59 protein-coding genes (2 of these 59 running past the window's edge) are annotated in these 57,120 nt (G+C 46.5%); 28 read left to right on the top strand and 31 right to left on the bottom strand.

Features of this window, described 5'->3' with window-relative positions; all coding sequences use genetic code 11:
• Positions 1-622 carry the 5' portion of a pimeloyl-ACP methyl ester esterase BioH gene (gene bioH / locus LSG37_RS09195; RefSeq protein WP_233079592.1) on the bottom strand. 134 nt of this gene lie to the left of the window's left edge, so the window shows 622 of its 756 coding nt (coding positions 1-622); the start codon lies at positions 620-622; the stop codon falls past the left edge of the window.
• Positions 623-676: 54 nt separating this feature from the next.
• Between bioH and LSG37_RS09190 the strand changes: the two genes are divergently transcribed.
• Complete coding sequence (locus LSG37_RS09190; RefSeq protein WP_233079591.1) at positions 677-1,378, top strand: ComF family protein; 702 nt, start codon at positions 677-679, stop codon at positions 1,376-1,378.
• Here LSG37_RS09190 and LSG37_RS09185 read toward each other — a convergent pair.
• Positions 1,375-3,930 (bottom strand): M14 family zinc carboxypeptidase, encoded by a 2,556-nt coding sequence (locus tag LSG37_RS09185; protein ID WP_233079590.1) that lies wholly within the window; start codon positions 3,928-3,930, stop codon positions 1,375-1,377. The two genes, LSG37_RS09190 and LSG37_RS09185, sit on opposite strands and share 4 nt — an antisense overlap.
• A gap of 126 nt (positions 3,931-4,056) precedes the next feature.
• Between LSG37_RS09185 and nfuA the strand changes: the two genes are divergently transcribed.
• Entirely contained in the window at positions 4,057-4,635 is a 579-nt protein-coding gene (gene nfuA / locus LSG37_RS09180; RefSeq protein WP_233079589.1) for a Fe-S biogenesis protein NfuA, read from the top strand.
• A gap of 72 nt (positions 4,636-4,707) precedes the next feature.
• Positions 4,708-5,715: a polysaccharide deacetylase family protein gene (locus LSG37_RS09175; RefSeq protein WP_233079588.1), complete on the top strand. Its 1,008-nt coding sequence runs from the start codon at positions 4,708-4,710 to the stop codon at positions 5,713-5,715.
• Positions 5,716-5,952: 237 nt separating this feature from the next.
• On the opposite strand, the gene LSG37_RS09170 is transcribed toward LSG37_RS09175, so the two are convergent.
• From LSG37_RS09170 to LSG37_RS09135, 8 genes are all read right to left on the bottom strand, one after another.
• The gene (locus LSG37_RS09170; RefSeq protein ID WP_233079587.1) at positions 5,953-6,774 is read right to left on the bottom strand and encodes an ankyrin repeat domain-containing protein; all 822 of its coding nucleotides are present in this window, start codon (positions 6,772-6,774) and stop codon (positions 5,953-5,955) included.
• Positions 6,775-7,177: 403 nt separating this feature from the next.
• Positions 7,178-7,627, bottom strand: a complete 450-nt coding sequence (locus LSG37_RS09165) for a DUF3592 domain-containing protein (RefSeq protein ID WP_233079586.1) — start codon at positions 7,625-7,627, stop codon at positions 7,178-7,180.
• A 12-nt stretch (positions 7,628-7,639) separates the two neighbouring features.
• Positions 7,640-8,656: a 5'-methylthioadenosine/S-adenosylhomocysteine nucleosidase family protein gene (locus tag LSG37_RS09160; RefSeq protein ID WP_233079585.1), complete on the bottom strand. Its 1,017-nt coding sequence runs from the start codon at positions 8,654-8,656 to the stop codon at positions 7,640-7,642.
• Positions 8,657-8,883: 227 nt separating this feature from the next.
• Complete coding sequence (locus LSG37_RS09155; protein WP_233079584.1) at positions 8,884-9,522, bottom strand: SCO family protein; 639 nt, start codon at positions 9,520-9,522, stop codon at positions 8,884-8,886.
• Positions 9,523-9,537: 15 nt separating this feature from the next.
• Complete coding sequence (gene cyoE, locus LSG37_RS09150) at positions 9,538-10,443, bottom strand: heme o synthase (RefSeq protein ID WP_233079583.1); 906 nt, start codon at positions 10,441-10,443, stop codon at positions 9,538-9,540.
• A complete protein-coding gene (locus LSG37_RS09145) occupies positions 10,436-11,416 on the bottom strand; it encodes a COX15/CtaA family protein (RefSeq protein ID WP_233079582.1) in 981 nt (326 codons plus the stop codon). The genes cyoE and LSG37_RS09145 overlap by 8 nt, the downstream gene beginning before the upstream one ends.
• Entirely contained in the window at positions 11,416-11,913 is a 498-nt protein-coding gene (locus LSG37_RS09140; RefSeq protein ID WP_233079581.1) for a hypothetical protein, read from the bottom strand. Before LSG37_RS09140 ends, LSG37_RS09145 begins: the two co-directional genes overlap by 1 nt.
• On the bottom strand, positions 11,914-12,624 hold the full coding sequence (locus LSG37_RS09135) for an SURF1 family protein (RefSeq protein WP_233079580.1): 711 nt from the start codon (positions 12,622-12,624) through the stop codon (positions 11,914-11,916).
• A gap of 26 nt (positions 12,625-12,650) precedes the next feature.
• Here LSG37_RS09135 and LSG37_RS09130 point away from each other — a divergent pair, with 26 nt between their 5' ends.
• Entirely contained in the window at positions 12,651-12,860 is a 210-nt protein-coding gene (locus LSG37_RS09130; RefSeq protein ID WP_233079579.1) for a DUF2909 domain-containing protein, read from the top strand.
• A gap of 32 nt (positions 12,861-12,892) precedes the next feature.
• Here LSG37_RS09130 and LSG37_RS09125 read toward each other — a convergent pair whose 3' ends face one another.
• The 5 genes from LSG37_RS09125 to lexA all read right to left on the bottom strand — a co-directional run bounded on the left by LSG37_RS09125 (position 12,893) and on the right by lexA (position 17,976).
• Positions 12,893-13,774 (bottom strand): cytochrome c oxidase subunit 3, encoded by an 882-nt coding sequence (locus tag LSG37_RS09125; protein ID WP_233079578.1) that lies wholly within the window; start codon positions 13,772-13,774, stop codon positions 12,893-12,895.
• Positions 13,767-14,330, bottom strand: coding sequence for a cytochrome c oxidase assembly protein (locus LSG37_RS09120; RefSeq protein ID WP_233079577.1), 564 nt, complete (start codon positions 14,328-14,330; stop codon positions 13,767-13,769). The genes LSG37_RS09125 and LSG37_RS09120 overlap by 8 nt, the downstream gene beginning before the upstream one ends.
• Positions 14,331-14,338: 8 nt before the next feature.
• On the bottom strand, positions 14,339-15,931 hold the full coding sequence (ctaD, locus tag LSG37_RS09115; RefSeq protein WP_233079576.1) for a cytochrome c oxidase subunit I: 1,593 nt from the start codon (positions 15,929-15,931) through the stop codon (positions 14,339-14,341).
• A gap of 9 nt (positions 15,932-15,940) precedes the next feature.
• On the bottom strand, positions 15,941-17,074 hold the full coding sequence (coxB, locus tag LSG37_RS09110) for a cytochrome c oxidase subunit II (protein WP_233079575.1): 1,134 nt from the start codon (positions 17,072-17,074) through the stop codon (positions 15,941-15,943).
• Positions 17,075-17,346: 272 nt separating this feature from the next.
• A complete protein-coding gene (gene lexA, locus LSG37_RS09105) occupies positions 17,347-17,976 on the bottom strand; it encodes a transcriptional repressor LexA (RefSeq protein WP_233079574.1) in 630 nt (209 codons plus the stop codon).
• A 131-nt stretch (positions 17,977-18,107) separates the two neighbouring features.
• Here lexA and plsB point away from each other — a divergent pair, with 131 nt between their 5' ends.
• Complete coding sequence (gene plsB, locus LSG37_RS09100; protein ID WP_233079573.1) at positions 18,108-20,546, top strand: glycerol-3-phosphate 1-O-acyltransferase PlsB; 2,439 nt, start codon at positions 18,108-18,110, stop codon at positions 20,544-20,546.
• Between the two features lie 66 nt (positions 20,547-20,612).
• On the opposite strand, the gene tesB is transcribed toward plsB, so the two are convergent.
• The gene (gene tesB, locus LSG37_RS09095) at positions 20,613-21,482 is read right to left on the bottom strand and encodes an acyl-CoA thioesterase II (protein WP_233079572.1); all 870 of its coding nucleotides are present in this window, start codon (positions 21,480-21,482) and stop codon (positions 20,613-20,615) included.
• Positions 21,483-21,619: 137 nt separating this feature from the next.
• Here tesB and LSG37_RS09090 point away from each other — a divergent pair, with 137 nt between their 5' ends.
• Both LSG37_RS09090 and LSG37_RS09085 read left to right on the top strand, forming a co-directional pair.
• On the top strand, positions 21,620-22,096 hold the full coding sequence (locus LSG37_RS09090; RefSeq protein WP_233079571.1) for an EVE domain-containing protein: 477 nt from the start codon (positions 21,620-21,622) through the stop codon (positions 22,094-22,096).
• Positions 22,097-22,327 carry a hypothetical protein gene (locus LSG37_RS09085; protein WP_233079570.1) on the top strand — a complete coding sequence of 77 codons (231 nt, stop codon included), beginning with the start codon at positions 22,097-22,099 and terminating at the stop codon, positions 22,325-22,327.
• Positions 22,328-22,358: 31 nt separating this feature from the next.
• Here LSG37_RS09085 and LSG37_RS09080 read toward each other — a convergent pair whose 3' ends face one another.
• Together LSG37_RS09080 and LSG37_RS09075 are read right to left on the bottom strand one after the other, a co-directional pair.
• Complete coding sequence (locus tag LSG37_RS09080; RefSeq protein WP_233079569.1) at positions 22,359-22,859, bottom strand: hypothetical protein; 501 nt, start codon at positions 22,857-22,859, stop codon at positions 22,359-22,361.
• Between the two features lie 110 nt (positions 22,860-22,969).
• Positions 22,970-24,694, bottom strand: coding sequence for a DUF885 domain-containing protein (locus LSG37_RS09075; protein WP_233079568.1), 1,725 nt, complete (start codon positions 24,692-24,694; stop codon positions 22,970-22,972).
• A gap of 323 nt (positions 24,695-25,017) precedes the next feature.
• Between LSG37_RS09075 and LSG37_RS09070 the strand changes: the two genes are divergently transcribed.
• The 12 genes from LSG37_RS09070 (at position 25,018) to hemB (ending at position 34,719) form a co-directional block, all read left to right on the top strand.
• A complete protein-coding gene (locus LSG37_RS09070) occupies positions 25,018-26,040 on the top strand; it encodes a GGDEF domain-containing protein (RefSeq protein WP_233079567.1) in 1,023 nt (340 codons plus the stop codon).
• 1 nt (position 26,041) lies between these two features.
• Complete coding sequence (locus tag LSG37_RS09065) at positions 26,042-27,115, top strand: DNA alkylation repair protein (RefSeq protein WP_233079566.1); 1,074 nt, start codon at positions 26,042-26,044, stop codon at positions 27,113-27,115.
• 103 nt (positions 27,116-27,218) lie between these two features.
• Positions 27,219-27,974 (top strand): bifunctional demethylmenaquinone methyltransferase/2-methoxy-6-polyprenyl-1,4-benzoquinol methylase UbiE, encoded by a 756-nt coding sequence (ubiE, locus tag LSG37_RS09060; protein ID WP_233079565.1) that lies wholly within the window; start codon positions 27,219-27,221, stop codon positions 27,972-27,974.
• Positions 27,974-28,579: a ubiquinone biosynthesis accessory factor UbiJ gene (locus LSG37_RS09055; RefSeq protein ID WP_233079564.1), complete on the top strand. Its 606-nt coding sequence runs from the start codon at positions 27,974-27,976 to the stop codon at positions 28,577-28,579. Before ubiE ends, LSG37_RS09055 begins: the two co-directional genes overlap by 1 nt.
• A gap of 2 nt (positions 28,580-28,581) precedes the next feature.
• Positions 28,582-30,204, top strand: a complete 1,623-nt coding sequence (ubiB, locus tag LSG37_RS09050) for a ubiquinone biosynthesis regulatory protein kinase UbiB (RefSeq protein WP_233079563.1) — start codon at positions 28,582-28,584, stop codon at positions 30,202-30,204.
• A gap of 48 nt (positions 30,205-30,252) precedes the next feature.
• Positions 30,253-30,531, top strand: coding sequence for a twin-arginine translocase TatA/TatE family subunit (gene tatA, locus LSG37_RS21505; RefSeq protein ID WP_233079562.1), 279 nt, complete (start codon positions 30,253-30,255; stop codon positions 30,529-30,531).
• Positions 30,532-30,924, top strand: coding sequence for a Sec-independent protein translocase protein TatB (gene tatB / locus LSG37_RS09040; protein WP_233079561.1), 393 nt, complete (start codon positions 30,532-30,534; stop codon positions 30,922-30,924). It abuts the gene before it with no gap.
• Positions 30,902-31,651, top strand: a complete 750-nt coding sequence (gene tatC / locus LSG37_RS09035) for a twin-arginine translocase subunit TatC (RefSeq protein WP_233079560.1) — start codon at positions 30,902-30,904, stop codon at positions 31,649-31,651. Before tatB ends, tatC begins: the two co-directional genes overlap by 23 nt.
• Before the next feature lie 18 nt (positions 31,652-31,669).
• Entirely contained in the window at positions 31,670-32,161 is a 492-nt protein-coding gene (locus LSG37_RS09030; RefSeq protein WP_233079559.1) for a hypothetical protein, read from the top strand.
• A 2-nt stretch (positions 32,162-32,163) separates the two neighbouring features.
• Positions 32,164-32,964: a TatD family hydrolase gene (locus LSG37_RS09025; protein ID WP_233079558.1), complete on the top strand. Its 801-nt coding sequence runs from the start codon at positions 32,164-32,166 to the stop codon at positions 32,962-32,964.
• A complete protein-coding gene (locus tag LSG37_RS09020) occupies positions 32,961-33,728 on the top strand; it encodes a GGDEF domain-containing protein (RefSeq protein WP_233079557.1) in 768 nt (255 codons plus the stop codon). The genes LSG37_RS09025 and LSG37_RS09020 overlap by 4 nt, the downstream gene beginning before the upstream one ends.
• Complete coding sequence (hemB, locus tag LSG37_RS09015; protein ID WP_233079556.1) at positions 33,715-34,719, top strand: porphobilinogen synthase; 1,005 nt, start codon at positions 33,715-33,717, stop codon at positions 34,717-34,719. Before LSG37_RS09020 ends, hemB begins: the two co-directional genes overlap by 14 nt.
• A 34-nt stretch (positions 34,720-34,753) precedes the next feature.
• Here hemB and gppA read toward each other — a convergent pair whose 3' ends face one another.
• On the bottom strand, positions 34,754-36,298 hold the full coding sequence (gppA, locus tag LSG37_RS09010) for a guanosine-5'-triphosphate,3'-diphosphate diphosphatase (RefSeq protein ID WP_366515553.1): 1,545 nt from the start codon (positions 36,296-36,298) through the stop codon (positions 34,754-34,756).
• Positions 36,264-37,535, bottom strand: coding sequence for an ATP-dependent RNA helicase RhlB (gene rhlB, locus LSG37_RS09005; protein WP_233079555.1), 1,272 nt, complete (start codon positions 37,533-37,535; stop codon positions 36,264-36,266). Before rhlB ends, gppA begins: the two co-directional genes overlap by 35 nt.
• 98 nt (positions 37,536-37,633) lie before the next feature.
• Here rhlB and trxA point away from each other — a divergent pair, with 98 nt between their 5' ends.
• The 3 genes from trxA (at position 37,634) to LSG37_RS08990 (ending at position 40,768) form a co-directional block, all read left to right on the top strand.
• Entirely contained in the window at positions 37,634-37,960 is a 327-nt protein-coding gene (trxA, locus tag LSG37_RS09000; RefSeq protein WP_046518974.1) for a thioredoxin TrxA, read from the top strand.
• A gap of 194 nt (positions 37,961-38,154) precedes the next feature.
• Positions 38,155-39,423, top strand: coding sequence for a transcription termination factor Rho (gene rho / locus LSG37_RS08995; RefSeq protein ID WP_233009933.1), 1,269 nt, complete (start codon positions 38,155-38,157; stop codon positions 39,421-39,423).
• A 49-nt stretch (positions 39,424-39,472) separates the two neighbouring features.
• A complete protein-coding gene (locus tag LSG37_RS08990) occupies positions 39,473-40,768 on the top strand; it encodes an NAD(P)/FAD-dependent oxidoreductase (protein ID WP_233079554.1) in 1,296 nt (431 codons plus the stop codon).
• Between the two features lie 17 nt (positions 40,769-40,785).
• On the opposite strand, the gene LSG37_RS08985 is transcribed toward LSG37_RS08990, so the two are convergent.
• The 6 genes from LSG37_RS08985 to LSG37_RS08960 all read right to left on the bottom strand — a co-directional run bounded on the left by LSG37_RS08985 (position 40,786) and on the right by LSG37_RS08960 (position 46,778).
• Complete coding sequence (locus tag LSG37_RS08985) at positions 40,786-41,667, bottom strand: TIGR02285 family protein (RefSeq protein ID WP_233079553.1); 882 nt, start codon at positions 41,665-41,667, stop codon at positions 40,786-40,788.
• 149 nt (positions 41,668-41,816) lie between these two features.
• Entirely contained in the window at positions 41,817-43,133 is a 1,317-nt protein-coding gene (gene deoA / locus LSG37_RS08980; protein WP_233079552.1) for a thymidine phosphorylase, read from the bottom strand.
• 14 nt (positions 43,134-43,147) lie between these two features.
• Positions 43,148-43,570, bottom strand: a complete 423-nt coding sequence (locus tag LSG37_RS08975) for a cytidine deaminase (protein WP_233079551.1) — start codon at positions 43,568-43,570, stop codon at positions 43,148-43,150.
• 101 nt (positions 43,571-43,671) lie between these two features.
• Entirely contained in the window at positions 43,672-44,853 is a 1,182-nt protein-coding gene (locus LSG37_RS08970; protein ID WP_233079550.1) for an MFS transporter, read from the bottom strand.
• 9 nt (positions 44,854-44,862) lie between these two features.
• Positions 44,863-45,645 carry an amidohydrolase gene (locus LSG37_RS08965; protein ID WP_233079549.1) on the bottom strand — a complete coding sequence of 261 codons (783 nt, stop codon included), beginning with the start codon at positions 45,643-45,645 and terminating at the stop codon, positions 44,863-44,865.
• Entirely contained in the window at positions 45,621-46,778 is a 1,158-nt protein-coding gene (locus tag LSG37_RS08960) for a methionine aminotransferase (protein WP_233079548.1), read from the bottom strand. Before LSG37_RS08960 ends, LSG37_RS08965 begins: the two co-directional genes overlap by 25 nt.
• 106 nt (positions 46,779-46,884) lie before the next feature.
• Between LSG37_RS08960 and LSG37_RS08955 the strand changes: the two genes are divergently transcribed.
• The 5 genes from LSG37_RS08955 to LSG37_RS08940 all read left to right on the top strand — a co-directional run bounded on the left by LSG37_RS08955 (position 46,885) and on the right by LSG37_RS08940 (position 50,444).
• A complete protein-coding gene (locus LSG37_RS08955) occupies positions 46,885-47,508 on the top strand; it encodes a class II aldolase/adducin family protein (protein ID WP_233079547.1) in 624 nt (207 codons plus the stop codon).
• Positions 47,509-47,694: 186 nt separating this feature from the next.
• Positions 47,695-48,579 carry a LysR family transcriptional regulator gene (locus tag LSG37_RS08950; protein ID WP_233079546.1) on the top strand — a complete coding sequence of 295 codons (885 nt, stop codon included), beginning with the start codon at positions 47,695-47,697 and terminating at the stop codon, positions 48,577-48,579.
• 287 nt (positions 48,580-48,866) lie between these two features.
• Entirely contained in the window at positions 48,867-49,394 is a 528-nt protein-coding gene (locus tag LSG37_RS08945) for a tetratricopeptide repeat protein (protein ID WP_233079545.1), read from the top strand.
• Positions 49,395-49,467: 73 nt separating this feature from the next.
• Positions 49,468-49,599, top strand: coding sequence for a hypothetical protein (locus LSG37_RS21225; RefSeq protein WP_008897994.1), 132 nt, complete (start codon positions 49,468-49,470; stop codon positions 49,597-49,599).
• Positions 49,600-50,021: 422 nt separating this feature from the next.
• On the top strand, positions 50,022-50,444 hold the full coding sequence (locus LSG37_RS08940) for a DUF3010 family protein (RefSeq protein WP_264344586.1): 423 nt from the start codon (positions 50,022-50,024) through the stop codon (positions 50,442-50,444).
• Between the two features lie 150 nt (positions 50,445-50,594).
• Here the strand turns inward: LSG37_RS08940 and LSG37_RS08935 are convergent, their stop codons facing one another.
• Complete coding sequence (locus LSG37_RS08935) at positions 50,595-51,986, bottom strand: alanine/glycine:cation symporter family protein (RefSeq protein ID WP_233079544.1); 1,392 nt, start codon at positions 51,984-51,986, stop codon at positions 50,595-50,597.
• A gap of 212 nt (positions 51,987-52,198) precedes the next feature.
• Here LSG37_RS08935 and LSG37_RS08930 point away from each other — a divergent pair, with 212 nt between their 5' ends.
• Complete coding sequence (locus LSG37_RS08930) at positions 52,199-53,347, top strand: alkaline phosphatase family protein (RefSeq protein ID WP_233079543.1); 1,149 nt, start codon at positions 52,199-52,201, stop codon at positions 53,345-53,347.
• Positions 53,348-53,349: 2 nt separating this feature from the next.
• Here the strand turns inward: LSG37_RS08930 and gloA2 are convergent, their stop codons facing one another.
• The 4 genes from gloA2 to LSG37_RS08910 all read right to left on the bottom strand — a co-directional run.
• The gene (gene gloA2 / locus LSG37_RS08925) at positions 53,350-53,754 is read right to left on the bottom strand and encodes an SMU1112c/YaeR family gloxylase I-like metalloprotein (protein ID WP_233079542.1); all 405 of its coding nucleotides are present in this window, start codon (positions 53,752-53,754) and stop codon (positions 53,350-53,352) included.
• Positions 53,755-53,816: 62 nt separating this feature from the next.
• The gene (folE, locus tag LSG37_RS08920) at positions 53,817-54,461 is read right to left on the bottom strand and encodes a GTP cyclohydrolase I FolE (protein ID WP_233079541.1); all 645 of its coding nucleotides are present in this window, start codon (positions 54,459-54,461) and stop codon (positions 53,817-53,819) included.
• A gap of 236 nt (positions 54,462-54,697) precedes the next feature.
• Positions 54,698-55,801: a hypothetical protein gene (locus LSG37_RS08915; protein WP_233079540.1), complete on the bottom strand. Its 1,104-nt coding sequence runs from the start codon at positions 55,799-55,801 to the stop codon at positions 54,698-54,700.
• 782 nt (positions 55,802-56,583) lie between these two features.
• Positions 56,584-57,120, bottom strand: the 3' portion of a protein-coding gene (locus tag LSG37_RS08910; protein ID WP_233079539.1) for a hypothetical protein. 369 nt of this gene lie beyond the right edge of the window; the window shows 537 of its 906 coding nt (coding positions 370-906); its start codon lies off the right edge, out of view; it ends in the stop codon at positions 56,584-56,586.

Raw genomic sequence — 57,120 nt, 5'->3', positions numbered from 1 at the left:
CAGGCACCAAAGAGTCTAAACGACCCAAAAGGATAAAAACCGATTGAGTTAAAGCGGCAAATTCCTGCCGCAAATCTAAGGTGGCTAATAATTCCAATCCACCTTGCAAAGCGAAAGCTGAAGGCAGGGGCAAACTCAAAACGGCTTGTTTTAGCAATTTAATGTCCTGACGTGCCGTACTGCTACCCATCGCCTGAATCGCCAAAAAGCGCTCTACTGTTAAAGCCAGATCCTGCTGTAACTGTCCGGCAAACTGCTGCATCACAGTGCTTTGCATACCAGGCCAGTTATCTTTGGCCATAAAACAGGGGGAACTGGCAATTAACCCCAGCTTTTTCACTTTATGCGGGTATCGGCTGGCTAAAGCTATGGCCAGCAGGCCACCTAAAGACCAGCCGATCACTACACTTTGATCCGGAATTTGCTCAGCCAGCACAGCTAAAACACTGTCGATATCATAAGAAGCAGGGCAAGGTGACAGACCAAAGCCTGGTAAATCCGGCGTCAGAATATCAAGTTCTTTTGGCAATGCCTGCAACAGCTGAGACCAAACCTGATGGTTTAAACCCCAGCCATGCAATAACACCAGCGGATTTTGGTTAAATTTTGTTTGTTCTGTCATCAGCTCGACCATACTTATTGTTATGTCTGGCCTTTTATCAAAGCAGGGATGCGGATGCAAGCGACTTTGCTGCAGCAGCTGGTACATTTGCTGGCGCCCAACTGTTGCTTATGGTGCCAGATGCAGGTGCAGCAGCCACAAACTCAGCTTTGTGACTATTGCCACAGTCATTTACCCCAGCTGGATTTAAGCTGGGTGGATCACAATGCTTTGTTATTGCCTGATGTTGCCAAAGGTTTGCCCAGAGTGAAGTTTGACAGGCTGTATAGCCTGAGCTGGTACAGGCAGCCTTACAGGCACTGGATCAGCAGCTGGAAATTTCAGCAACAGCATGCTGCGGGCGAATTGTTATGTCAGTTGTTTTACCAACAGGCACAGCTGTATCAACAGCAGGCCGGGGAATTGCCGGATTGCATCAGCTATACCCCTATCTCGGTAAACAGGCTGCAGGATCGAGGCTTTAATCAGGCAAAGTTATTGGCATTACAACTGGCTAAAGCCTGGCAGAAACCTTGTGTCAGCTTATTTCAAAGCCCGGATTTAGTGCCCCATCAGATAGGATTAAACCGCAGGCAACGACTGGATAACTTAAAAGGAAAAATTCAACTGAAGGAAGGTATTTTACCCAGTCACGTAGTACTGGTGGACGATGTGATCACCACAGGAGCCACTTTGGATTATCTGAGCGCTTTGTTAAAAGCCAAAGGAGTCCAGACTGTCAGTGTCTGGACTCTGGCTATTACCAGGGTACTTTAGTGGGCTTCCTCTTCATCGGCCTCTTCGCCTTCACCATCGGACGATTCAGCACTGAACATTTTGCCAAAATACATAGCATTCACTAATAAACGGCTGGAGCCGACAAAATAACCACGGAATACCGGATTATCTGTCATGGCAATAACCCGGCCATTGCCATGGTTATGAGCTATTAATGCAGCACCATCTGCAATACGATTGACGTATTCAGGCGCTGTGTAACCAGCAAGTTGAGGTTTATCTGTATATAAAGCCACGTTGATAAATGGGTCTTCACTGGGGGCCAGTAAAAAGGTGCCATTTTTAAACACAGCTAAGTCTTTGCGGTTGATACCAAAAGTTAAAGGATGGCTTAAATCCAGTTCAGTCTGGTAAATAGCACCGGCAATACGGCGCTGACCAGCCAGACTTTCTTTATCGGCATAACTTAATTGTTGATCTGAAATCAGCATCGCCATATCAGCCGGCGTCCAGGCTTTTGCTTTGAGTAAACCTGCGCGCACCAGAAATGCTGCCCCGCCTTTATGGCCCCACAACACACCACCTTGTTTCGCCCACTGATTGAGCTGTTGTTGCTCTTTTTGTTGCAGGCTGTTGTAGCTGCCGTCCGGCAAAATGATATGAGTGTAACGGGATAAATCGACCCGGCCTAAACGCTGAGGTTCAATCAGGCTAGGGGAAATGCCCGCCAGCTTTTCAAGGTTAAACCAGACTTCACCTGCCTCTGTAGAATTCACATCAGGACCGGCCACCAACAATACATTCGGCTTAGTCACTGGCACAAAACCATTGCTGCCTAAATCCTGACCCTTAGCGGTTAAGCCTGAAGTTAAAGCTGTGATGCTTAAACCGACCTGTTGCTGGGCTTTACCCAGTAGTTCAAACCAGTTGTTGTGTTGTTGCAAACCCGCAGCAATAACAATAGCTCCGGCATTAAAAGCCTGCTCACCATCCGCAGTTTTGGCGAAAAAGGCTTTACTGGCTGCACGTAATACCACGCCTTGCTCTAACAGCGTTTGCGTTAACAAAGGTGCCTTTTGATCGCTCCAGTCAAAAGCGTAAGCATAGGCACCAGCGGATGGCATCAGCGCCGTTTCGGATTGAGGCTCCCATGGAGCTTCAGCTACACCAGCAGGTTTACGCGCTACGGTACTGAATTCAATATTAAAAGCATAAGGTAAAGTCCAGGCTGAAACGTCATAAAAAGTATTGTCCTGGAAGTTAGTTTGGGTGCTAAACGCAGCTTTTAATAACAGATACTGGCTCTGTTGCAGCGGAATATAATAAGCCTGACCTTTTTGGTAGGTCTGGCCTTTATGCTGCCAGCGTTCATTGATCGGGTAGGCTTTGATCTGATGCTGTTTTAACAAGTTCAGTAAGCTGGCTAATCTGGTTTTATCTTCAGTCTCAGCAATCACATAGCCAGCTACAGACTCATCGGCAGCCAGACGCTCTGACTCTAATACAAAAGCTTTCTGATAGCTTTGCAGTGCTTTTTTTTGCGCTACCGAACCGCGCAAGGTCGATAACGACACTATGTACTGATTTTCAATGGTTTTACTAAAAGACAGAGGACCATTGATACTGTCCTGCAGGTGACCACGGCTACTGGCCTGTTCAAATAAAATCCCTACGCTGGCGTTTACGTCAGGATAAGTAGAGCCCTTACCTACATAAAAATCATCAAAACTTTCTTCGGTGTAATACAAACGGCCTTTTTTATCCAAAGCTGCTGCGTGGTAATCGGCAATTTTGGCGGTCAGTTGCTGATTGGCTTTTGGCGTTAAAGGGTAAGTACGGGTCGGAATGCCGGGCTGAAAGAAAAAAGTAGTGTTAGGCCCCATCTCATGAAAATCGCCCACCACGGCCGGACGCCATTTATAAAACTGGCTGATGCGGGCCTGGCTTTCCGGGTGTTCCAGTGGTAACCAGTCCCGGTTTAAATCAAACCAATAATGATTAGGGCGACCATTCGGCCAGGGTTCTATATGTTCACGGCTTTGTGGGTCGGCTACAGGCGCTTTGCCTTTGTGCATATTGGCCCAATTGGCAAAACGATCTAATCCATCTGGGTTTAAGCTGGGCTGGATTAGTATCACTGTATTTTTCAGCCAGTCTTGTACTTCGGCATCTGTGCTTGTCAATAAATGATGGGCAAGCTGCACTGAAGCATTAGGGCCGCTGGACTCATTGCCATGTACGCCATAACCAAGCCAGACAATCAGTGGCAAATCATTTGCCAGTTCAGTACCTGTAGATAACTGAGCCAGATGCTGTAGGCGGATTTGTTCCAACTTTTTTAAGTTTTCAGCAGAAGAAACAATAAGCTGCAATACAGGTTTCTGTTCATGGGTATAGCCGATAACTTCCAGTTGGGCTTTATCTGACGCTGTGGCCAGTTGCTGGAAATACATTTGAATTTGATCATGGCGCAAATGCCATTCGCCCACTGGATAACCAAAAAATTGTTGCGGGCTTTGTGGCGCAGCCATTGAGAACTGGCTACTCAATCCCAATAATAAAGCACTGATAATAGTTGTTATTTTATACATTGTTTTTCTCCCTTTCTGGGCGCTACCTTAGCAATAAAAAGTCAGGCCCGACAAGCGGGGCTGGCAAGGTACAGGAAGTCAGAGTATCATAGCCATTAACCTAGTAATTTAGTCAGGTACTACCACATGATTACCATTTCAGAACAGGCGCAGAGCCATTTTCGTAAACTGCTGGAAAAACAGGCCGCTGGTACTCATATCCGCGTATTTGTGGTCAACCCGGGCACTGTTTCTGCGGAATGTGGCGTGTCTTACTGCCCTGCCGATGCGGTAGAAAGCACAGATTTAGAGCTGCCATTTGAAGGTTTTATCGCAATAGTAGATGCCGAAAGCAAACCTTTTTTAGTGGATGCTGAAATTGACTTTGTCACCGATCAGATGGGTTCTCAGCTGACATTAAAAGCGCCAAACGCCAAAGTACGTAAGGTGAACGACGACGCTTCACTGAAGGAAAAAGTGCAATACGTGATTGATGCAGAAATTAACCCTCAGTTGGCTAACCATGGTGGTCGTGTTTCTGTGGTCGAACTGACCGATGATGGTATTGCTGTACTGCAATTTGGCGGTGGCTGTAATGGCTGTTCACAAGTCGATTTAACCTTAAAAGAAGGCATCGAAAAAGAACTGCTGCAACGTTTTGCCGGTGAATTAACAGCGGTACGTGATGTGACTGACCACCAGCGCGGTGAGCATTCTTATTACTGATTTATGCTATTTATGAAATACAGAGGCCACTTGATGTGGCCTTTATTGTATTGATTCAAAAGGAGTTCACAAATGAAATTGCTGGCCTGTTTGTTGGTTTTACTGAGCTTTTCAAGCTACGCTGCTGTTATTTTACAGTACCACCATGTCAGCACTCAGACTCCCCGTTCTACCAGCGTGACGCCGCAAGAATTCCGCACTCATTTGCAGTATTTGAAAGACCACAACTATCAGGTGATTGGGCTCGATACTTTGTTAGAGCAACTTCAAAACGGAAAAGAGCCGGACGACAATGCCGTAGTGATCACTTTTGACGATGGTTTTGACAATATTTACCATCAGGCGCACCCTATTTTGCAGGAGTTTGATTTTCCTTATACGGTGTTTTTAAGCCCAGCTTTAATAGACCGCAAAGAAGGGCCGGTATTAAGTTGGGATCAAGTCAAACAGCTGCAAAAAGACGGCGTTATTATTGCGAACCACAGCTCTTACCATGCACATCTGGCGAAACCCAACAAAGGCGAAAGCAAAGCAGACTGGTTGAAACGAGTGAAAACCGATATTTTGCTGGCGCAAACTCAGTTAGAACAACAGCTGGGCATTAAACACAAGTGGCTGGCTTACCCATATGGCGACTTTAGTGTTGAGCTGGAGCAGATGGTGCAAGAATTGGGTTTTATTGGCATAGGCCAGCAATCCGGCGCTGTGGGCCTGAACAGCCTGATGACCCGCCTGCCGCGTTATCCTTCGTCCAGCCAGTATGCAGCCTTAAAACACTTTATACCTAAGTTAAAAACTCTGGCCTTGCCAGTCAAACGCTATATAGCAGCAGATCCGGTCAAAGGCCCAAACCCACCCACTCTGACTTTGCAAATCGATAGCTCAGATTTTAAAACCAGCCAGCTGAATTGCTTTAGCAATGGCGAGCCCATTAAAGTCAGCTGGTTAAAACCGGACACCTTTAGCGCTCAAGCGGGTCAAAAGCTAAAAACCAGCCATAAACGCTATAACTGCACAGCCCCTTCGTTAAGTAAAAAAGGCTATTTCTACTGGTATTCCCAGCCTTGGGTTATGGAGTAGTGGTTCGAAAATAGGGCATGTAACACAAGCTTAAGAATTTGCCATTTTGAGAATATGACTACTGGCTCAAGCACTGATTGCTCACCCCACCGATTTGCCCTGACCACCGCAACCAGAAAAGGGTGACCGGGCCGCTGGTGGTTTTGCTACACCTCAACCCTATTAACTGGTAAACAGCGTCGTTTTGACTAAGTAGTTCAAAGCATATTCAAGCGAAACTATTTCAAAAAAGACCGTCTATTTAATCTGTTCTGGCTTAACTTTACTGTAATCAATATTTCGGTCTCGCAGCCATTGTTCAACTTTTTTCTTTTGTTGATAAACAGAAGATTTGTTATCAAGTACCTTTTCATCACGATCCAAACAATGAAACAATAAAACCATACCCATGCGATTCACCATTTGAAAATTAGCACCGCGATTTAACAAATCCAGAACTACATCATATCGACCTAAAGCCGCCGCATGCCCTAACAATGTTGTACCTATGTTATCTTTGATTTCAAGGTCTGTTCCGGCTGCAATCAACTGATAATAATTATTCGGGATATTTGTATTCTCTGACTTAACTGTTTCCCAAATTGCTGGGCTGTCATACATCCCGCCTCGCAGATTTGGGTCGCCACCGTATGATAATGCCAGCTGTAAGAAACGGCTGTCTTGATGCCTAGTTGCCCAATGCATCATTGTTCCCGAATCATCAAAACGCACATTAGGCGTGGCTCCAAGCTTTAGCAAAGCCTCAAAGCCAGCCAAGTTATTTTTGCGGATAGCCCAATACAAAGGCGTGGCTTTTGAACGTCCCTGAGCATTAACATTCACCCCACTAGCAACCAACTGACGGACTTTTAGGATATCCCCTTTTCCAGCTGCTTTGGCAAGCGCCCTTACGTGAGAGTCTGGATAGAGCTCATCCAAATCCATCATAATCAACAAGGTCTGGCGTTGATTTTCATTGTGTTTACGTTGTGACTTGTCCAACGTTCCAAAGATTGGGTCTGATGCACAAGCATTGAGTGAACATACTAAAACCAAACAATTAATGAGCATTTTTAACATGATGTACCGGCCCGTTTACACATAGCGCCCATCCCAAGAACCCTCAGAGTCAGGTATTACACCTTGCCCCAAAACAATTTATTGATTTAATTTCAGTGAGTTTAAAGAAAAAAAAACAGCGACAGATCATAAAAACACCCAATAAATCTATCCCTCAAACAGTGGATCTGTGTCAGGGCTAGGTGTCAGGTCTTGCCCTGTGCCCCAAAACACCTTGTTAAAAGCACAATAAACTCCAGCCAATTTACGCAGACCCACAATCTACCGATTCTTAGCTAACACTCTCCGACGCTTGAGAAGACCACTTCTGGGGTCAGATCTTGCCCTTTTCCCAAAACAATTTATTGATTTAATTTCATTGAGTTTAAAGAAAAAACAACAGATGTACTTAAAAGCACAGGCTTTAAGTTTTCAGGAGTTTTCTCAAACTAAGCACTGAAAATACAGCCATACCTAAAGAAGCTAACCATAAAACATAAGTGACTAAGTGTACCCCTGTGACTAAATAAGCGTTTTGATGGTTATTGGGATCGTAATAAACCTTCACACTACTATCAGCGGAGTATCGCTTTAAAGCGATGTCTTTTTCTGAGCTGTCGAGTAAGGAGTTTAAGTTCGATAATCTATTACCTGTGAAGCTTTTATGCCCAATTGAATACTTATACTCAACTTCAATGATATACCGCTCTTTGCTGTGATCGACACGCTTTGCACTGCCAGAAGTAATAACACCATCAACACTGGGCCATCCACTAGCCTTTAAACCCTCTATTGCTATGTGGCCTAAGTAAAGGCACCAGATTGAGGCCCCAACAAACATTATTATAAAAAAGGTTTTGCTGTTGTTAAACATCGATATCCCCAATCAGGGCCTTGCCAACACTATCTGATCCAACAACCCCAGCAGCAATTTAGTGCCAGTGCCTGAGGCTATGGCATCAAACACATTTTCTTCGTTTTTACCTTGTTGGCCGCCGGCTAAATCACTGACGGAGCGGATCACTATCCAGTCGACTTCGTTCACAAAACAGACCTGAGCCACAGCAGCCGATTCCATTTCAGTGACTTCTGCCTGAAATACTTTTTGCAGCCATTGGCGGTACTGCGCGTTATCTAAAAATACCGAGCCTGTTACACCATTACCTCCCACTTTGATTTGTATTGGGTGACCAGATGGCATTTTGATTGGATCTATAGTAGCAACCGCTTTTTTGGCCAGCTCGATTAATTCTGTTGTGGCGGTGAAATAAGGCATTTGCTGCGGGCTGTCCCAGCCTTGTTTAATCACGGCCATTTCTTCAGGATGGATATAACCAAAGTTTTCGTAGGCAGGTGAATGCGGGTCCTGCTTTTTACGCTTCCGGTAGCTTGCTAATGCCTGTTCATAATAATCGGGCAGAATAAATTTGCCGGGTTTGGCCGGATCAGGATTCACATAAACAGATTCATCGTGGAAGTACCAGCGTTCAGGAATAGCTATATCGCCCGGCTGGAATTGTGGATCCACAGCACCAGCAATACCCATCATCACGACCCGTTCAATAGGAAAATAGTCCAGCGCCATTTGCATTGTCATTGCGGCGTTTGGCACGCTGACACCCGTAGTAAAAATGACAATGGGTTCACCTTTATAATGGCCTAATTGGTACTTTACGCCGCGGATGGTCAGTGTTTTTTCTATTTTTGCGTCTTTAAGCTCGGCAAAGGCCTGATCTATAGCCTTAATTTCCGGCTCATAAGCAGCAACTATCGCTGTCCATTTATTGGGGGTGGTAAATTCTTTTGGACCATATTGACTAAAATCTTCGGCGCTGACATGAAGGCTAAATGCCACAGCTAGAATCAGCAGTGGGACTAAGGCGCTGGATAGAAATTTTTTCATAAGGCTCTGCTTCTGTGGTGGAGTTTGTCCCATAACTTCTTGTTATGCATACATCTCCCACCATAGGGCCTGTCGCAATAGCTTGTAAAGCCTGAGGTTGGATTAGTGATGATATGTTCTGCAGAACAATAGTTGTAATGCCTTCGATTACACAGCGTTGCAATGCCTGCGGCGATTGCAACCTACAAAACGTAAGATGCAGTCACCCAAAGGGCACTGCATCAAAGTTAGCGAGTTGCTGCAGCTATCACCAAAGGATAATCGGCTAAAAATTGTTGGTTATTAATCAGTGGCACTGCGCCAGGTTTCATTTCTGGTTTAAACATAGCGACTACTGCGCCTTGTGGATTGAGCAGTGCTAAGCTGGCACTGTGATCGACGGTATAACGTTCTTCTGTACCCTCATTAATGGCATACATCAAACCCAGTTGGCGGATAAAAGGGAATAAATCTTTGTGGTCGGCTGTTCTAGCTTTAATAGGCGCCTGGTTAAAGTAGCTGATGTACTGAGCTAATTGCTCAGGCGTGTCCCGCTTTGGGTCGACCGACACAAACCAGATTTCCAGTGGTTCAGGTGTTAGCTTCACTAAATCCTGATACATACCAGCTAACTTCGCCATGGTCATAGGGCAAATATCAGGGCAATGGGTGTAGCCGACAAAAATCAGCGTCCAGTGCCCCTGCAAATCCTTTACACCCACTGGCTGATTTTGCTCATCCAGTAAATTAAAGTCAGTTAAGGCTCTAGGTGTTGGGTAGACCAAAGCAGCCACAGGATCTGCTGTAGTGGATTTAAAACTGGCAGATAACCACAGACCAGCCGCCAATGCGACTACCGCTACAAGACCCCATAACCACTTCTGCATACAATCCTCTTTCTGTTAAAGCGCTGAGATAAACCAATAATGGTCCAGCAACAATACCAAAAATAACACCATCAGATGCCAAATCGAAAATTTAAAAGTAGCCATAGCGGTTTCAGGTTTAGCGTTAAACTTCAGTTGCCAGGCGTACCAGATAAAACCTAAATTCAGCACTGTGCTTCCGACCAGATACACAGCACCCGTCATACCGACCAGATAAGGCAATAAGCACACCAAGAACAGCACCAGGGTATAAAGGAAAATGGCACTTTTGGTGAATTCGATGCCGTGGGTCACAGGCAACATTGGCATATTTACTTTGGCATAGTCGTCGCGGCGATGAATAGCCAGCGCCCAGAAATGCGGCGGCGTCCAGGTGAATATAATCATCACTAATAACAGGGCGTGTGCATGTACTTCAGCTGTCATAGCTGTCCAGCCTAACAGCGGTGGCATAGCACCAGCTAAACCGCCAATCACGATATTCTGCGGCGTCGCTCGTTTTAAAAACATGGTGTAGACCACGGCATAACCAAACAAACTGGCGAGGGTTAGCCAGGCTGTCAGTGGATTCACTGCAATAAACAACAGCAGAAAGCCAGTACCAGCCAGCAGTACTGAAAACTTAACGGCTTGCGTTGTCGATAAACGGCCGCGGGCTACGGGTCTGTTGTAGGTGCGGGCCATTTGCGCATCAATACGCTGATCCACTATATGATTCATGGCTGCGGCTGCAGCTGACAATAAGCCTATGCCTAAAGTCGCCGCTATCATCAGGCCTAATTTAGGCAAACCGGGCTGCGCCAGCATCATACCCACCCAGGCTGTCAGCACTAACAGCGCCACCACTTTAGGTTTGGTCAGTTGATAATAATCGCGCCATTGCTGGCTGTAGTGTTGGGGTAACGCCAGAACTTTAAGCATAAGCAGACTCCTTGTTTCTGTGCAGCTGATACCCAATGACCACCAGACACATGACTAAATTGGCCGCCACAAAGTTATGTGCCACCGCATTACCCAAAGGCAAATGCAGTACTACATTGGCAAGCCCCAAACTAAATTGCAGCACCAAAAGTGCCAGTACAGCTAAAGCTAACTTTTTCAGCACACCTGAACTGCTGCGCAACAAGGCTATGGCGTAGGCAGCCACTACCACTAAAGTAATCACAGCTCCTATGCGGTGCATCACATGCACTGTAGCTCGTGCACTTTGGCTCATCACGCCGTATTCGTAGTTGTCATAGCCCAAGTGCAACGAAAAAGCTTCATCAAAATTAAGCTGATTGGTCCAGCCAGGCTCACAGACAGGTAACTGAATACAGGACAAAGCGGCATAATTGGCTGCAGTCCAGCCGCCCAAGGCAATTTGTGCTGCCAGCACCAGCAATACCGGCCAAAACAACAGCTTCAAACTTTGTTTCACTGCAATGACAGGAGCTGGTTGCAGTTGCCACCAGTACAAAGCCAATAAAGACAGCAGCGTAAAACCACCCAATAAATGCCCCATCACTATCACAGGATGCAAAGCCAAAGTGACAGTCCACATGCCTAAAGCCGCCTGGAAGATCACCAGACCTAACAATAAGGACGGCAACAACAGTCGTTTTTGTTTCAGGCTGAACAGGAAAATAGCCAGAATAAGTAAGCCCAAAGTACCGGCAAAATAACGGTGGATCATTTCATTCCAGGCTTTATGACTCTCCAGCGGCCGTTCCGGGAACAAAGCCTGAGCTTGCTCAATATGATGAGCCTGCTGTGGCACCTTTAAGAAGCCGTAACAACCTGGCCAGTCCGGACAACCTAAACCTGCATCGGTCAAGCGGGTATAAGCACCAAGGATAATAACCAGCATGGTCAGAACTATAGAGCCAGTGACAAGACGTTTCAGGGTTTTCATTACAACCCCCTGTCGTATTTCAGCAGCTTGTTTAAATCGGTCAGAATGGCTTTACCTGTTTGCACCATCTGCGTTTTATCTTCCGCCACCGGATAAGTCATTAATGCCAAACCGTGCATGTCTACCAGTACCAGCTGTTGCTGCAGGCTATCAACACCAGCAGGCAAAGGTTGCCACTGCAAGACTTGAGGTTTGTTACCTCCTGTTTGCCATAAATCCAGATGCTGCTGCTTACGGCCAAGGGCTGTATACACTTGCTGCATACCGTAATGGGCATTCTGGCAAAGCGTTGTGCATACTGCTTCATTGGTGACATACACCAGTCGCCAGTGCACATCGCCGCTGGCCGCCGGTAACAATATGATTTCTTCCTTCAGCCACTGGCCTTTGTTGGTGGTGGCGCTGCCAAACCAGCCCAAAGATAAAAATGCCTGAGCAAAAGCCAAAGGCAATAAAGAACACAACAAAAACAGCACTAAAAACTTCTTCTTGGCCATTTAAAGCTCCTTTTTCGACATAAACCAAGCCACAACTACGACAGCAACAGCCAGTAATAACCATTGCAGAGCATAAGCACGGTGTTTTTCCGGTGGCATCACTACAGCTTTGTAGTGATATAAATAAGGGGATTGATATTGATACAGCAAAGCCGGATAAAGCTCCTGGCCTAATACTCTTGATAATTCAGCGGGTTCAACTTGTTGCATACGCTGCGGCCAAAGCCCGGTTTCTTCCAGATTCAGGCCCAACCTGAAACCTTTTAATTCGGTGCGTAACAAGCCTGCCATCTCAAATTCGGCAGGAATATCCAATTCAGGCAACTGATCGCGGCTCATAGGGGCTTCAATCCAGCCTAAATTTACCAATAAGGCTGGCCCCTGATTCGATACCAGCACAGGGATCACCACGTCATAACCTGGTTTGCCCTGGATCAGTTGATTATCCAGCAACCAGACTGCTGGTTTTAACCAAACCGCTTTGCCTTGCAATTCCAGACCATCCAGTTGTTCGACGGGAATTGCTGGTACATCAGTCCAACGAACCGGGCCTTGCTGCTGTGCGCTATGCAGTTGATCCAGTTGAGCTTGTTTATATTCGGCTCGTTGCCACTGCCAGTAACTTAACTTGATCAATAAGACAAAAGCAGCCAGAGTACACAGAGCCAGCAGCCAGTGTCTGGATAAATGGGCAAACGGCTGAGCTTGCATCTTATAACCAGCCGTCGTGAGGTTTTATGTGGATTAAACTTTTACTCATTGCACTACTGCTCTTTATTGTTTTTAATTTATTTCGTGCTTTATATCTGATGCTGAAAAATGATGAAAATCAGCCCAGTATGTCGAAATTTTTAGGCCGTCGCGTCATGTGGTCAGCCATTGTATTAATAGCTGTGATCCTGGCCCTACAGTTTGGCTTCATCACCCCTCACCACAGACCCTATTGAATAAGGCGGGTCCTTTCAGACCCGCTTCGCTCCTAAAGCACGTAAACAAACACAAACAAACATAACCAGACCACATCAACAAAATGCCAGTACCAGGCCGCTGCCTGAAAGGCAAAATGCTTATGCGCCGTAAAATGATTCTTCAGCACAATTCTCAGGAACATCACCAGCAAAAACACTGCCCCTAAAGTGACATGCAAACCATGGAAACCCGTCAGTAAAAAGAAGGTATTGCCATAAATGCCTGAGTCCAGCTTTAAACCTAATTCCTGATAGGCATACACATACTCAACACCTTGCAGGTACAAAAATACTGAACCAAGCAGGATAGTAAGTCCTAACATCAGCTTTAGCTGGCCTCTTTTGTTTTGCTCCAAACCTGTATGAGCAAAATGCAAAGTGACGGAAGAAATTAATAAGATAATGGTGTTGTATAAAGGTAAACCCTGCCATGGCATGGCCTGAGTTTCAGTACCCCCTGGCGTCTTCAGTAAAGGCCATGCAGCTTCAAACGCCGGCCATAATACTGCAGCTGTACTGGCGTTATTGCTTGCGCCATCCAGCCATGGAATAGCAATCATTCGGGCATAAAACAAAGCGCCAAAAAAGGCAGCAAAAAACATCACTTCGGAAAAGATAAACCAGCTCATACATTGCCGGAACGACCTGTCCATTTGTTTGCTGTATAAGCCGTTCATCGACTCATCAATCACATTACGGAACCAGCCCACTAACATAAAAATTAAGGTAGCTATGCCAGCCAGCAATAAATAACCGCCATAACCCGGCTGGTCTTTGGTGACTTCATTGACATAATTGCCTGCACCAAACGCAATCATGAAAAGTGCTACAGCCCCCACTATCGGCCAGGGGCTTTGCTCTGGCACATAATAATGTTCATATTTGTCACTCATTGTTGTCCCCTGTTGCTGTCTCTGCAGTGACCGGGGCTACAGCATCCACTTCATACAAGGTGTAGGACAAAGTGATGGTGCTGAATTGTTCCGGTAGTGCGGGATCGACATAAAATTGCAACGGCATCAATAACTGCTGACCTGCCGTCAGATGTTGTTGGGTAAAACAGAAACATTCCATTTTATTAAAATACAAAGCAGCCTGACCCGGTGATACCGAAGGCACAGCCTGCGCTGTCATAGAACGCCCTGTAATATTGTGAGCCAGATAATCAATACGATGGATTTCGCCCGGATGAACCCGGATTTTATGTACCACAGGTTCAAAAACCCAAGGCATGTTGTTGTTCGGGCGGGCAATAAACTCGACCAGCACTTCACGTTGTTTATCTGGTATGGCAGCCTCTGCTGTGGCTGCCATAGTGGAAGTTTTACCGTTCAGGCCCGTTAAATCACAAAATACATCGTACAAAGGCACCAAGGCATAACCAAAGCCAAACATGGCTGCGGTCAGCAGGCAAAGTTTAATCACAACAGGTTGATGCTTCAGTGCCATAGGTCCTCCTACTTAATTTCAGGTGGAGTAGTAAAGCTGTGATAAGGCGCAGGAGAAGCAATAGTCCACTCCAGCCCTTCAGCTCCTTCCCATACCTGGTCTGTGGCTTTTTCACCGCCTTTAATACATTTCACCACCAGCCAGACAAACAGCAACTGGGATAAACCAAAGGCAAAACCACCTATGCTGATCAAGGCATTAAAGTCGGCAAATTGCAGAGCGTAATCCGGGATCCGTCGTGGCATACCAGCTAAGCCGACAAAATGCATAGGGAAAAACAGCACATTGACCGAAATCAGTGAACACCAGAAATGCCACTGGCCTAAGGTTTCGTCGTACATATGGCCTGTCCACTTTGGCAGCCAGTAATAAGCAGCAGCCATAATGGAGAAGATGGCACCTGTCACCAGCACATAGTGGAAATGTGCGACGACAAAGTAGGTATCATGGTATTGGAAATCGGCCGGTGTAATAGCCAGCATCAAGCCCGAGAAGCCGCCTATGGTAAAGAGCACAATAAAGGCCAAAGAAAACATCATTGGCACTTCAAAGGTCATGGCCCCTCGCCACATAGTCGCCACCCAGTTAAATACTTTTACCCCGGTCGGCACCGCTATCAACATAGTGCAGTACATAAAAAATAGTTCTGCGGCGACCGGCATACCAGTGGTAAACATATGGTGCGCCCAGACCAAAAAGGACAGCAGCGCAATACTGGAAGTTGCGTACACCATAGAGGCATAACCAAACAGCGGTTTGCGTGAGAAGGTCGGTACTATGCTGGAGATAATGCCAAAAGCCGGCAAAATCATAATGTAAACTTCAGGGTGACCAAAAAACCAGAAAATATGCTGGAACAACACAGGATCGCCGCCGCCAGCTGCATCAAAGAAACTGGTACCAAAGTACTTATCGGTCAGCACCATAGTGACAACACCAGCCAGTACAGGCATAACGGCAATCAACAGGTAAGCTGTGATAAACCAGGTCCAGACAAACAATGGCATTTTCATATACGTCATGCCAGGTGCACGCAGGTTCATAATAGTCACTATGACGTTAATAGCGCCCATGATGGACGATATGCCCATAATATGAACTGAGAACACAAAAAGCGCAGTGCTGTCATTGCTGTAAGTCGTGGAGAGCGGTGCGTAGAATGTCCAGCCAAAGCTAGGGCCACCACCTTCCATAAACAGCGAAGCTAACAAAATGCTAAAGGCAAAAGGCAGGATCCAGAAACTCCAGTTGTTCATCCGTGGCAGCGCCATATCCGGAGCCCCTATCATCATAGGGATCAACCAGTTAGCCAGGCCGGTAAAGGCCGGCATTACAGCGCCAAACACCATAATCAGACCATGGACTGTGGTCATCTGATTAAAGAAGTTTGGTTCGACAATTTGCAGTCCTGGCTGAAACAATTCGGCCCGGATCACCATCGCCATAGCACCGCCGATAAAAAACATCAGCAGTGAAAACAGCAAATACAAAGTACCTATGTCTTTATGATTGGTGGTGTAAAGCCAGCGTTTTAACCCTTTGGCTGGCCCATGATGCTCGTGCTCAGCATGAGCATGCGGATCTGTAGTAACAGTACTCATCTGCGCCCCCTATTTCGACTGTGCTTTGGCGATGTCGGCAGCTTGCACCAAATCACCCGTATTATTGTCCCAGGCGTTGCGCTCGTAAGTCACCACAGCCGCAATCTCACTCAATGTCAGTTGTTTATCAAAAGCCTGCATTGAGGTACCTGTTTTGCCATTGAGCACTATATCGATATGAGCAGGTAAATCTTCCAGTGCCATTTTGCTGCCTTTAAGCGCAGGGAAAACACCTGGAATACCCATGCCATTTGGCTGGTGACACGCGGCGCAATAACCCATATAGGTTTTTTCACCTAAAGCCATCAGCTCGTCTTTACTCATATTCATTGCCAGCAGTTTTAATTCTGCTTCTTTGGCGGCCGCCTGAGTGGCCGATTCCTGAGCTATCCACTGCTCAAAATCAGCTGGCTCTTTGGCCACCACGACCACAGGCATAAAACCATGGTCTTTACCACAAAGCTCAGCGCACTGACCGCGATAAATGCCCGGATGGTCCACACGAGTCCATGCTTCATTGATAAAGCCAGGGTTGGCATCTTTTTTCACTGCAAAAGCCGGAACCCACCAGGAATGGATCACGTCATCTGAAGTAACTAAAAAGCGGACTTTTTTACCTGTGGGTATCACTAAAGGCCGGTCTACTTCTAACAAGTAGTTTTCACCTTTACTGAGTTTATTGTCGATTTGCTGACGGGGAGTGGCCAATAAAGAGAAGTACTCCACTTTATGGTCCATGTATTTGTAATGCCACTTCCACTGCGAACCTGTGATCAATATGCTCACATCTGCTTCGGAAGTGTCTTCCATGGCGATCAAAGTTTGGGTGGCGGGAATTGCCATAATAATCAGAATAACTACAGGAAAAGCAGTCCAAAGCAACTCTACTTTGGTGCTCTCATGGAATTGGGCTGGTTCAACGCCCTTTGATTTACGATGATGAATGATGGACCAAAACATCACCCCAAATACCGCTATCCCTATTGCACAGCAAATGTAAAAAATCTTCATATGCAGGTCATAAACCTGCTGACTGATTTCTGTAACCCCTTGAGTCATGTTCAAAGGCATTTCTGCAGACTGCGTTGAAAACGCAAGCAAAAAGGTTAGCAGCGACCAACACAGATAACTGGTTCTCGCCACGTGACTTCTCCTCTGTCTTTGCACAAAAGCAAATTGCAGATCAAAGACAGTCACACCCACAGCAGTCTTTTCCGCAATTGCCATTATTATTATTGTCCCGACTTAAATTGCATAAATCGGTGCACTGATTTTTTTGTTTTGTTATCAGTTGCATATAACAAGTAGTCAAGGAACTGACAGAAGTAAACCCAGAAAATGAAAAAGCACCGATAAAACCAAATGGTCGTACCAGTGCTTTCATATTAGCAAACTATTGAGAAAGGTAGATTTTTTTACCAGCTGCTGGTTCGGATCACACCAACGGCAAGGCCTTCAATGGCAAAGTGCTGCTGACTTAAGTCCACTTTAATCACATCAAAATCACCGTTTTCCGGATGCAGATAAACCATCTGTCCTTCACGACGGAAACGTTTGACCGTCACTTCATCTTCAACCCGCGCAACCACTATTTGCCCCTGACGAGCTTCCGTTGTTTTGTGCACAGCCAATAAGTCACCATCCAAAATACCGATGTCTTTCATGCTCATACCCTGCACTTTTAATAAAAAGTCGGCATTGGGCTTAAACAAGCTGGCATCGAGCTGATAACGCTGCTGAATATGCTCTGCCGCCAGAATAGGTTGACCAGCCGCTACTTTACCAATCAGCGGTAAACCCGGATCATCTTCTTCAACATCGTTGGCGGCCTCATCTTCAACCAAACGAATACCGCGGGACGTACCCGGCATCATTTCGATAAAACCTTTTTTCGCCAGCGCTTTTAAATGCTCTTCAGCTGCATTGGCTGACTTAAACCCAAGCTGAGTCGCAATTTCAGCACGGGTTGGCGGCATACCTGAGGCTGCCTGATAATCTTTAAGCAGTTGCAGAATTTCGGCTTGTCTTGGTGTTAATGGACGCATAATGCTGAATACCTATACAGTGAGTACTGTGAGTATATACAGCCTTTTGCAGTCTGCCAAGTCGTAGACACAATTTTGCTGGTCTGGTCTTCCATGCTATTCTAGCCGCTGTTTATAAGTACGGATTCGATATGTTAAAACCAATGACATGGTTAGCCAAAGTGCTGTACTGGCCACTCAAACCTTTGGTCAGATGCAAAATAGTGCCAGAACCTGTAGCAGAAAATCTGGTGCTTGACCCCAAACAGCCCGTGTTCTACATCAGCAGAACTGCCTCCGCCAGCGACTTAGCCACCATAGCCCGGGTCTGCGATAAGCTTGGTTTGCCGGATCCTATGGAACCTGTGCTCGTTGGTAAACAAAGCCTGTCCCGTATTATTTTTCTCGAACAACCTCGTGTGCTTTGGGGCAGTCGTGCTTCAACTGACGCCTTGCAACAGGGTTTAGCTTTGCTACAAGCGCATCTGCACGATCCGCATTTTTCCGCCCAACTACTGCCAGTTTCCGTACTTTGGGGCCGGGCTCCAGGCAAAGAAAACAGTGTGAAGTCCATGCTCGGCGAGTCTGAATCTCCGAGTTGGCTGGCCAAGTTATTTATCGTCTTGATCTCAGGCCGCCATACCTTAGTGCGGTTCAGCAAAGCGGTTTCAGTACGCCAAATCATAGAGAATTCAACGGTCAACGAAGATACTGCCCACAAATTATTACGAGTGGCGCGGTTCCACTTTTACCGCCAACGTCTTGCAGCTACAGGCCCAAAACTGCCAAACCGAGCGGCTTTATTTAATTCTTTGCTTGCTTCCGATGTATTAAAAAAAGCCATTGAAGATGAAGCAAAAAGTAAAAAAATCAGCATCAAAGAAGCACGGACTGAAGCGCTAAAACTATTGGAAGAAATAGCAGCAGACTACCGCGAGTCTACCCTGAGAGTGGGCGATCGCTTCCTCGGCTGGTTATGGAAAAAGCTATATTCGGGCTTAAAAATCAGCAATGGCCAGGTTCTGACTGAACTGGTGCAAAAAGGCCATGAAATTGTTTATGTGCCTTGCCACCGCAGTCATATGGATTATCTGCTGTTAAGTTATGTGATTTATCATCAGGGCCTGGCACCGCCTCATATAGCTGCTGGTATTAACCTGAATTTCTGGCCTGTGGGTACTTTCTTTCGCCGTGGCGGTGCCTTTTTTATCCGCCGCAGTTTCAGTGGCGATAAGCTGTACTCTGCTGTCTTTCGTGAATACTTAAGCAAGCTGTTTAGCAAAGGTTATCCGGTCAAGTATTACTCCGAAGGCGGTCGCAGCCGCACTGGACGTTTATTGCAACCCAAAACCGGTATGCTCGCCATGACAGTGCAAGCCTTGCTGCGCGGCATAGACAGACCCATCAGCCTGGTACCTGTTTATCTGGGCTACGAGCATGTGATGGAAGTGAATACCTACCTGACTGAACTGAAAGGCTCAAGCAAGAAAAAAGAGTCTATAGGTGGCGTCTTCAGTGCAGTGCGAAAACTGCGGGACTATGGCTATGGTTACGTTAACTTTGGCCAGCCTATTTCGTTAAACAGCTTTTTAACTCAGCAGGTGCCTGACTGGCGTGCCGCGGCAGAAACCGCAGATACACAAAAACCTGCCTGGCTGAATCCAACTGTCGCTACACTAGCCACCCAGATTATGCAGCGAATTAACCAGGCGGCGGCGCTGAACAGCATCAACCTGATTGCCACTTGTTTACTGGCAACCCGACAACATTCTCTGACCCGGCAAGAACTGACCACTCAACTGGAGTTTTACCGTAACTTACAACACTATGCGCCTTACCACAGTGGTGTGACGCTGCCTGAAGGCTCCGTCAGCCAGTGGATTGACCATGCAATTCGTCTGAAAAAGGTGGAAGTGTCGCAAGACAGCTTTGGTCAGATCATTCAACTGACGCCGGAGAATGCGATTTTATTAAGTTACTACCGTAACAATGTTTGCCATTTATTTATGCTGCCTGCCATTCTGGCGACTGCTTTGTTGCAGCATGCACAATTAAGCAAAGTGCAGCTGATCAATATCTGTCAGTTGTTGCAACCTTTGCTGCAACACGAGTTATTTTTGCAACTGGACCAGTTTAACGCCTACATAGAACAGGTGTTGGACCAATTGCAGCAGCATCAGTTAGTGGACACTAAAGGCCAGTCTTTACAAGCAGCACCAGTGCAGCAGGTGGGTCATTTTATGCTGGAGTTACTGGCACATAATGCCCAGGACGTGCTGCAGCGTTATGCGGTGGTGCTGAACTTGTTGCAATTACACAGCCCTTTGACCCGCGCTGATTTAGAGCAGCAAAGCCATGAACTGGCACAACGCTTAAGTACTTTGCATGGCATCAGCTCGCCTGAATACCATGATAAGCAGCTGTTTGCGACCTTAATTAATGCACTGCGCGAAGCCGGTTATTGTCATAGCAATGAACAAAACGAGCTGGAGGCCACAGCCATTTTGTTGCCTTTGCAACAAACGGTAAACGGCCTATTAAGAGCGGACGTGCTGCAAACAGTGCTCAGCATAGTGAAAAAGAAAGTCTAAGAAAATAGCGTTTTCACCGATAAAAAAACCACCTGAAGGTGGTTTTTTTATTCAGCTACTGAGAAATCAGCGGGCTTTGTCGTAACTACGGATCACACCTTCTTGCATAGTGGACGCCACTAACACACCATCCCTATTAAAAAACTGACCACGCACCAGACCACGGGCACCTGAGGCACTTGGGCTATCGACTGCGTACAATAACCAGTCGTCAAAACGGAAATCGTGATGGAACCACATGGCGTGATCGATAGTGGCTACCTGCATATTAGGCGCCATAAAGGACTTACCATGAGGCTGCAAAGCGGTCGGCAGGAAGTTAAAATCTGAAGCATAAGCCAGCAGATACTTATGCACCCTTAAATCATCCGGCATTACACCATTGGCTTTAAACCAGACATAACGTTTCGCCTGACTGATCTGCGGATTAAAAGGGTTATGAAAAGCCACAGGCCGCATTTCAATGGGTTTTTCGCAAATAAACTTGCTGCGTAATGATTCAGGAATTAAATGGGCGTGCTCGCGGTAGAACTCTAAATCAGACGCCAGCTCTTCAGGCGCAGGCACTCGGGGCATCAGCTCCTGATGCTCAAAACCTTGTTCTTCAGCCTGAAAAGACGCCGTCATATAAAAAATAGGTTTACCAAACTGAATAGCGCTGACCCGTCTGGTACTGAAGCTTTTGCCGTCACGGATATTTTCCACTTCGTAGACTATAGGTTTACTGGCATCACCTGGACGTAAAAAATAGGAGTGGAACGAATGCACTTTACGATCAGCGTCTACTGTTTCTTTGGATGCAGACAAGGCCTGCCCCATCACCTGACCACCAAACACAGCTTTAAAACCCAGATCCTGACTTTGACCTCTGTACAAACCCTGCTCTATGGTTTCCAGCTTTAAAAGGGATAATAAGTCGGACAAAACCTGACTCATGTGCAACTCCTGAAAAATAGTGATAGCTCTATTGTGCAGCATGCCAGAGCAGAGTGCAAAATTGGCTGGTTCAGGCAGGGTAATTCAGGCTAAAGTAGTTTTTCTTCACCCTTGCACTACAGGACCGGGTAAAACTGATGAACTACTGGTTATTTAAAACTGAACCTGAAGAATGCAGTATTGATGACTTTGCCAAAGCACCGGACAAAGCCATTGTATGGGAAGGTGTGCGCAATTATCAGGCCCGTAACTTTTTGCGGGATCAGGTGAAAGCCGGGGATCTGGTGTTTATTTATCATTCCAGTTGCAAAGATATTGGTATTGCAGGAGTGGCGAAAGTGGTACAAAGCAGTTACCCCGACCCAAGCCAATTTAACTCACTAAGCCCTTATTTTGATGCAAAATCCAGTGGCACTAAGGCGCCATGGGTTGCTGTGGATCTGCAATTTGTCGAGAAATTCTCCCAACTTCTGTCGCTCGACAAACTCAAACAGTCAACTAAGCTAGAGCAGCTAGCGCTGGTTAAAAAGGGCAACAGATTGTCTGTGATGCCTGTCAGTTCTGCAGAGTGGCAACAGATACTAATAATGAGTAAGCATCAGGGGACAGCGTAGATGAAGCAGGAAAGACGGCGTGAACCACGGGATTTAAACTACTTCTGGGAAATGCTCAGCATGGCACAGAAGTTTTCTGTCTCGGAATTACAGCGTTTTGGTTATGAGTTGTCTTTTGTGCGGCAGCAGGAACAACAAAGAGTAGCAGTACTAAAAGCAGGGCTTAAAATGGCCTCTATTGATGAAGACGGGCAAATTAATACAGCACCAGAGGTTTTCCTGCGCGATTAAGTGGGCTCTTCAGAACGGGCCATAAAACAGATTAGCCAGCCAGCCGATCAGAATGCACAGGCTGATAGTCCTGCAGCATCTCCACAGCACGCTGACACATTTTCAGGTAAGACGTCAGCGTATTGCTTTGCCAGAACTCAGTCAGCGCCGGATGATGACGGATAAAGTTTTCCATCTCATTAAAACTCAGCTGATTTTGTTGCTTCAGAAATTTGGCGACGGCCTGACGTGGCAAGGTGCTGTGATTAGCTTGCTCCTTACATAACACCGGAATAGCTTTACACAATAACTCAGTATGCTGGTACCAGACAGGCACCTTAGTCTGAGTTCGGCCAGCCTGGTGTACTTTCGCTAACAGCTGCTGGCTTTGCTCTTCAGCCAGCCAGAATGCCAGATGCTCTAATTGCACAGACTGTTGCTCAGCAAAATGCAGTTGCACTTTTAACCTGTTTTGCATTTTGCCCAATTGATCCAGTTTCATTGCCAAAAACACAATAGGCGCAACCGCGATCAACAATAACAACATCCACATCTGAATTTCACTCCCTAGCGCTGCAACTAAAACAGCGGCACTTTACCAGAGGCGGGGGCGGAATCCTATGACAGAATAACTACAAAACACTGCCCCCGGATCAGAAAGCGCTACGGCTGCTTTTTCTGTTGGATATAGTTCGCCACTTGTTGCTCTAAAATGGACAAAGGCACACTACCATTACGCAGTACAACTTCGTGGAACTCACGCACGTCAAAGCTGTTACCTAATTGCTGTTCCGCTTCTTTACGTAACTTTTTGATGGTCAGTTCACCCAGCTTGTAAGACAAGGCCTGAGCTGGCCAGCTGATGTATCGATCTATTTCTGTGGTGACGTTGTGCATAGACAAAGCCGTATTGCTGGCCAGAAAATCAATAGCCTGCTGACGACTCCAGCCCATAGTATGCATTCCTGTATCCACCACTAAACGGGCAGCACGCCACATTTCATAGGTCAGACGGCCAAAGTTACTGTAGGGGTCCTGATAAAAACCCATTTCAATACCCAGGTATTCAGAATACAACCCCCAACCCTCGCCAAAAGCTGAGGTGTAGAAATTACGGCGATACTCTGGCAATGAGGCTTGTTCACGGGCTAAAGAAATTTGCAAATGATGACCAGGTACAGCTTCGTGCAAAGTTAAAGCTTCCATTTCATACAAGGGACGACGGTCTAACGCATAAGTATTCACCCAATAAAAACCTGCCCTGTCATCACGGTTTGTACCTGCATAGCGGCCTGTGGTGTATTTAGGGGCAATTTCTGCTGGCACTGACACCACACCAAAAGGGGTGCGGGGTAAGGTTTTGAAGTATTTAGGCGATTCAGCATCTACTTTTTTTGCAATATAGGCGGCTTCTTTTAACAAGTCTGTTGGGGTTTTGGCATAAAACTGAGGGTCGGTACGTAAAAACTGAATAAAGTCGGCGAAACTTCCTTTAAAACCCACCTGATTAATAATGCCCTGCATTTCTGCACGGATACGGGCGACTTCATCCAGTCCTGTCTGATGCACTTGTTCTGGTGTCAGTTTTAATGTGGTGTAGTGCTCCAGTCGGTTCTGATAATAGTCACGCCCTTGCGGCCATTCGCTGGCGGCAATGCTGTCACGTGCTCCTGGCAAATAGTGCTGCACCATAAACTGATAAAACTGCTGGTAAGCCGGATTCAGTTGCTGTTCGACTATCTGCTTTGCTTCTGATTGCATAGCAGTCCAGTTGTCAGCATCTACAAATTCAGGCTTTTGAGTAAAAGGCCGGTAAAACACATTCTGTTCCGGTGTTTTGCTGACAAAAGCCAGAATGCCTTGGTCAAAGCCGGCTAGTACAGCTTTAGGCTGAGTCATACCCGTCGCTAAACCTTGTTTCATCCAGTCGGTCTGTTGTTGCATATAACGCGGAATGGTTTTTAACTTGGTAAGGTAATCCTGATAATCCTGTAGCGTTTTGAATTCGGTACCAGACACTATAAAGGCCAGGCTACTATGAAAACCTGATTCCGAGGTTAAAGGAATAAGGTGAGCCCCGTACTTGTACTCTGAAATAGCGTCTTTGAGGCTGTAGTGCAAAATGGCATGATTGATTTGTTGCTGTTCAGTCAAAGTGGCAACATCCACCTGCTCTAACTTTTTCAGCCATTGTTGTCGTTGCTGATCGGCTGCTGCCAGAGTTTCAGCCGACATATCAGGCAAACTGGTTTTACTGCGGTTATCTAAGGCTTTTTCGGCTTGCCATAACTGATTGGCGAACTGATCAAAATCTGTGGGTTGCATCGACGAACTGCTGCAACCCGTGACCAACAAAGCAATACCAAAAAACATGAATTTCTGACGCATTTTATCTTCCCCGACCTTTTTGTTTGATTCTACTCTGTTCAGTTTTGTCAGCCAGTGCAACGGGCTGTGCTTTTTGGAGACTGGCCGCAATAAAGTGCTCTGATGGATTAAAAAAGCTGTTTTTTAATCAGCTATCAGCGTTTTTTTAGACGATAAGAAAAAAAACTCAAAAAATAAGTCATTAATAAAGCTAGAGATGAAGACTTTTTCTAATAGATATGTCAGCTTAACCATATCAGTCTGTTTGCCTCTACGTAAGTTTCGCGTAACATTGCGTTTTGAAGGCTAAATTAGCAGTAGTATTTAGTGGAGTTGTGTTTGGCATGAAATATCAGGACTCAATCGAGCAAGCAAGTGAAAAAGCAGCGCTGACCGCAGCTTTTTTGCAGCGGCATCGTTTGGCAGCCCATCCGGTCAATTACACTGTGATCTATGAGTATATCAATGGTCAAAATGCCGGATTATGTCAGGCCATAGAACAAAAACTTTCGGTTCAGAGTAGTTTTGACGACTTTGTTCTGGCTGAACTTTACAGCCAATGGTTAAGCCCACACCATCAGCGTCAGGAAGAGCTGAGTCAACAAGTCGCCGCTATGTTGGGCAAGTTGTCAGGCACCACAGATATAGCCGGTGAAGCAGTGCAGCATTATTTAGATGTGCTGGACCAGGCCTTGTTGGGTTTTGACCCGAACAATGCCAACCGCAGCCGTGAAAGTGTGAACAAAGTTATCAGCGCAACTTACGCTATCAAAGCAAGCCAGCAGAAACTCAAAGACCAGCTCGATTTTTCCAACGAGCAATGCCATGCATTACGTTCTGAACTGGAACATCTGAAAAAAGAACGCCAACTGGACCCATTAACAGGTTTATACAACCGACTGGCAATGCAGGAACATCTGGATCTGTGGCTGACCGAAAATCCTGATCGTCGTATTGCCGCTATAGCGGTGAATTTAGATCATTTTGCACAGTTTAATCAGGACTATGGCTTTGGTGTTGGTGATGTAATTTTAAGCAAAGTAGCCCGCAAAATTGCCAGTTATGTGCAGGAAAGTGGCTTGCCGGTGCGTTCTGGTGGCGAAGAATTTCTGATCTTATTGCCTGATGTCGATTTACGTACCGCAGGTGAAATAGCAGAACAAGTGCGCAAGGGTGTAGAAAAGCTGCGGTTTGTTTCGGCCAAAAGTAAAACAACCTTACCTAAAGTCACTATTTCTCTGGGTGTCAGCAGCTATAACTCTGCAGAGAACTGGCATCAGTTTTTATCCCGCAGCAGCAAAGTATTGCTGGAAGCCAAAGTGCGTGGCCGCAATCAGGTTGCCACTGAGTTAATGCTGGCCACCTGATATGGCCAGCTTGCTAAAAGAGTTATTTAGTCAGGCATTTTTACAACAGCTTGCACGCTTATGTTTGCACCACTTTCCTGCCTTTGATCAGTCTCATTTTTTGCAGCAAACTCAGGGGCCGGATTGGGAGCAACTGGAACTCAAAGCCAGAGTGCGTCATATCAGCCACTCTTTACACCAGAGCCTGAACTTAGCCTACCCCGATGCCATCGCAGTATTAATCCCGGTCAGCAGCCATTTTTCCGGCGTACCAGGTTTTGTGTTTGCTGATTATGTGGAAGTCTTTGGTCTGGACCATCCAGAAACCTCTTTTACTGCCTTGGCCCACTTTACTTGTTTCTCCACTGGCGAATTTGCCATCCGGCCTTTTTTACAGCGTTATCCGGAGCAAACTCTGGCTCAAATGAAAAGCTGGGCCTGCTCTGATAATCTGCATTTACGCCGCCTGGCCAGCGAAGGCACCAGACCCCGCTTACCCTGGGGTATGGCACTGAAAGCTTATAAAAAAGATCCAAGCCCTTTATTGCCCATTTTAGAGCAGCTGAAAACAGATGCTGAACCTTATGTGCAGCGCAGTGTGGCCAACCATTTAAATGACATCAGTAAAGACCACCCGGATCTGGTGGTTGAGATAGCACAAAATTGGTTTGGTCAGCACACTGTCACCGACTGGATCATTAAACATGGGTTACGGGGTTTATTAAAGCAGGCGCACCCTGGGGCTTTAACCTTATTTGGCTTACAGCAATTGCCGTTGCAGGTTCAGCTTGAAATGCACAATGCCAAAGTATCGTCACAGCAGCCTTTGCATTTTGTTATCACCTTATCTGGTCCTGCTGAGCTTGAAGCAAAGGTAAGGTTGGAATACAAAATTGGTTACCGGAAAAAATCCGGCCAGTTAAATTACAAGGTGTTCCAGTTGAGCAATAAAACTTGGTCAGGCCAGAATTTGCGATTTGAACGCCGCCAGTCTTTTATTGATTTAACCACCCGCAAACATTATCCAGGCCAGCATCACCTGCAAATTATGCTCAACGGCCATTGTTATGCTGAAAGTTTTTTTGAGTTGATCTAAAACATTCTGCCCTGCATAAAACGACAGGATAAGTTGGCGTAAGCCGCCGAATCTTTTACACTAGCGCCACTTTAGTTCACTACGAACAGCCAAAGGCTTTTTTATGACTGACCAGCAACCTGATAGCACTCATTTTGGCTTTAAAACCGTAAAGCAGACTGAAAAAGTTTCGCTTGTGGCCAATGTATTTCATTCTGTTGCGGCCAAATATGACCTGATGAACGATGTGATGTCGATGGGCATCCACCGTTTATGGAAAAGATTCACCATTGACTGCAGTGGCGTGCGCCCTGGTCATCAGGTATTGGACTTGGCCGGTGGCACTGGTGATATCACTGCCTTATTTTCCAAAAGAGTAGGCCCTACCGGCAAAGTCATTCTGGCCGATATTAACGAATCTATGCTCAATGTTGGCCGCGATAAATTGCGCGACTTAGGTTTAGTCAACAATATAGATTACGTACAAGCCAATGCCGAAGCCTTGCCCTTTGCTGATAACAGCTTTGATATCATCAGCATAGGTTTTGGTTTGCGTAATGTCACAGACAAAGACGCAGCGCTGCGTTCTATGTACAGAGTGCTCAAACCTGGTGGTCGTTTACTGGTACTGGAATTCTCCAAACCTGAATACGAGTGGCTAAGCAAAGTCTACGATTTGTACTCTTTTAAGTTGCTACCTGCGATTGGCGGCTTAGTGGCGAACGATAAAGAAAGTTACCAGTATCTGGCCGAATCGATTCGTATGCATCCGGACCAGGATACGCTGAAACAGATGATGGAAACGGCAGGTTTTGAACATGTCAGCTACCACAATCTGACGGGTGGTATAGTTGCACTGCATAAAGGCTATAAATTCTGATGCTCAGTTTAGTGCCACAACTGATCTGCGCAACTTTGGAAAAAGTGCTGCACAAGGTTGTGGCTATGGATCCGGCATCCCCTGTTTTATTGCAAAAAGTGCAGGGTAAACAGCTGGCTTTGCAGTTGCAGGAATTGCCGTGGCGTTTTGTGTTGTCTGCCACAGCGGACACTTTATTGCTGAATCAGCATAATGAGAAAGTCGATTGTGTCATTGCCACCGATCTGGCGACCCTGCAAAAACTGAATGACCCGAGTCAACTCACCCGTTTAATTAAACAGGACAAACTTCAGATTGAAGGCGATCTGCAAGTCGCCCAGCAATTCAGTACTCTGTTACAGCAACTAAACCCGGACTGGGAGCAACATCTCTCAGGTTGGCTGGGTGATGCTTTGGCGCATAAAGTCGCCACTGCTATTAAGCAACTGCAGCTTTATATCCAGACACAATTACAGCAACTGGAACAAGCTAGTGTTGAGCTGGCCCAGGACGAACTGGCACTAAGCCCAACCCAAGCTGAAATGAATCAGTTCAGTCGTGATGTCAGTCAACTGCAAGCCAGGTTGGATCAATTAAGTCGCCACAACGCCTTCAGGCAGGAGTAATTTTGGGTCTGCGCCGTTTTTACCACATTTTAAAAACCCTGCTGCAGTACGGACTGGATCAACTGATCCCAGAGCAATGGCAACCCTGGTATTTCCGGGCCGCCCGTAGTTCTGCTTTTTGGCTGAAAAACAAGCACCCCAACAAAACCGAAGGTGAACGTTTACGTTTAGCTTTGCAGCAACTGGGGCCGGTATGGGTTAAGTTTGGCCAGATGTTGTCCACCCGCCGTGATTTATTTCCTGAGCAATGGGTCGACGAGTTAGCCAAATTACAAGACAAAGTAGAAGCTTTTCCTGGCGATCAGGCCAGACAGCTGATTATTAAGCAGCTGGAATTACAACAGATTGACGACTTATTTGAACAGTTTGATGAAAACCCATTGGCATCAGCTTCTATTGCTCAGGTGCATACTGCACAGCTGAAACAAGCAGATGGCAGTTTGGCCGACGTAGTGATTAAAGTGATACGCCCGGACATCAGGCAACAAATTCTAGCCGATCTGGAACTGATGGATGCTTTGGCTGCGTTAGTGGCCCGTTACCTGCCAGACGGTAAGAGATTACGCACCAAAGAAGTGGTAGCAGAGTATCGCAAAACCATTCTGGATGAACTGGATTTACAACGCGAAGCGGCAAATGCCATTCAGCTAAAACGTAATTTTGAAGGTTCAGACTCACTTTATGTGCCTTATGTGTATGCCGACCACAGCAGACCCAGTGTGATGGTGATGGAGCGGATTTACGGTATACCCGTATCAGATTTAGCCGCGTTGCGCGCTCAGGGTACTAATCTGGAATTATTAGCGAAACGTGGCGTAGAAGTATTTTTCACTCAGGTATTTCGCGACAGTTTTTTCCATGCCGATATGCACCCAGGCAATATTTTTGTGTCTTTTGAAACACCGGAAAACCCTAAATATATAGGGATAGATTGCGGCATAGTGGGCACTTTAAACAAAGAAGATAAACGTTATCTGGCTGAAAACTTTGTCGCCTTTTTTAACCGCGATTACTTAAAAGTGGCCCAGCTGCACGTGGATTCAGGCTGGGTGCCGGCGGACACCAGCGTCGAAGAATTTGAAAGTGCGATACGCACTGTCTGTGAGCCTATTTTCCAGAAACCGCTGCAGGATATCTCTTTTGGTCAGGTGTTGTTTAATCTGTTTAACACAGCCCGTCGTTTTAATATGCAGGTTCAGCCGCAACTGGTATTGTTGCAAAAAACCCTGCTGTATATTGAGGGTTTAGGGCGTCAGTTGTACCCGCAATTGGATTTATGGCAAACCGCCAAACCTTTTCTGGAAAACTGGGTCCAACAGCAAATGGGACCAGCAGCCTTATGGCGCGAAATTAAAGCAAATTTACCTTTTTGGGCGGAGAAAATGCCTGAAATGCCGGGATTGTTGCACCATTATTTGCAACAAGGCCCTCGACAACAGGCCAATTTGTTAGCCCAATTGCAGCTGGTACAGCTGCAGCAGCAAAACCAGACGAAAAAACTGGCCAATGCGGTGCTGGCAGGTTGCAGTTTATTAGCAGCTGTCTTATTACTGACATCTGGCTGGTCTATAACAGCGGCGGGACTTGCCCTGGTAGCACTGGGCTTTGCCCTGAAAATTAACTGACGAGCCAGCAGGTTCGTTTAAGCAGTTTGAAAACCGAAGGAGAATAACATGGGTTTTGGCGGCATTAGTATTTGGCAGTTATTGATCATCCTGGTGATTATTGTCCTGCTGTTTGGCACTAAACGTTTGCGTGGCATAGGTTCAGACCTGGGCTCTGCAATTAAAGGTTTCCGTAATTCAGTCAAGGATCCGGAAGATACGGTGGAACCTGTAGTTCCTGCTGTTCAACCCCAACAGCCTCAGCAACCTCAGCCGCAAATAAAAGCTGAAGTGAATGAACAAGCGCCAGCCAGCGCTGAATCCACAAAAACACCTGAACAACGCTAAATGAGTTTTTGGGAATTAGTGGTCATCGCTGTGGTAGCTCTGCTGGTGTTAGGCCCGGAGCGATTGCCGGGCGCTATTCGCAGCGTCAGTGGTTTTGTTCGCAGTGTGAAACAATTTGGTCAGCAAATGCAGGCTGAATTAAACGATGAACTGCGGGTACAAGAGTTACACGACAAGTTAAAACAAGCTGAAGAAAAGGGCCTGTTAAACCTGACCACTGAAGAGATGCAGGCTATGGCTGAGTTGCGTCAGGCAGCGGCAGATGTAACAAATCCTTACCCTAAAGCGAACACCACAGCACAACCACAAGCACAGTCCGTGGCCGCTGAGACTCCCCTTCCTTCCGTTACACCGGATCCAGTAGTAGCAGATGACAAAAACCACAAATCCTAACAGCCTGTTAGGGCACCTGATTGAATTGCGACGTCGGCTGTTAAACACAGTGATGGCAGTGCTGCTGGTCTTTATTTGCCTGGCTTATTTTGCCGCTGATATTTACCATTTAATGGCCTCACCGCTGATGGCGGTATTACCCGCTGGCGCGTCTATGATAGCAACAGATGTAGCAGCGCCATTTTTTGCCCCTTTTAAATTAACCTTTATCGTCGCGCTTTGTCTGACTGTGCCTTATATGTTGTGGCAAATCTGGTTGTTTGTGGCCCCGGCTTTATACAAAAAAGAAAAGCATCTGGTCGCGCCGCTGATTATTTCCAGCACAGTACTGTTTTATTGTGGTATTGCCTTTGCGTACTACATCGTCTTTCCTATCGTCTTTGGTTTCTTCACTAGTGTGGCCCCTGAAGGAGTGACCATAGCCACAGATATCAGCAGTTATCTGGATTTTGTTTTAAAACTTTTTTTTGCTTTTGGTTTATCTTTTGAAATTCCGGTCGCTGTGTTGTTATTAGTATGGACAGGTGCAGTCACCCGCCAACAATTAACAGAAAAACGACCCTATTTTGTCGTGTTTGCTTTTATCATAGGTATGTTGCTGACACCACCTGACGTGCTTTCGCAGATCCTGCTGGCAGTGCCTATGTGTTTATTGTACGAGCTCGGAATATGGCTCAGCCGTTTTTATGTGCCGGCTGAAACTTCCGAATCCTCTGATCCAACATAAATTTTTCGGGACATTATAATGAAAGGTATCATCACAGTATTAGCACTATTCGCATCAAGCCTACATGCGGCAGATGTAACAGAACAACTGCAGCAATGCCGTTCTGTAACCAACGATTTGCAGCGACTGATTTGTTACGACAAGATAGGAAAAGCAGGTTCAGCCTCCTCTTATACAACAGTCGCCGCGGCCACTACGAATACTGTCGTTGCCACGACTGAAGCAGCAAGTTCAAACCCTGTTGCTGAATTTGGTCTCGAGCACAAAGAACAAGCACGGAAAATAGAAGCTATTGATAATGTGTCGCTTGAGTTACAAAGTGCAGGGCAGAACAAACTTGGATTCATGGTGTTTACTTTTACCAATGGTCAGGTGTGGCGTCAGACAACAAAAGAAGAATTCTTCATCGAAACAGGCAGTGCCTATCAGGTTGAACGCGGCATCCTGGGCGCTTTTTATCTGAACAAAGCGGGCTCAAACCGTAAAGTCAGAGTGGTTCGGGAACAATAAAAATGCCACGCTGGTTTGATGCAGGTGTCAATTTATTCAGCGAACGTTTCGCGCAGGATCGTGACGCCGTCGTTCAACGAGCACAGCAAAACCATATTCGCGAGTTGTTATTAATTAGCAGCGATCTCGCTGAAAGTTATCAAAACAGCGGCTACTGTCAAACTGCAACAACAGTCTATTGCACTGCTGGTGTGCACCCGCACCAAGCCTCTTCAGTGACTGAAGGCTGGGTTGAGGAACTGCAACTGCTGCTGCGCCAACCTGCGGTAGTTGCAGTAGGTGAATGCGGCTTAGATTTTAATCGCAATTTCTCCGCACCAGAGCAGCAAATTCAGGTTTTTGACATACAACTGGCTTTAGCAATACAACAGCAAAAGCCGGTTTACCTGCATGAACGTGATGCTTTCTCTACTCAAATCAGTTTGTTAAAAAAACACTCAGGGCTCACCGGTATAGCACACTGCTTTACTGGCGATAGATCCGAATTAAAGGCCTATCTGGACCTGGGGCTTTATATTGGTATTACCGGCTGGTTATGTGACGAAAAACGTGGGCAGAACTTAATGGACGCTATCCGCTTTTTGCCACTGGACAGGCTGATACTGGAAACCGACGCGCCTTTTTTGTTGCCTAAAACCATGGCACCTAAACCTAAATCCAGCCGAAATGAGCCTGTATATTTACCTCAAATCGCTGCACAGTTCGCCAAACTGACAGGTCACAACCTTGATGAGATCGCCTTAAACAGCAGGAAAAATAGCCTGGAACTGTTTCAAATCACAGCAGACGAGTACTCACTATGATGCAATGGCTACAGCTGAACTGGCAGCAGTTACTGATCGGCTTCACCTGCGGTGCAGTGCTGACGGCTTTACTCGCATGGCTTCTGTTTTACCTGCAGCAAAAAAAGTGGCAGCTGAATGTAGCCGATCAACTGGAAGACAGTATTCAGCAACGCACCCTCGAACTACAAATTACCCTGACTGAGCTGGCTGACAAAAATAAACAGCTGGAGCAACAAAGTACCCGTGATGCCTTAACCGGGGTGCGCAACAGAGCCTTTTTTGATCAGAAGCTCAGTGCTGAAATTAAACGCAGCCGTCGCGAGCGCAGCACTTTGGGTCTGTTGATGATCGATATTGATCACTTTAAAGCCTTCAATGACAACCATGGCCATCTGGTGGGTGATTTGGTGATTAAAGAAGTGGCCAAATGCCTGCAGCAGGAACTCAAACGCAGCACCGATCATTTGTGCCGTTATGGCGGTGAAGAATTTGCCATCATTTTACCGAACACGGATAAAGAAGGTGCCATGGTATTGGCTGAACAAGTACGACTTTGTCTGGCTAACCATCGCATTCAACATGAAGAGCTGGAGCTGTCTATCAGTGTCAGTATCGGCTGTTACGCAGCAGTAGCCGAAATTCACAGCGTCAGTGCCGATTATATTCAGGCCGCAGACACAGCTCTGTATCAGGCGAAAAATGAAGGTCGAAACAGGGTAATATGTTCAGCCTTGTCTCACTCAGTGATCACAGAACAGGAGACTACAGATGAGTCAGTTTAACGAATACTTTCCCGCCAGCCGCTTAAGGCGCATGCGGCAGTCTGACTTCAGCCGTCGCCTCATGGCAGAAAATCATCTGACGGTAGATGACTTAATTTATCCAATGTTTATTGTCGAAGGCGAAAATCAGCGTCAGGTTATTCCGTCCATGCCCGGTATTGAGCGCTTATCTTTGGATTTGTTGATGGAAGAAGCGAAAGAGCTGGCCGCTTTAGGCATTCCTGCCATTGCCATATTTCCTGTCACAGCTGCAGAGAAAAAATCACTGCTGGCGGAAGAGGCTTATAACCCAGATGCTTTAGCTCAACGTGCAGTACGGATGTTAAAACAGCATGTGCCACAACTGGGTGTAATTACCGATGTTGCCTTAGACCCTTTCACCACTCATGGCCAGGACGGCATTATTGATGACGAAGGTTATGTACTCAATGACATCACTACCGATATTCTGGTGAAGCAGGCGCTGTCTCATGCAGAAGCTGGTGCAGACATAGTGGCACCCTCTGACATGATGGACGGCCGTATTGGCGCTATCCGCTCTGCACTGGAAGCCGAAGGTTTTGTAAATACCAAAATTATGGCCTACTCAGCCAAATACGCTTCGGCTTATTATGGTCCGTTTCGTGATGCAGTAGGTTCTGCAGGTAACTTAAAAGGCGGTAATAAAAAGTCTTATCAGATGGATCCAGCCAACAGCAACGAAGCCCTGCGTGAAGTGGCTTTGGATTTGGAAGAAGGCGCTGATATGGTGATGGTGAAACCAGGCATGCCTTACCTGGATATAGTGCGCCGCGTCAAAGACGAATTTGGCGTGCCCACTTTTGCTTATCAGGTCAGCGGTGAATACGCTATGCATATGGCCGCTATTCAAAATGGCTGGCTGGCAGAAGAAGCGATAGTAATGGAGTCATTACTGGCCTTTAAACGTGCGGGCGCTGATGGCATTCTGACGTACTTTGCGAAAAAAGCGGCTATTTGGTTGCAGCGATAAAACAACAAGGCCAGAGCAAAAACTCTGGCCTTTTTTATTCTATAGCCAGCTGCCAGCCGGCTTGCTGCTGATACAACACTTCCTGTTCCAACTCAGCCCGCATCAATGGATGATGATCCAACCAGCCTTCCGGCAAAGTTAAAGTCAAAGCTTCAGCTTGTGCTGTGATTTGTACTTCAGGTAAAACTTCATGCCTACGCCGCATCGACAAAATCACCGACAAGCGCAATAAACGGGTTAACCGAACTGCGAGCAACACTGATGTCATGGTTTGTTTCGACAGAATTTCTTTGTGAATATCTGCTCTGTGGTTATACACCAGCGCCATCAGCAACTGTTGCTGAGCGCGGGTAAAACCTGGCAGTTCAGCATGGCTGATAATATAAGCGCCATGGTGATGATGGTTTTTGTATTCAATTAACAAGCCCAGCTCGTGCAGCAAAGCACCAGAGCGCAACATAGCTAGACCTTCAAAACTAGCTAAATTCCATTGCTGATGCAGCTGGTCGGCCAATGTAGCGGCCATATCAGCCACCCGCTCTGCATGTTGCTGGTCAATGTAATAACGCACCATCATGCTTTGCATAGTGCGGGCTCGTACATCCTGATGCTGCAGCTGCGGCAACATGCTATACAACACGCCTTCGCGCAACGCGCCGCCGGATAAAGTCATACCGCTGATATTCAGCACCCGGAACAGGGCTATTAAAATCGCTAAACCAGAAGGGAATACCTGCTTACGCTCCTGAGCTAAGCCGGGTAAATTCAGCTGGTCCATATGCCCACAAGCCAAAGCCTGCTGCATAATAGCTTCCAGTCGTGGCAAGGTGATGACTTCATCTTTGCCCTGACCTACTAAAATTTCCTGCATCGCTTGCACAGTGCCGGACGCACCTACAGCATTTTGCCAGCCCTGTTGCAGATACTGATCACTGATAGTGCGGATTTCGCGCTCTGCAGCTGTAATAGCCGCATTAAAGTTGGCTTCGCTTAATTCGTTATTTTCAAAATAACGCTCAAGAAAAGTCACACAGCCCATATTCAGACTGGACAATAAAATCGGCTGAAAGCCCTGCCCTACGACGATTTCAGTCGAAGCGCCGCCTATGTCGATCACCAAACGGTTGGAGTCACAATTGGAGGTATGAGCTACGCCCAGATAAATAATGCGGGCTTCTTCTTCGCCGGAAATCACCTGAATAGGCTGACCCAAAATAGCTTCAGCTTCAACCAAAAAGGTTTTGACGTTACGGGCTAATCGAAGTGTGGCTGTACCAACAATACGGATATTTGCAGAAGGAATATCTTGCAGACGTTCAGCAAACAAAGCCAGGCATTCCCAGCCGCGGGTCATGGCTTGTTTACTGAGCACTAAACTGTCGTTTAAACCTGCGGCCAAACGCACTTTGCGCTTGACTCGGCCTATCACCTGGACGCTGCCACCAACCACTTTCACCATCAACATATGAAAGCTATTGGAGCCGAGATCGATCACAGCATAAATATCATTATGCTGTGTCGGTTTTCCTGCGCCGTCCATGGACTTAGCGCGGGCGGCTACGTGGGTTTCTTGGCCCATTCTGATTTGGTCGTCCACCACTGCGAGCTTGACCTGGACGACGTCTGACCCGTGGTTTTGGCACGGTCAAATCTTCCAGCAAGGCAGAGGTATCGTATTGAGTCACTGGGATCATATGACGGATGTAGTCTTCGATAGCCGTCAGATTCAGTGCATAACGCTCACAGGCAAAACTAATGGCTTTACCACTTTCACCAGCTCGACCAGTACGACCAATACGGTGCACATAGTCTTCACAATCGTCTGGTAAGTCGTAGTTAAATACATGACTGACCATAGGAATATGTAAACCACGGGCGGCAACGTCTGTTGCAACCAGAATATCCAGTTTACCGCTGGTGAAATCCTCCAGAATACGTAAACGTTTTTTCTGGATCACATCACCTGTCAGTAAACCAACACGGTGACCATCGGCTTCCAACCAGGCGTGAATATCTTCACAGCAATGTTTGGTATTAGCAAAAACAATGGCTTTATCCGGCCATTCTTCTTCCATCAGCGTCAGCAACAACTTCATTTTGTGCTCGTCTGACGGATAAAATAATTCTTCAGAAATACGTGAGCCGGTCATTTGTTCAGGTGCCACGTGAATATGCACGGGCTGGTTCATCTGCTCAAATGCAAGTTCCTGCACCTTGTAAGACAAAGTGGCAGAGAACAACAAGCTCAAACGTTCAGTCACAGGCGGCATACGACGGAACATAAAACGGATGTCTTTAATAAAGCCCAAATCGAACATACGATCGGCTTCATCCAGCACCACCACCTGAATTTGCGACAAGTCGTACAGGCCTTGTTTTAAGTAATCGATCAGGCGACCTGTAGTACCAATTAAAATATCTGCGCCTTGTTCCAACAATTGGCGTTGAGAATCATAACCCTCGCCCCCATAAATCAAAGCAAGCTTCAAGCCGGATGTTTTTGCAAGCGCCTGAGCGTCATGATGGATCTGAACCGCCAGTTCGCGCGTAGGAGCCATGATGATGGCACGAGGTTGACCTTTGGCTTTAGGCTCGTGGGTTAACAAATGATGGAAAGTTGCCGTCAGAAAGGCGAGCGTTTTACCAGTACCGGTTTGAGCCTGGCCCGCAATATCTTTGCCTGCTAACGCAAGAGGCAAACATTGAGCCTGGATTGGAGTACAATGGTCATAACCTTGCGCGGCCAAAGCGGCAAGAACCTGTGGAGCCAATGCGAAATCGGCAAATTTATGCTGAGTTAAGTGTGTTTTATTCATACGCGCTTAGCATAACCGTTACGCTTGCAATAAGAAACAGTCCGGATAAAATTGACAATACTTTTTTATAGTTACGCCCAAAGCAATTGGAGAATGAAATGAGTGAACATATTCTGCAGGTGTCAGACGACAGCTTCGAAGCCGACGTGTTAAAAGCTGCTGCCCCTGTTCTGGTCGATTTTTGGGCTGAGTGGTGTGGTCCGTGCAAAATGATTGCACCTATCCTCAACGAAGTAGCACAAGAATACGCAGGTAAAGTAACAGTGGCTAAGGTCAATATTGACCACAACCCTGGCACACCACCAAAATTTGGTATTCGTGGTATCCCAACTTTACTGTTGTTTAAAAACGGTCAGGTTGCAGCGACGAAAGTAGGTGCTTTGTCCAAAACTCAGTTAAAAGAGTTTTTAGACAGCAATATCTAAGCTCGTAACAAAAAGGCGTATTTTTTATACGCCTTTTTGTTTTTTACGGCTGGACGACTGAAAATTATCCTGCTAATGTGTAACGCAGCAACAAATCCCTGTAACCACGCTTTTCCGTTGACTAAACCTAAGCCTACTTCCTTTTAATCAGCGGCAAGCAATTTAATTCTGTTTGACCAACAAGAACCCATCATATGCATTTAACCGAACTAAAACTGAAGCCGATTAACGAGCTGGTTGATTTAGCCGAGTCTATGGGCCTGGAAAACATGGCCCGCTTACGTAAGCAAGACATTATTTTCGCTATCCTGAAATCCCACGCCAAAAATGGCGAAGAGATTTTTGGTGACGGCGTTGTTGAAATCCTAACCGATGGCTTCGGTTTCCTACGTTCTTCTGACAGCTCCTATTTGGCTGGCCCGGACGACATTTACGTCTCACCAAGCCAAATCCGACGCTTTAACCTGCGTACTGGTGACACCATTTCTGGCTTAATTCGCCCGCCAAAAGAAGGCGAACGTTATTTTGCTTTGCTAAAAGTGAACGAAGTGAACTTCGGTCGCCCAGAGCAAGCACGTAACAAGATCCTGTTTGAAAACTTAACGCCGCTGCACGCGAATTCCCGTTTACGGATGGAACGTGGTAACGGCAGTAAAGAAGACATCACAGCCCGTGTGTTAGACCTGGCCTCCCCTATTGGCCGTGGTCAGCGTGGTTTGATTGTGGCACCGCCAAAAGCCGGTAAAACTATTCTTCTGCAAAACATTGCTCAGTCTATTGCGGCCAACCACCCTGAATGTGTGTTGATGGTATTACTGATTGACGAACGTCCGGAAGAAGTCACCGAGATGCAGCGTCTGGTTAAAGGTGAAGTGGTTGCTTCTACCTTCGACGAACCAGCCAGCCGTCACGTTCAGGTTGCCGAAATGGTCATCGAAAAAGCCAAACGTTTAGTTGAACACAAAAAAGATGTAATCATTTTACTCGACTCTATCACTCGTTTAGCCCGTGCTTACAACACTGTGATCCCAAGCTCAGGCAAGGTATTAACAGGTGGTGTCGATGCCAACGCTTTACACAAACCAAAACGCTTTTTTGGTGCAGCCCGTAATGTGGAAGAAGGTGGCAGCTTAACTATTATCGCTACTGCTTTAGTCGACACTGGCTCGAAGATGGACGAAGTGATTTACGAAGAATTTAAGGGTACAGGTAATATGGAATTACACCTGTCTCGTAAAATTGCTGAACGTCGTATTTTCCCTGCTATTGAATTTAATCGCTCTGGTACCCGCCGTGAAGAACTGCTGGCATCGCCGGAAGAGCTGCAAAAAATGTGGATCCTGCGCAAAATTCTGCATCCAATGGATGAAACAGATTGCATGGAATTCCTGATCGATAAACTGTCGATGACCAAAACCAACGACGAGTTTTTTGAGTCGATGAAACGGCAAAAAAATAGTTAACCCCAAAAACCGGCCTCGTTGCCGGTTTTTTTTATGTGAGAAAAAATAGATGACAACCCCGCAGATCGTAGTCATTGGTGGTGGTGCTGGTGGACTGGAACTGGCAACCCGCCTTGGTAATAAATTTGGCCGTAAGGGCAAAGCGGCTATTACCCTCATCGACAGAAACTCGACTCATATCTGGAAACCTTTGTTGCACGAAGTGGCGACAGGCACGCTAGATGTTGATATTGATCAGGTCACTTATCGTGCCCATGCCAGAGCCCATGGCTTTGAGTTTCAGCTTGGTACTTTTACCGGACTAAACAGAACAGAACGACAAGTCACCTTGGCGCCTGTGCTGGATGAAAGTGGCGAAGTAGTGTTGGAAGAGCGCCGTATTCATTATGATTACCTGGTGCTTGCTATAGGCAGTGTGTCGAATCACTTCAATACCCCGGGCGTGCAAGAACATTGTATTTTCCTCGACAGCCCTTCACAGGCCAACCGCTTTCATCGCCGTTTACTTGAAGCTTATTTAAAGCTGAACTCACCTTTGCACCCTAAAGAAAACCTGAACATCGCCATAGTTGGCGCAGGAGCAACTGGTGTTGAACTGGCAGCTGAACTGCACCATGCCGCAGCAGAGTTAAATTTGTACGGCTTTAACGATATGAAACGTGACCGCTTAAAAATATCAGTAATTGAAGCTGGTCCTCGTATTCTGCCGGCCCTGCCGGAACGTATTGCCGCAGCAGCACACAAAGAGCTACTGAAACTAGGTGTAGATGTGCGGGTCAGTACCAAAGTCACAGCAGCAGATGAATATGGCCTGCAACTGGGTGATGAACATTTACAGGCTGAACTGATGGTCTGGGCTGCAGGTATTAAAGCGCCGGATTTCTTAAAAGACTTAGATGGTTTAGAAACCAACCGTATTAATCAGTTGATGGTATTACCTACCTTGCAAAGCAGTGTCGACAGCCAGATTTATGTGATTGGTGACTGTGCCGGCTGTCCGCTGCCGGATAACAAATGGGTGCCACCACGAGCTCAGTCAGCCCATCAGATGGCAAGTCATGTCGCTAAAAACCTGACCGCAGTTATGGCAGGCAAAGCTCAGGTGGCTTACAAGTACAAGGATCATGGTTCACTGATTTCACTCAGTCGTTTTGGCACTGTAGGTAATCTGATGGGCAATCTGGTCGGCGGAGCTATGATGATAGAAGGCCGTATTGCCCGTATGGCTTATATATCGCTGTATCGTATGCACCAGGTGGCTTTACACGGCTGGTTCCGCACACTGGTGATTTCGGTGATAGGTAAAATTAACAAAATCATCAGGCCACGGTTAAAGCTGCACTAAAACTTACTACAGCCACACTACATACCACTCAAACGGGTTTCAGCCTGCTCTGGTACAAAAAACCGGGCTTGCTGAAATCCGGCATAATGCGGTTCCAGCAGTTGCTGTTCCTGCTCTGAAAACCAGCGATACATGGCGTTTTTATACTCGCTCTTTTGCTTTAATCTAGTAAGAGCAGCATCTATATCTGCAATCCAGCCTTTACCTGCTTCCGATTTTGAACAACTGACATAGGTGTAAGAAAAGCTAGGGATCTCTGCTATGGGCCTGAACTCCAGTTTAAGATCCTGCCCTGCTTCGATGCTGAAATACCGTAAACGATTAGGGTAATCCACTACATAATCTACGCGTTTTGCAGCCAGCAACTGGGCGGGATTCAATGTGATCATAGAACTGCTGCCCAGGTTGCTACCTTTTTTATTAATCTGTGCTGCTATCACCTCAGGGTAAGCTCTGTCATTTTCGATCAGGCCCAGCAAATCCGGATCCTTCGTCAATGTTTCCATCCGCACCGCCTGCGCTGGGTACCGCCTTTTAAGTGTGTTGTGATCGTGCAGAGCATTGATCGCCAGATTAGGTAACATAGCAGCAGGCTGAGAAAAGTAAGTACGCTGATCCCGCTCAGGTGTATACCGCAAGCCAAAGGTACAGTGATTTTCGCTGGTGGTGGCCGACACTTTGACTATTCGGGCAAGATGGATTTGATTGATCTGATGTTGATACTGCGGCAAAGCGTCAATCAACTGACTCAGCATCAAATCAAAAGAGCCTTGTCCGGCGTATGGCCCTTCACTGATACGATAAGGCGGCCAATGGCTGGTGTACCAAACCATCAAAGGTTGAGCAGAGGCGGAAAAAGCCCATAACATCAATACTATACAACCACTTAACTTCTTCATCGAGCCTCCCTGCAAAGAAGCCAGTACAGTAGCAAATGCCTTTATCAGCAACAAGGTCGTTCGTCGCAAGCTGAAAACCTGAACCCGGGCTCAGATTAAATAGCAAAAAAGCCACATCAAGTGGCTCTTTTCAACAATTTTTCTGACGATTAATCAATCACTAAGTGAATAATTGGATCAATAGTGGCCGCTGTTGTCCCAATAGTTAAAGCTGCCAGATACTCTGCTTTGGCATGTTCTGCGGCTTCCGTTGTATCGGCATGCACCCGGGCTAACAGGTCGCCTGCTGCCACTTGTGCGCCCAAGGCTTTCACATCGCTGAAGCCCACCGCCATATTGATCACTTGATCCGGGTGAGCACGGCCACCACCTAAACGCACCACAGCCATACCAATAGCAGTGGTATCGGCTTTGTTCAGATAACCGGCAACAGGTGCTGTGATATCTAACACTACTTTGGCTTTTGCCAGATACAGCTCAGGTTTTTCCAGCAAGTCTGCTGGTCCGCCCTGAGCCGCCACCATTTTACTGAAAATCTCCGCGGCTTTACCTGAAGTTAAACTTTGCTCCAACGCAGCTATAGCGCTGGCTTTATCTTTAAACAAGCCACCTAATTGCAACATGCTGGCACCCAGTTCTAAGGTCACCTGATGCAAACGAGATTCGCGGTATTTGCCGGTCAAATAATCCAGCGTTTCCAGTATTTCCAGCGCATTACCAGCGGTAGCACCCAAGGTCTGGTTCATATCTGTTAATAAAGCCTGAGTTGGCACGCCAGCGCCTTTGGCTGTGTTGACAATACTTTTAGCTAAAGCTGAAGCATCGGCAACATTTTTCATAATGGCGCCAGAGCCAATCTTCACATCCATCGTCAAAGCCTGCAGCCCAGCAGCCAGCTTTTTAGACAAAATAGAGGCGGTGATCAAAGGAATAGATTCGACTGTGGCAGTGACATCACGGATTAAATACAGACGGCGGTCAGCCGGCGCCAGTTCGCCACTTTGCGAGACGATGACACAACCTTGTTGTTTCACCAGTTGCTGAATTTTATCCAGCGGTTGCTGACACTGATAACCTGGAATAGCTTCCAGTTTGTCGATAGTGCCACCTGTGTGGCCTAATCCACGACCTGCAATCATAGGCACATAAGCGCCACAGGCCGCGATCATAGGCGCCAGCATTAAGCTGACTTTATCACCCACTCCGCCTGTACTGTGTTTATCCACCACTGGGCCATCCAGCATATCTGTCCAGTTCATCACGGCACCTGAATGCTGCATAGCACGGGTTAAAGCCACAGTTTCAGCTGTACTCATGCCGTTCAGATAAATCGCCATAGCCAATGCTGCGGTCTGGCCTTCACTGAAGCTCTGGTCCGTTAAGCCACGGACAAATTGCTGTATAGCAGCTTCTGTCAAAGCGCCGCCATTACGTTTTTGTTTAATAATTTCCTGAGGTAATAACACTATGCACTCCAGAGTCAGATTTTTTTGCTATTGGCCAGAAACAACGGGGTAAAAGCGCTGGGTAATAATTGTTCCAGCGTCCATTCCTGCTGTTGTTCTAAATGATTGCAGCTGCGTACCGGACTGTCCGGCGTAAAGAATTCAGCAATCACCTGACGACAAATGCCACAAGGCGGGGTGAGTTGATCTTGCGGGGTGTAGACCATCAGGCCGACAAACTGACGCTCACCGGCCACTACAGCTGCGGCTATAGCATTACGCTCGGCGCAAATAGTGCCGCCATAAGACGCGTTTTCAACATTACAACCAGAATAGATTTTGCCACTGCTGGCTTGTACTGCGACACCTACCGGAAATTTGCTGTAAGGCGCATAGGACTGTTCGGATGCTGCTTTGGCAGCGAGGGCTAATTCAGCCCATTGAATACGTGTAGTCATAGTTTAAATTTTTGCAGGTCATACGGCCTTAGGTTATGCGCCTAAAGCCGTTCAGAATCAAGAGCTGGTTGACTACAAAACCAACAAATGCAGCGAAAAAGTTAAATTTGCACTGGTTTTGAGTGTTTTTTATGCAACAAATAGCTGAAATAACTGACAGTCCCCAGAAGCCATACCGCCAATATAGGGATCAGCCAATAGGCTGTGGCTATACCCACTTGTTGTGCAGCCAAACCTGTGCCCAAAGCTGCAGCCTGATAACCAATGGCACCGCCAATGTTGGCAAGACCAGACAACACCGGGCCATTGTCACTGTCCAGATCCATAGCTGCCGTTAACATCAGCGGGAATATTGCGCCTAAACCAAAACCTAAAGCAAAGTTACCTAATTGCAATAAAGCGGGTACAGCGGTGATTTTTACTAAAACAGCACCACAAAAAGCACAGATCACCAGCATCATCAGCAACTGCGCGCTGCTAAACCAGCGTAAAAATAATGAAAAACTTAGCCGGCTCAGCACCATACCACCGGTAAAAAAGGCAAAAATTAAGCGCGACTGCTCAGTACTCAAAGCTAAGCCCTGGCTGGCGTAAGTGACAAACCAATTGCCATGGCCCCACTCCACTGCACCGTAACCGAACATCATTAAAGCCAAAGCAAAAAATACCGGCTTTTTCATCACCTGACGGTAAGACAAACTGCCTTTGGTGTACGTCATATGAGCAGGACTTTGATGGGTACGGCCCAGATACCAGGCATAAGCCGCTGTACCAGCCAGCATCACAGCTAATAAACGCAGCGGCCAGCGCCAGTCTTCAATACCCCAATACAACACCACTACATACAAAGGCGCAGCTAAAGTACCTAAGCTGAACATAAAATCCATAAAACCCATCATACGGGCGCGTTTTGCCACATAAAGTCGGGCGATCAGGGTATGACCTATAGTAAAGAGGCCAGAACAGGTTAAACCCAAAGCAAACACAAAAACCAATAGCAAAGGCCAGAACTGCACCAGAGACGCACCAATAATCAGTACCACCAGCGTCAGTAATAACACGGCAAACAAGGGCACAAATTCAAATTTCTGCACATATTTGCCGCCTAAAAAGGCACCGGTAATAGAACCCATCGACAAACAGGCAAAAAACAACCCACTGGCAGCGGGCGACATCTGCAGTTGCTTCATCATATCGGGCAACAAAATGCCCCATAAAATACTGAGTAAACCCAATAACATAAAACTTAAATACACCAGTACCGTCACTTGCCGCTGATACATGGGTTCTCCCTAAAATGAAGGCGTGAATACAAAAGGGTCTGCGTCCAGATAAGCTGGAAATTTCTGTTTAAATTGTTGTAAAGCAGCCAGATCCAGCTCTGCCAGCACCACACCACTTTGCCTGGCAGGAAGTTCAGCCTGAATTTGACCTAAATAATCCACCACCATGCTGTCACCGCTATAACTTAAGCCGTTGTCATCCGACCCTATGCGATTACAACCCAGCACATAAGCCTGATTTTCAATAGCGCGAGCCTGCAACAAAGTGCGCCAAACCTGACGTCGTGGCTCTGGCCAGTTCGCCACATAAATCAGCACATCGTAATCCTGCTGATTGCGGGCAAAAACCGGAAAACGTAAGTCGTAACAAACCTGCAAACAAAACCGAAAGCCAAGGTAAGAGACGATAACCCGCTCTGTACCCGCCTGATAATGTTGCTGCTCGCCTCCCATTCGAAACAAATGGCGTTTGTCATAAAACTGCACTCCACCGTCAGGGGTAACAAACAATAATCTGTTAAAAATCTTGCCTTGGGCCGAAATAGCGACAGAACCACAAATCGCAGCTGCTGATAACTTAGCTTGCTGCTGCATCCATTGTACTGTAAGCCCTTCCATAGTTTCAGCAATAACAGTTGAATCCATGCTAAAACCTGAATTAAACATCTCAGGCAAGATAAAAAGCTGCACGTCCTTATGCTGTTTTATCTGCTGTTCAAAATATCTGTGGTTCGCGGCGCTGTTCTGCCAGGCCAGTTCGGACTGGATTAACGCAACACGGATAACTGACATAAAATCTCCGTCGCTTCAGTTAAAGTCTGAGGCTCTTTGGCAAAACAAAAACGAATGATACGCTGACTGGGCGGCTGTCGGTAAAACACCGACAACGGAATAGCAGCCACTTTGTGCTCACGGGTTAACCACTGACAAAAAGCCACATCGTCCAAATCACTGAATGCACTGTAATCGGCCAGTTGAAAATAACTGCCACGACAAGGCAATAAACTCCAGGCCGAATCCGCTAAGCCCAGCCGGAACTGATCACGTTTTTGCTGATAAAAAGCGGCCAGCCCTTTTACCTCTTTTGGCTGTTCGGCCAGTAAGTGGGCTATCGCATGCTGAGCCGGAGTAAAACTGGAGAAAGTGACATACTGATGAATTTTACGAAATTCAGCCGTCAGCTCCACCGGAGCTACGGCATACCCCAGCTTCCAGCCGGTGACATGAAAGGTTTTACCAAAAGACGACACAACCACTGTGCGATCGGCCAGTTCAGGGTACTGATTGGCGCTTAATTGCGGTGTGCCATCAAAAACTAAATGCTCATACACTTCGTCGCTGATGCAATACAAACGGTGCTTTAACACCAGCGCTTGCAGCGACAGCCAGTCCTGATGACTAAATACCGCCCCTGTTGGGTTATGCGGGCTGTTGACAATAATGAGCCGCGTTTTTTTGCTGATTTGTTTTTCCAGTTGCGCCCAGTCCACCTGATACAAAGGCGGTAACAAAGGCACATGCACAGTAAAACCGCCCGCCAGCTCCACAGCAGGTTGATAACTGTCATACGCAGGATCAAAGACGATCACTTCATCACCGGCACGAACCAAGGCCTGAATAGCCACAAATAAAGCTTCAGTAGCACCACTGGTGACCGTGATCTGCTGTTCTGGGCACACCTTACGTTGATAACAATTCTGCACCAGCGTTGAAATTTGTTGCCGTAATGCCAGCACACCGGGCATGGGCGCATACTGATTCAGGCCAGCCTGGGCTGATGCCGTCAATAATTCGATCAGTCGCGGGTTGGATGGAAAATCAGGAAAGCCCTGAGATAAATTAATAGCCTGATGCTCAGCTGCCAGCTGCGACATTTGGCTGAAAATAGTGGTACCTAAGGCGGGTAATTTACTTTGTAACTTCATAAGTTAATCTCAAAACAGCACAAAAACAGTACAAAACTGACTGGCCTGACAATGGAACGAATGCTATCATCCAGACAGTTTTATGTGTAGACGTCTAAACATCAAGATGAATCAATCTCTGCAAACACATCAATTAAACCCTTACGCAATCCAGCTTTGTACTTTAGGCCGCTGGATAACACAACGCCAATGGTTGCCGTCAGGCAGCGGACTTTTTTCTGTCCGCACCTCTGAGCATAGCGCGCTTTTCACCGCATCAGACAAAGATAAAAGCGAGTTAAGCCCGGCAGATTTAGTGTCGTACGATTGGGCAAACCCAAACGAAAGGGATACCGCAACAGCTATTCATCAGTTTTTGTATCAGTTAAAGCCTCAACATAAAGTAGTGCTGCAAACTCATGATCTGCAAGCGACGGTGTTTTCCCGCTTAATCAAAGCCGACCAACATCTGTTTGTAGGGTACGAATTACAACAGCAAGTTGCAGCCACTGCAGCACAGCGCAGCTGTTGTCCTCTGGCTATTTTGGATCCACAAAGTACCGAGCTTACTCTGCAGGAATTGCACCAACGCTTTGAGCGCGACACCTTAGCTTATGCCTTTTTGATCCGTGGCCATGGCCTTTATGTTTGGGGAGACAGCATTGACAGCGCTAAGCGGCATCTGGAGACATGGCAATTTTTAATTGCCTGCGAATTGGAACGCATTAAAGCGGCCAATCAATTTAACTAAGGGTTCTGAGCGCTGCTTGTCTGACAGACTTTTACAGGCAGTGACGCCTCATTTTGGTGCATCACTGACGCAAGTAGGTTCAACCTTTGTGCGGCCTGATAAAAAACTCTTTGATAATCAAAGGTGTGAACTTATGGTTCCATTTTTGCTTAAGTTCTGCGTCTTTGGTAACAATTGTGAATATCTATGGCCATCCATAGCTCGATGCGCGGTCTGCGCTGTTTTTGTGTCGCCGCCGACTGTTTAAGTTTTAAAGAAACCGCTCGCCAGTTGTATCTGACTCCTTCAGCTGTCAGCCATCAAATTAAACAACTGGAATCTGAGCTTGGGCTGGATTTGTTCTTGCGCCAAACCCGGTCAGTAGAGCTGACCGCTCAAGGCAAAGCCTTTTATCAGGCCCTGTTGCCTTTGATGCGGGAGCTGGAACAAACTTTACGTACTTTTAGCCAGCAGAAAAACCCGACTGAAATCAGTATTTCGATGCCAGAGTTTTTTGCCAGTGAGCTTTTTGTACCGCGTTTAGTAGGTTGGTCAGAACAACATCCGGATATCAACCTGAAAGTTGAAACCATCAAATCGCGGCAGGATCCGGCTAAACATACCGATCTGCAAATTTTATTGGCCAGCAGTAAACCCACAGACAAAATAGCTTATGAGTTATTTCCGATAAGCTATGTTCCTGCCTGTAACCCGGCGTTATATCAACAACTTAGTGGCCTGGGTTTTGAGGCTTTAACCAAAGTGCCTTGTCTGGTGCACCAGGCCAGACCCTGGTCCTGGCATCAATGGGCAGAACAGCTGGAAATGGAAGTCTTTACTCCAAAACAAGTGATCCAGCTCGACAGTATGTTCAGTGTAGCCCGGGCAGCTCAGCAGGGATTAGGCATAGCCTTGGTGCCCTGGCCTATCAGTCACTCCTGGTTTGCCAGTGGCAGCTTAAAACGTCTGTTCAGTGAAGAACTGGAAAGTCGCGACAAGTATTATCTGGTGCAACACGAAACAGACCCAAATAAACCGCAAATTCAGTTATTGGTGGATTGGATTTTACAAAGTTTTCAGCGCACATTTTAACCCTATGTTTCTTTGAGTGCGGCCTTGTTTTTTATAGGTGTTGTTAGCTACAGGGATGTAGGTAACAGCTGACTCCAAACCCAACCTCTGTATCGCAAAACTCCCACAGAAACACTGCATATCAACTTCAGGTTACATTTTTTGTCGCACTACAGATGAATTTTTCTCACCTGTCAGGTGGATTTATATCCTTTGTCAGTTCGTCAGTAACTTTCTAAAGTAAGCACAGTGCAGTGAATAACCTGCACTTTGAAATGAAATTACTGATGAGTACTGGAGAGTAAATTATGAAAGCGACATCCTTTAGCTTTGGCAAAAAAGTAGCAGTGATGCTGTTGGCCTCAAGTTCTTTTGTCGCCACAGCAACGACCGGCGGTTTCAAAATGGTGTTAATTGAAGATACACCGGGTGTTAGCAAAATTAAAGCTGGTCTGTACCAGGAAGGCGTTGCAGAAGCGACAGCTACAGACAAGCAGGCTGATGCGTTCAGCAAACATATGAGCTTATGTGTTGCATACACTCATATGGCGGAGTTTAAACAGGCAGAGCAGGCATGCAGTTCAGCCATTTATGCCGCCCGTCGCGCCGAAGGTTCAGACAGCAGTTACAAACGCGAAATGCGCTCTTTTGCTCACACTAACCGTGGTGTGGCCCGTTTGATGGGTCAAGATCCTGTTGCAGCTTTAGCTGATTTTCAACAGGCCACCACACTGGAGCAGAGCGAGATCAACGAGCACAACCTGGCGCTTTTAAATGAAAAAATTAAGGCTGTCAGCCCTGTGTACACAGCGTCAACCTTAAAAGTGACAGACTGAAAAGGTATTGTCATCTTGAGACACTAGACTGGGCGCTATTTATTTAAGCGCCCAAGTTTAGAAGGAGACTGTTATGTCATTCCACATACCGCAAGATCACGACGTTTATGAGCATTGGTTAAATTGGTTATTACAGCACTGGTCTTTTTACCGTCAGCTTTCGGTTAGCCAGTGGGATATCGAAAACGAAGATTTTCAACAGTAAAAGACTGTGATTGCAATTCACGTGGCTCCCCGGCCTGAATTGCAGTTGCTGTCTGAAATCACTGTGAGCAGGCAAACCGCCCCCTGTCAGGTTTGTCTGCTTTTTTATTTCCCCCCCGAACATTGGTTTGAACGCCAGGCGGGCGGGGACAAGCCCCTACAGTTGACTGCGTGCTTTCGCCCAAGTCGCATAGTGGACTATGCTCCCCGGGTCTCAATCCCTAGCCGCCTCGCTCTGACAGCAATTACTTAGGGTATATTCATACGGGCGGGGACAAGCCCGCGCCCCTACAGCAACCACACAGGCGAGATAAGCCCATGCCCCTCCAATTGGCATTGGTTTGAACGACAAACATTTGGCTATAGTTTTTCCTTATTAAGCTGTCATAATATCCCCAACTTGAGTTAGTCAGAGAAATTCCTATGCGCGTTTGTGGTGTTGAAATGAAAGGCAGTGAAGCCATTTTGTGTTTATTGGCTATAGATAGCGGCCTGTTTGATATTCCGGATTGCCGCACTGTGCGTTTGCCGCTGTTAAAAGATCAGGACAGCGAACAAATGAAAAAATTTCAGTTTGTGTTTGCCAAACTGGCAGAAGACTACAAAATCGACACTTTTGTGATCCGTGAACGGCCGCAAAAGGGCAAATTTGCTGGTGGTGCCGTTGGTTTTAAGATGGAAGCAGCGCTGCAATTATTACCTGATGTTAAAACCGAAATTCTGACCAGCTCTTTTATCAAAGAGCAGCTGGCGCGTCACCCTGTACCTATCGTATTTAAAGAAACTGGTTTAAAAGGTTTTCAGGAGACGGCTTTTATCACGGCCTACGCTTACCTGGCTAAGTAATACCTGTCATCCTTGAAGCTGCAGTTTTGTTGACTGCGCTCCTTCGCCCCAGTCACATAGAGGTCTATGTTCCTGGGGTCTCACTCCCTTGTCGCCTCACTGCAACCCCAATGATTTAGGGTATGCAGCGTATTCTTTGGCCTTTGAGTTTTAGCCCTTATGTTTTAAAAGGTAGGCTTTTAAATCCTGCTTCACTTCCGGCAGTAATAAATACAAGGCCAGAATATTCGGCACCGCCATTAAAAAGATCATCGAGTCGATAAAATCAAACACGGCCAGCATATTAGGCACAGCGCCAATAGCCACTACTGAACAAAACAACACTTTAAAACTACGCTGAGTAAAATCGCTGTGACCAAAGAGGTAAGTCCAGGACTTTAAGCCATAAAAAGACCAGCTCACTACAGTCGAATAGCCAAATAACAATAGCGCCACCATCAGCACCAGCGGGAACCAGTCAAACACAGAGCCAAAAGCTGCAGAGGTCATTTGCACCCCATCTAAACCTGGCTGCAAATACACACCGCTTACCACTATCACCAGAGCAGAAATAGTACAAATCACCACTGTGTCGATAAAAGGTTCCAGCAAACCAACAAAACCTTCAGACACCGGATCTTTAGTGCGAGCCGCCGAATGCGCTATAGGAGATGAACCTATACCAGCTTCATTGGAATAAGCAGCGCGGCGAAAGCCCTGAATAATCACACCAATCACACCACCATAAGCAGCTTCTGGTGCAAAAGCGCTGTGCAAAATAGTCCAGATTGCAGCCGGAATAGCATCAAAGTGAATAACCAAAAAGACAAAAGCAGCCGACAAATAAATGGCGCACATCAAAGGCACTAATTTACTGGTGACACGAGCAATACTTTTAATACCACCCACTATCACCAGCCCCACTAAAAACGAATACACCAGGCCAAACACCCAGGCATTATCGAAACCTGTCACCAGCTTGACCTGAGAAAAACCCTGATTCACATGCACAAAACCAGCAGAGCCAAACACACAGGCAATAGCAAAAAAAGCAGCTAAAAAACTACCCAGCCGTGGCAGGCCATATTTATCCAAAGCTGCTTTGATGTAATACATAGGGCCACCAGACGTCGAACCATCGGCGTTATACACCCGGTATTTTACCGCCAGCGTGCATTCAACAAACTTGGTGGTCATGCCCAAAAAGCCAGCCACTATCATCCAGAAGGTAGCGCCTGGCCCACCCAAAGCAATGGCCACAGCCACACCAGCAATATTGCCTGTGCCCACTGTGCCGGATAAAGCCGCTGACAACGCCTGAAACTGAGTAATATCACCTTTGGCGGTTTTATCGGCGTAATCGCCCCGCAACACACGAATGGCATGGCGAAAACCACGGATATTGATAAAACCTAAATAACAGGTAAAAACCACAGCGCCCAGCACCAGCCAGAGCACAGTGACAGGCAAAGCAGCACCATTAACAGGAATGGCATAAAACACTAGTGAGGCTATGGCAGAGCTCAGCCATTCAAAGGCCTGCTGAAAACTAAAATCGGACATACACACGCACCTTGGGATCTGGATTTTTTGCCATCTGATACACTTCCAGACGGCTATTTTTATAGATGGCTATCTTCAGCGCAGATCACAGCCAGCGCAAGCTTTTTTAACGTCGCCAACCATCATGTCACCGAATTGCCATCAGTTTTAAGCTTTGTTGTCATGTTCAACTGGCAGTATCGGCCCCAATCCACTGCTGTTGGGGCTTTCTGATGAAGTTGAACTGGCTTATAGGGCTGTTGGTTGTTTTGCCGCTTAGTGTAAAAGCAGAACCTAAAGTAGTACTGGTGAGCATAGATGGTGTGCGCTGGCAGGAAGTCTTTGCCGGAGCGGACCCAACACTGTATCAGCAACCAGAGTGGGTAAAAACGCCGGAGCTTATCCGTCAGTTTATACCAGGCAAACCTGAGCTTTTAATGCCATTTTTGCATCAAACCGTGAACCAGCAAGGCATAACCCTGGGCGACCGCAGTCAGGGTTCAAGTATGAATGTCAGTAACTCGTATCAAATTTCTTATCCTGGTTATCAGGAATTACTGGCCGGTTTTGCCGACCCCGCTATTCGCAGCAACAACAAAATTGCCAACCCCAATGTCACAGTATTGGAATGGTTAAATCAACAACCCCAGCTGCAGCATAAAGTGGCAGCTTTTGGCTCCTGGGAGTTATTCCCTTATATTTTGAATACAGAGCGATCAGGCCTGACGGTAAATGCCGGTTTTATGCCGGAACAAGGTAAATTGAGTGAAAAACAACACTATTTGAACCAGTTGCAAGCGAAAACACCCAGCCCTTTTGCCACTGTGCGGCTGGATGTTTTTACTCAGGAATTTGCGCTGGAGCATATGCGCTTACATAAACCGAAATTGCTGTATATAGCTTTAGGCGAAGCCGACGATTTTGCCCATTTAGGCCAATACGATCAGTATCTGGCTGCTATTCACCGCAGCGATCAGTTTATTGCCGACTTATGGCAGGAACTACAAAACGACCCTTATTACCGTGACCAAACTACTTTACTGATCAGTACTGATCACGGCCGTGGCGAAGCAGCCCAATGGCGCTCCCATGGAAAGGGCGCAGCTGTACCAGGTTACAAAGGGCCGGTGCCACAAATTGCTGGTTCAGAACAGGTGTGGCTGGCAGCTATAGGGCCAGCTATTCCGGCTGCAGGTTTAATCCGTACAGCACAAAGCTGGCAACAAGGCCAAATGGCGGCCACTATAGCGGCTGCTCTGGGCTTTGATTATCTGGCAGTGCAACCTAAAGCTGCACCTGCTTTTGATTTTAACGTCGTAACTCAGCTGGCAGTATCTGATACTGATCATTCGGTGCAATTTAAAGCTGCAAGCAGCCTTTGATTTTAACGCAGCAATTCAGCTGGCAGTATCTGGTAAAGTTCCAGCGGCAAACCGTCAGGGTCTTTAAAAAAGGTATAAGCCCGCTCTGTGTACGGGTCTATCCGCACCGGCTCTACTGCAATGCCATGTTGCTCTAAATGCGTCACCACTTGAGCGACATCCAGCACCTGAAAAGCTAAATGGCGTAAGCCCTGAGCTTCAGGGGTGCTGGGCCTGGGCGGTGGATTTGGAAAAGAAAACAACTCCAGTTGAGTACCATCCGGCAGCTGCAAGTCCAGTTTGTAAGACAAGCGTTCAGCCCTGTAATGTTCAGCCAGAACTTTTAAACCCAGAATTTCAGTGTAAAAATGTTTTGAGCGCTGATAATCACTGCAAATCAGCGCCACATGATGAATACCGGCCAGCATAGTATCGTCTCAGGTAAGAATAGAGCCTGCCAGTGTGCCAGCATGGAAGCTTCTGAACCAGTTTAAAACTTCGATAAAAACTCAGACCGAGTTGCCGGGTCCGATTTAAAAGCACCACCTAAAGCCATAGTCTTAGTGCTGGAACTGGTGTCCATCACACCACGGGATTTCACACAATAATGCACAGCATCAATACTGACAGCTACATCTTTTACGCCCAACAAAGCTTGTAACGACACCTGAATTTGCTGAGTTAAGCGCTCCTGCACCTGCGGCCGCTGCGCAAAAAACCGCACTATACGGTTCAACTTCGACAAACCAATAATCTTCTGGCCCGGTATATAAGCCACAGTAGCGGTGCCATCTATAGTGACAAAATGATGCTCGCAGGTGCTGGTAAAACTAATGTTTTGCACCTTGACCATTTCTTCAGCACGCATCTTATTGTCGATCATCGAAATCTTCGGAAAAGTGCTGTAATCCAAACCAGAAAACACTTCATCCACATACATTTTGGCAATACGGGCAGGAGTTTCCGCCAGACTATCGTCTGTTAAATCCAGCCCAAGGGTATGCACCACTTGAGTCATTAATTCAGTTAAACGCTGTTTTTTCTGGTCATTCGACAGACCATTATCCAGCATAGGCGTTTCCAGCCCGGCAGCTTCCAGAGCGCTGCGCACCACTAAAGCAGATTCAGTTAACATAAAAGCTCTCGCCGCTTGTTATCAATAGTCCATAGTATACGCAGACCACAGAGTATTGGTTTAGTTTGGTGAATAAGTTGTTAAGGCGGGCAGGCTTTGGTGTAGTTAGTAGCAATGAACACCTAGCTTCGGCTCAAACGGCGCGGTCAACTACAACGCAGATACGCCGTAAATACGTCAATGTAGGCTCCTGTCCAGAAAACCCTTCGCTGCGCTTGCGTTTTCAGCTACTACGACTACGCATGTAACATGAGCATCAACTTGAGAAACAGTAAGTTACATGAATCATTAATATTAAAGTTGAATTTAAAATTTGTCTCATTGTTAAATCTTTCTAAGTAGTAGTGAATAAGTGGGTCGTATTCATCACCGTGAATCCAAGTGTAAAATTTCCCTATCTCATAGCTTAGTTTACGACTCAGTTCGGACCTATTTGATAGTGATGGGGAGTTCTCCAGATCTATAATATTCATTGCTTGCAGATTGGTTCTGATCTCTTCAATAAGTGGCTCGAGAGATCTCTTGTATTTATCAGCTAATGGCACAAGTTCAGGTTGAGGTATTTCCGCTTCAAAAATCATAATAAGATCGTTAATCTCACTATTGTAGTAATCGTTATCTAACCTCTTTTCTGACTCCGCTCGTAGAATATGCAACTGTTCAATAGGTTCGGTGCTAGTCTGAATCCGCTGTTTTGAAAGGTTGTCTTGGAAATCTGTGTAAATGCTTTTGATTTTGTCCGAAATTACATCGAGGTAATTGTATCTAATATTAAGAAATGCAATTAATTCGTTCGAGTTAAGGTTCATAACTAAATCTTCCTCACCGACTTCATTGCTGTATAAATGAACAGTCAGTTCCCCACTCTTCATATGACTGTCGAACGGCCAACTTGCGAAACGCTTGGAATTGGATTGATTCAGATTAACAGGATGAGCACCAAACGAAGCTCTTATAGTCTTGAAGTAGCTGTTATCATCCTCATTAACGAAGGTGCGATTACCGAAGCACTTTTTCTCGCCTGCAAATGGAATTGTACTTGGATTTATAAAGACACGATGCAGCTGAGTTATTGACTCAGATACAAGGTCAATGGAAGATATGAGCGAGAACATCTGCATCACACGAACATCAATGTTCTTGTCTAGATCAGGTGCATTCATTAAGTACCTGATCGAGACAGTAAGCCAATCCATGCAGGAGCAAATAAGATTCCAATGGTTTTTGCCATTCTTATCTCTATAAGTGTTGAAAACGAAGTTTGAATTAGAATTTACTAAATTTCTAAACTTTGTAATTTTTTCATCAATAACAACGTTTTTCATTTCACTAACACTCAAATGAATATCCTATTACAGGTAAAATACCACCAAACAAACAGCAGTTCATTACCTCAGTTCGTCTATAGGTGATTTACCATTTTATGGATAATCAGATGTCCGTTTTTCGCTCTTTGCGGCTAATTAGCGTCTACTATACCAACTACTGGCACCAAATCCCCATTGGGGCGCGAGCCGGACAAAATTGGGTGGCCAAGGTTTTAAGGCTGGGAGTGTCTGAGTGAGGAGCGGTAGCGACGAGCGAGTTACCCAGCAGCCTTGGACGCACGATTTTGGGCCGGGCTTTCGCTGCGACCTGGGGTCGCCTTTTCTTTGGATACTTTCTTTTGGCGAAGCAAAAGCAAAGTATCTCGCCAGCGGCGAAACGCTTTGAGTTCAAAATTCTACATTAGTCATTAATGCGAGCTTCATTGTTGTACTGCCGCTGTGCGTCGAGTACAACCTACAGCTGTTCAACGCAAGCGTTGTCGCTGCGACCTAGGGTCGCCTTTTATGAATTACCTCCCTGTAATTCCCCCTGCGGGCCAGCCTTCGGCTGTTAGAAAGTGCTTCCTGCACTTTCTAGCTTTGGATACTTGTCTTTTGGCAAAGCAAAAGAAAGTATCTCGCCAGCGGCGAAATGCTTTGAGTTCATAGCCTTAATGTATTTACTGCCGACAGCCTCATTGTTGTACTGCCGCTTCGCGTCGAGTACAACCTACAACTGTTCAAAGCAATCTTTGCCAAAAACAAAGCCGCTAAAAAAGCGGCCTTATTTGATCCAGCGGTAAGCAATAACAAAACTACAAAGCAAAACGCCCCACCATATCTGTCACTACTTGCTTCATCAGCTTATCGTGCACTGCACGGCGGCGGTCTGCTGCTTTGGCGCCAATCGACACGGCATCACTGGTGCCTTGTACCAATTGATCGTTATAGGCCACATAGTCTCTTGGCACATAAGGCTGGCAGTAGCCGTCAATACAATAGACATAAGTGTTGGCGACTATCTGATCGGCATCTTCCTGTGATTGCACGTTATTCCACTCATAAAACCAGATGGCGCGGCCATTTTCCACCAGGGTGACGCTGGCATTAATGCTGGCGCTTAAAACCTCGATACCTGCAATCATGGCTTGTTCGTTTTGTTTGGCGTAGGTGTCGAGTAAATTGGCCATATAACTGTCGACTGCAGTTGGAACTTTACCTCCATCAGATGTGTTGTAAAAGCGTCTGTCCCAACGGGCATCCTGGCCTGCCTGAGTTACACCACGCTCCAGTGAGTTAATCTGGAACATGGCGTCGGCTCTGAGTTTTTTTGCCGCATCCAGATGGGAGGT

The sequence above is a fragment of the Rheinheimera soli genome, from assembly GCF_021290985.1.
Classification (GTDB): Bacteria; Pseudomonadota; Gammaproteobacteria; order Enterobacterales; family Alteromonadaceae; genus Pararheinheimera; species Pararheinheimera soli.
Note: the sequence above shows the minus strand (reverse complement) of the source record. Positions and strands in the feature narration are given on the sequence as shown.

Coding starts and splice junctions, on each gene's coding strand:
- LSG37_RS09090 (WP_233079571.1), top strand. CDS start 21,620: ATGAACTACTGGTTATTTAAAACTGAACCTGAAGAATGCAGTATTGAT.
- LSG37_RS09070 (WP_233079567.1), top strand. CDS start 25,018: ATGAAATATCAGGACTCAATCGAGCAAGCAAGTGAAAAAGCAGCGCTG.
- LSG37_RS08930 (WP_233079543.1), top strand. CDS start 52,199: ATGAAGTTGAACTGGCTTATAGGGCTGTTGGTTGTTTTGCCGCTTAGT.
- LSG37_RS09075 (WP_233079568.1), bottom strand. CDS start 24,694: ATGCGTCAGAAATTCATGTTTTTTGGTATTGCTTTGTTGGTCACGGGT.
- LSG37_RS09140 (WP_233079581.1), bottom strand. CDS start 11,913: ATGGCCAAGAAGAAGTTTTTAGTGCTGTTTTTGTTGTGTTCTTTATTG.
- LSG37_RS09160 (WP_233079585.1), bottom strand. CDS start 8,656: ATGAAAAAATTTCTATCCAGCGCCTTAGTCCCACTGCTGATTCTAGCT.
- LSG37_RS09170 (WP_233079587.1), bottom strand. CDS start 6,774: ATGTTAAAAATGCTCATTAATTGTTTGGTTTTAGTATGTTCACTCAAT.
- LSG37_RS09030 (WP_233079559.1), top strand. CDS start 31,670: ATGAAAGGTATCATCACAGTATTAGCACTATTCGCATCAAGCCTACAT.
- LSG37_RS08985 (WP_233079553.1), bottom strand. CDS start 41,667: ATGAAGAAGTTAAGTGGTTGTATAGTATTGATGTTATGGGCTTTTTCC.
- folE (WP_233079541.1), bottom strand. CDS start 54,461: ATGTTAACTGAATCTGCTTTAGTGGTGCGCAGCGCTCTGGAAGCTGCC.
- LSG37_RS09135 (WP_233079580.1), bottom strand. CDS start 12,624: ATGCAAGCTCAGCCGTTTGCCCATTTATCCAGACACTGGCTGCTGGCT.
- LSG37_RS09085 (WP_233079570.1), top strand. CDS start 22,097: ATGAAGCAGGAAAGACGGCGTGAACCACGGGATTTAAACTACTTCTGG.
- LSG37_RS09080 (WP_233079569.1), bottom strand. CDS start 22,859: ATGTGGATGTTGTTATTGTTGATCGCGGTTGCGCCTATTGTGTTTTTG.
- LSG37_RS08975 (WP_233079551.1), bottom strand. CDS start 43,570: ATGACTACACGTATTCAATGGGCTGAATTAGCCCTCGCTGCCAAAGCA.
- nfuA (WP_233079589.1), top strand. CDS start 4,057: ATGATTACCATTTCAGAACAGGCGCAGAGCCATTTTCGTAAACTGCTG.
- tatA (WP_233079562.1), top strand. CDS start 30,253: ATGGGTTTTGGCGGCATTAGTATTTGGCAGTTATTGATCATCCTGGTG.
- LSG37_RS09065 (WP_233079566.1), top strand. CDS start 26,042: ATGGCCAGCTTGCTAAAAGAGTTATTTAGTCAGGCATTTTTACAACAG.
- tatB (WP_233079561.1), top strand. CDS start 30,532: ATGAGTTTTTGGGAATTAGTGGTCATCGCTGTGGTAGCTCTGCTGGTG.
- LSG37_RS09165 (WP_233079586.1), bottom strand. CDS start 7,627: ATGTTTAACAACAGCAAAACCTTTTTTATAATAATGTTTGTTGGGGCC.
- ctaD (WP_233079576.1), bottom strand. CDS start 15,931: ATGAGTACTGTTACTACAGATCCGCATGCTCATGCTGAGCACGAGCAT.
- LSG37_RS09055 (WP_233079564.1), top strand. CDS start 27,974: ATGCTCAGTTTAGTGCCACAACTGATCTGCGCAACTTTGGAAAAAGTG.
- rhlB (WP_233079555.1), bottom strand. CDS start 37,535: ATGAATAAAACACACTTAACTCAGCATAAATTTGCCGATTTCGCATTG.
- LSG37_RS08955 (WP_233079547.1), top strand. CDS start 46,885: ATGAATCAATCTCTGCAAACACATCAATTAAACCCTTACGCAATCCAG.
- LSG37_RS09190 (WP_233079591.1), top strand. CDS start 677: ATGCAAGCGACTTTGCTGCAGCAGCTGGTACATTTGCTGGCGCCCAAC.
- LSG37_RS09185 (WP_233079590.1), bottom strand. CDS start 3,930: ATGTATAAAATAACAACTATTATCAGTGCTTTATTATTGGGATTGAGT.
- LSG37_RS08990 (WP_233079554.1), top strand. CDS start 39,473: ATGACAACCCCGCAGATCGTAGTCATTGGTGGTGGTGCTGGTGGACTG.
- gppA (WP_366515553.1), bottom strand. CDS start 36,298: ATGGGCCAAGAAACCCACGTAGCCGCCCGCGCTAAGTCCATGGACGGC.
- cyoE (WP_233079583.1), bottom strand. CDS start 10,443: ATGCTTAAAGTTCTGGCGTTACCCCAACACTACAGCCAGCAATGGCGC.
- LSG37_RS08960 (WP_233079548.1), bottom strand. CDS start 46,778: ATGAAGTTACAAAGTAAATTACCCGCCTTAGGTACCACTATTTTCAGC.
- trxA (WP_046518974.1), top strand. CDS start 37,634: ATGAGTGAACATATTCTGCAGGTGTCAGACGACAGCTTCGAAGCCGAC.
- LSG37_RS08950 (WP_233079546.1), top strand. CDS start 47,695: ATGGCCATCCATAGCTCGATGCGCGGTCTGCGCTGTTTTTGTGTCGCC.
- ubiE (WP_233079565.1), top strand. CDS start 27,219: ATGACTGACCAGCAACCTGATAGCACTCATTTTGGCTTTAAAACCGTA.
- LSG37_RS08970 (WP_233079550.1), bottom strand. CDS start 44,853: ATGTATCAGCGGCAAGTGACGGTACTGGTGTATTTAAGTTTTATGTTA.
- tesB (WP_233079572.1), bottom strand. CDS start 21,482: ATGAGTCAGGTTTTGTCCGACTTATTATCCCTTTTAAAGCTGGAAACC.
- hemB (WP_233079556.1), top strand. CDS start 33,715: ATGAGTCAGTTTAACGAATACTTTCCCGCCAGCCGCTTAAGGCGCATG.
- plsB (WP_233079573.1), top strand. CDS start 18,108: ATGTTAAAACCAATGACATGGTTAGCCAAAGTGCTGTACTGGCCACTC.
- LSG37_RS08945 (WP_233079545.1), top strand. CDS start 48,867: ATGAAAGCGACATCCTTTAGCTTTGGCAAAAAAGTAGCAGTGATGCTG.
- lexA (WP_233079574.1), bottom strand. CDS start 17,976: ATGCGTCCATTAACACCAAGACAAGCCGAAATTCTGCAACTGCTTAAA.
- LSG37_RS09155 (WP_233079584.1), bottom strand. CDS start 9,522: ATGCAGAAGTGGTTATGGGGTCTTGTAGCGGTAGTCGCATTGGCGGCT.
- tatC (WP_233079560.1), top strand. CDS start 30,902: ATGACAAAAACCACAAATCCTAACAGCCTGTTAGGGCACCTGATTGAA.
- LSG37_RS09145 (WP_233079582.1), bottom strand. CDS start 11,416: ATGAAAACCCTGAAACGTCTTGTCACTGGCTCTATAGTTCTGACCATG.
- rho (WP_233009933.1), top strand. CDS start 38,155: ATGCATTTAACCGAACTAAAACTGAAGCCGATTAACGAGCTGGTTGAT.
- LSG37_RS08965 (WP_233079549.1), bottom strand. CDS start 45,645: ATGTCAGTTATCCGTGTTGCGTTAATCCAGTCCGAACTGGCCTGGCAG.
- LSG37_RS09175 (WP_233079588.1), top strand. CDS start 4,708: ATGAAATTGCTGGCCTGTTTGTTGGTTTTACTGAGCTTTTCAAGCTAC.
- LSG37_RS09020 (WP_233079557.1), top strand. CDS start 32,961: ATGATGCAATGGCTACAGCTGAACTGGCAGCAGTTACTGATCGGCTTC.
- LSG37_RS09120 (WP_233079577.1), bottom strand. CDS start 14,330: ATGGCACTGAAGCATCAACCTGTTGTGATTAAACTTTGCCTGCTGACC.
- LSG37_RS08935 (WP_233079544.1), bottom strand. CDS start 51,986: ATGTCCGATTTTAGTTTTCAGCAGGCCTTTGAATGGCTGAGCTCTGCC.
- LSG37_RS09125 (WP_233079578.1), bottom strand. CDS start 13,774: ATGAGTGACAAATATGAACATTATTATGTGCCAGAGCAAAGCCCCTGG.
- LSG37_RS09130 (WP_233079579.1), top strand. CDS start 12,651: ATGTGGATTAAACTTTTACTCATTGCACTACTGCTCTTTATTGTTTTT.
- LSG37_RS21225 (WP_008897994.1), top strand. CDS start 49,468: ATGTCATTCCACATACCGCAAGATCACGACGTTTATGAGCATTGGTTA.
- LSG37_RS08940 (WP_264344586.1), top strand. CDS start 50,022: ATGCGCGTTTGTGGTGTTGAAATGAAAGGCAGTGAAGCCATTTTGTGT.
- LSG37_RS09025 (WP_233079558.1), top strand. CDS start 32,164: ATGCCACGCTGGTTTGATGCAGGTGTCAATTTATTCAGCGAACGTTTC.
- gloA2 (WP_233079542.1), bottom strand. CDS start 53,754: ATGCTGGCCGGTATTCATCATGTGGCGCTGATTTGCAGTGATTATCAG.